At 66.8% G+C, this 55156-nt stretch carries 64 protein-coding genes and 1 tRNA gene (2 of these 65 running past the window's edge); 29 read left to right on the top strand and 36 right to left on the bottom strand.

Going from position 1 to position 55156, the window contains the following annotated elements:
• A protein-coding gene (locus R2733_02830) for a glycosyltransferase family 2 protein (GenBank protein MEZ5375416.1) crosses the window boundary here: on the top strand, positions 1–43 show its end. Its footprint begins 1454 nt before the window's first position; 43 of the gene's 1497 nt are visible here — the last part of the coding sequence; the start codon falls outside the window, past its left edge; it ends in the stop codon at positions 41–43.
• Between the two features lie 33 nt (positions 44–76).
• Here the strand turns inward: R2733_02830 and R2733_02825 are convergent, their stop codons facing one another.
• On the bottom strand, positions 77–760 hold the full coding sequence (locus R2733_02825; GenBank protein ID MEZ5375415.1) for an SAF domain-containing protein: 684 nt from the start codon (positions 758–760) through the stop codon (positions 77–79).
• A 120-nt stretch (positions 761–880) separates the two neighbouring features.
• Positions 881–1204 (bottom strand): FmdB family zinc ribbon protein, encoded by a 324-nt coding sequence (locus R2733_02820; GenBank protein MEZ5375414.1) that lies wholly within the window; start codon positions 1202–1204, stop codon positions 881–883.
• Positions 1205–1367: 163 nt separating this feature from the next.
• Between R2733_02820 and galU the strand changes: the two genes are divergently transcribed.
• From galU to R2733_02805, 3 genes are all read left to right on the top strand, one after another.
• Entirely contained in the window at positions 1368–2306 is a 939-nt protein-coding gene (gene galU, locus R2733_02815; protein ID MEZ5375413.1) for a UTP--glucose-1-phosphate uridylyltransferase GalU, read from the top strand.
• Positions 2307–2381: 75 nt separating this feature from the next.
• On the top strand, positions 2382–3611 hold the full coding sequence (locus R2733_02810; protein ID MEZ5375412.1) for a molybdopterin molybdotransferase MoeA: 1230 nt from the start codon (positions 2382–2384) through the stop codon (positions 3609–3611).
• Positions 3612–3621: 10 nt separating this feature from the next.
• Positions 3622–4248 (top strand): class I SAM-dependent methyltransferase, encoded by a 627-nt coding sequence (locus R2733_02805; protein ID MEZ5375411.1) that lies wholly within the window; start codon positions 3622–3624, stop codon positions 4246–4248.
• Between the two features lie 68 nt (positions 4249–4316).
• Here R2733_02805 and R2733_02800 read toward each other — a convergent pair whose 3' ends face one another.
• Positions 4317–5540 carry a HemK family protein methyltransferase gene (locus tag R2733_02800; protein MEZ5375410.1) on the bottom strand — a complete coding sequence of 408 codons (1224 nt, stop codon included), beginning with the start codon at positions 5538–5540 and terminating at the stop codon, positions 4317–4319.
• A 414-nt stretch (positions 5541–5954) separates the two neighbouring features.
• Entirely contained in the window at positions 5955–6836 is an 882-nt protein-coding gene (locus R2733_02795; GenBank protein ID MEZ5375409.1) for a helix-turn-helix domain-containing GNAT family N-acetyltransferase, read from the bottom strand.
• 32 nt (positions 6837–6868) lie between these two features.
• Here R2733_02795 and R2733_02790 point away from each other — a divergent pair, with 32 nt between their 5' ends.
• A complete protein-coding gene (locus R2733_02790; GenBank protein ID MEZ5375408.1) occupies positions 6869–7786 on the top strand; it encodes a GNAT family protein in 918 nt (305 codons plus the stop codon).
• 8 nt (positions 7787–7794) lie between these two features.
• Here the strand turns inward: R2733_02790 and R2733_02785 are convergent, their stop codons facing one another.
• Complete coding sequence (locus R2733_02785) at positions 7795–8169, bottom strand: glyoxalase (GenBank protein MEZ5375407.1); 375 nt, start codon at positions 8167–8169, stop codon at positions 7795–7797.
• Between the two features lie 93 nt (positions 8170–8262).
• Between R2733_02785 and moaA the strand changes: the two genes are divergently transcribed.
• From moaA to R2733_02765, 4 genes are all read left to right on the top strand, one after another.
• A complete protein-coding gene (gene moaA, locus R2733_02780) occupies positions 8263–9240 on the top strand; it encodes a GTP 3',8-cyclase MoaA (protein ID MEZ5375406.1) in 978 nt (325 codons plus the stop codon).
• Positions 9241–9273: 33 nt separating this feature from the next.
• A complete protein-coding gene (moaC, locus tag R2733_02775; GenBank protein ID MEZ5375405.1) occupies positions 9274–9825 on the top strand; it encodes a cyclic pyranopterin monophosphate synthase MoaC in 552 nt (183 codons plus the stop codon).
• A gap of 152 nt (positions 9826–9977) precedes the next feature.
• Complete coding sequence (locus tag R2733_02770) at positions 9978–10427, top strand: hypothetical protein (protein ID MEZ5375404.1); 450 nt, start codon at positions 9978–9980, stop codon at positions 10425–10427.
• A 57-nt stretch (positions 10428–10484) separates the two neighbouring features.
• A tRNA-Ala gene (locus R2733_02765) sits at positions 10485–10558 on the top strand.
• Positions 10559–10624: 66 nt separating this feature from the next.
• On the opposite strand, the gene R2733_02760 is transcribed toward R2733_02765, so the two are convergent.
• The 3 genes from R2733_02760 to R2733_02750 form a co-directional block, all read right to left on the bottom strand.
• Positions 10625–12064: a hypothetical protein gene (locus tag R2733_02760; GenBank protein ID MEZ5375403.1), complete on the bottom strand. Its 1440-nt coding sequence runs from the start codon at positions 12062–12064 to the stop codon at positions 10625–10627.
• Between the two features lie 77 nt (positions 12065–12141).
• Entirely contained in the window at positions 12142–12657 is a 516-nt protein-coding gene (locus tag R2733_02755; GenBank protein MEZ5375402.1) for a phosphoribosyltransferase, read from the bottom strand.
• 71 nt (positions 12658–12728) lie between these two features.
• Positions 12729–13184: a helix-turn-helix domain-containing protein gene (locus R2733_02750; protein MEZ5375401.1), complete on the bottom strand. Its 456-nt coding sequence runs from the start codon at positions 13182–13184 to the stop codon at positions 12729–12731.
• Positions 13185–13247: 63 nt separating this feature from the next.
• On the opposite strand from R2733_02750, the gene R2733_02745 reads away from it, so the two are divergent.
• The 3 genes from R2733_02745 to R2733_02735 all read left to right on the top strand — a co-directional run bounded on the left by R2733_02745 (position 13248) and on the right by R2733_02735 (position 15156).
• The gene (locus R2733_02745; GenBank protein ID MEZ5375400.1) at positions 13248–14468 is read left to right on the top strand and encodes a peptidoglycan DD-metalloendopeptidase family protein; all 1221 of its coding nucleotides are present in this window, start codon (positions 13248–13250) and stop codon (positions 14466–14468) included.
• Between the two features lie 80 nt (positions 14469–14548).
• Complete coding sequence (locus R2733_02740) at positions 14549–14803, top strand: hypothetical protein (protein MEZ5375399.1); 255 nt, start codon at positions 14549–14551, stop codon at positions 14801–14803.
• On the top strand, positions 14800–15156 hold the full coding sequence (locus R2733_02735; GenBank protein MEZ5375398.1) for a hypothetical protein: 357 nt from the start codon (positions 14800–14802) through the stop codon (positions 15154–15156). The genes R2733_02740 and R2733_02735 overlap by 4 nt, the downstream gene beginning before the upstream one ends.
• A 71-nt stretch (positions 15157–15227) precedes the next feature.
• Here the strand turns inward: R2733_02735 and R2733_02730 are convergent, their stop codons facing one another.
• The 3 genes from R2733_02730 to R2733_02720 form a co-directional block, all read right to left on the bottom strand.
• Positions 15228–16868 carry a molybdopterin-dependent oxidoreductase gene (locus R2733_02730; GenBank protein MEZ5375397.1) on the bottom strand — a complete coding sequence of 547 codons (1641 nt, stop codon included), beginning with the start codon at positions 16866–16868 and terminating at the stop codon, positions 15228–15230.
• Between the two features lie 36 nt (positions 16869–16904).
• Complete coding sequence (locus R2733_02725) at positions 16905–17135, bottom strand: hypothetical protein (protein ID MEZ5375396.1); 231 nt, start codon at positions 17133–17135, stop codon at positions 16905–16907.
• Positions 17136–17204: 69 nt separating this feature from the next.
• Positions 17205–17603: a hypothetical protein gene (locus R2733_02720; GenBank protein ID MEZ5375395.1), complete on the bottom strand. Its 399-nt coding sequence runs from the start codon at positions 17601–17603 to the stop codon at positions 17205–17207.
• Positions 17604–17670: 67 nt separating this feature from the next.
• Between R2733_02720 and R2733_02715 the strand changes: the two genes are divergently transcribed.
• Genes R2733_02715 through R2733_02700 form a run of 4 tightly spaced genes read left to right on the top strand, consistent with a single transcriptional unit; the run spans position 17671 to position 20497 of the window.
• Positions 17671–18459 (top strand): SDR family oxidoreductase, encoded by a 789-nt coding sequence (locus R2733_02715; GenBank protein MEZ5375394.1) that lies wholly within the window; start codon positions 17671–17673, stop codon positions 18457–18459.
• Positions 18460–18510: 51 nt separating this feature from the next.
• A complete protein-coding gene (locus tag R2733_02710) occupies positions 18511–18702 on the top strand; it encodes a ferredoxin (protein ID MEZ5375393.1) in 192 nt (63 codons plus the stop codon).
• 7 nt (positions 18703–18709) lie between these two features.
• A complete protein-coding gene (locus R2733_02705) occupies positions 18710–19936 on the top strand; it encodes an FAD-dependent oxidoreductase (protein ID MEZ5375392.1) in 1227 nt (408 codons plus the stop codon).
• Positions 19937–19939: 3 nt separating this feature from the next.
• Positions 19940–20497: an NUDIX domain-containing protein gene (locus tag R2733_02700; protein MEZ5375391.1), complete on the top strand. Its 558-nt coding sequence runs from the start codon at positions 19940–19942 to the stop codon at positions 20495–20497.
• On the opposite strand, the gene R2733_02695 is transcribed toward R2733_02700, so the two are convergent.
• Entirely contained in the window at positions 20494–21669 is a 1176-nt protein-coding gene (locus R2733_02695) for a PLP-dependent aminotransferase family protein (GenBank protein MEZ5375390.1), read from the bottom strand. The genes R2733_02700 and R2733_02695 overlap by 4 nt on opposite strands.
• 232 nt (positions 21670–21901) lie before the next feature.
• On the opposite strand from R2733_02695, the gene R2733_02690 reads away from it, so the two are divergent.
• The gene (locus tag R2733_02690; protein MEZ5375389.1) at positions 21902–22417 is read left to right on the top strand and encodes a hypothetical protein; all 516 of its coding nucleotides are present in this window, start codon (positions 21902–21904) and stop codon (positions 22415–22417) included.
• Between the two features lie 92 nt (positions 22418–22509).
• On the opposite strand, the gene R2733_02685 is transcribed toward R2733_02690, so the two are convergent.
• On the bottom strand, positions 22510–23502 hold the full coding sequence (locus R2733_02685) for a hypothetical protein (GenBank protein MEZ5375388.1): 993 nt from the start codon (positions 23500–23502) through the stop codon (positions 22510–22512).
• Between the two features lie 141 nt (positions 23503–23643).
• Here R2733_02685 and R2733_02680 point away from each other — a divergent pair, with 141 nt between their 5' ends.
• From R2733_02680 to R2733_02670, 3 genes are all read left to right on the top strand, one after another.
• Positions 23644–24957 (top strand): LLM class flavin-dependent oxidoreductase, encoded by a 1314-nt coding sequence (locus R2733_02680; GenBank protein MEZ5375387.1) that lies wholly within the window; start codon positions 23644–23646, stop codon positions 24955–24957.
• Positions 24957–25757: an alpha/beta hydrolase gene (locus R2733_02675; GenBank protein ID MEZ5375386.1), complete on the top strand. Its 801-nt coding sequence runs from the start codon at positions 24957–24959 to the stop codon at positions 25755–25757. The genes R2733_02680 and R2733_02675 overlap by 1 nt, the downstream gene beginning before the upstream one ends.
• A gap of 166 nt (positions 25758–25923) precedes the next feature.
• Complete coding sequence (locus tag R2733_02670; protein MEZ5375385.1) at positions 25924–26145, top strand: hypothetical protein; 222 nt, start codon at positions 25924–25926, stop codon at positions 26143–26145.
• A 53-nt stretch (positions 26146–26198) separates the two neighbouring features.
• Here the strand turns inward: R2733_02670 and R2733_02665 are convergent, their stop codons facing one another.
• From R2733_02665 to R2733_02655, 3 genes are all read right to left on the bottom strand, one after another.
• A complete protein-coding gene (locus R2733_02665) occupies positions 26199–27029 on the bottom strand; it encodes a hypothetical protein (GenBank protein ID MEZ5375384.1) in 831 nt (276 codons plus the stop codon).
• Positions 27030–27336: 307 nt separating this feature from the next.
• Positions 27337–27798 (bottom strand): hypothetical protein, encoded by a 462-nt coding sequence (locus R2733_02660; protein MEZ5375383.1) that lies wholly within the window; start codon positions 27796–27798, stop codon positions 27337–27339.
• Between the two features lie 213 nt (positions 27799–28011).
• Positions 28012–28395, bottom strand: coding sequence for a hypothetical protein (locus tag R2733_02655; GenBank protein MEZ5375382.1), 384 nt, complete (start codon positions 28393–28395; stop codon positions 28012–28014).
• Positions 28396–28611: 216 nt separating this feature from the next.
• Here R2733_02655 and R2733_02650 point away from each other — a divergent pair, with 216 nt between their 5' ends.
• From R2733_02650 to R2733_02640, 3 genes are all read left to right on the top strand, one after another.
• The gene (locus R2733_02650; GenBank protein MEZ5375381.1) at positions 28612–28875 is read left to right on the top strand and encodes a DUF4160 domain-containing protein; all 264 of its coding nucleotides are present in this window, start codon (positions 28612–28614) and stop codon (positions 28873–28875) included.
• A 10-nt stretch (positions 28876–28885) separates the two neighbouring features.
• Positions 28886–29182 carry a DUF2442 domain-containing protein gene (locus R2733_02645; GenBank protein MEZ5375380.1) on the top strand — a complete coding sequence of 99 codons (297 nt, stop codon included), beginning with the start codon at positions 28886–28888 and terminating at the stop codon, positions 29180–29182.
• A 136-nt stretch (positions 29183–29318) separates the two neighbouring features.
• A complete protein-coding gene (locus R2733_02640; protein MEZ5375379.1) occupies positions 29319–29612 on the top strand; it encodes a hypothetical protein in 294 nt (97 codons plus the stop codon).
• 125 nt (positions 29613–29737) lie between these two features.
• On the opposite strand, the gene R2733_02635 is transcribed toward R2733_02640, so the two are convergent.
• The 5 genes from R2733_02635 to R2733_02615 all read right to left on the bottom strand — a co-directional run bounded on the left by R2733_02635 (position 29738) and on the right by R2733_02615 (position 32057).
• Complete coding sequence (locus R2733_02635; protein MEZ5375378.1) at positions 29738–30082, bottom strand: type II toxin-antitoxin system RelE/ParE family toxin; 345 nt, start codon at positions 30080–30082, stop codon at positions 29738–29740.
• Positions 30079–30306 carry a type II toxin-antitoxin system ParD family antitoxin gene (locus tag R2733_02630; protein MEZ5375377.1) on the bottom strand — a complete coding sequence of 76 codons (228 nt, stop codon included), beginning with the start codon at positions 30304–30306 and terminating at the stop codon, positions 30079–30081. Before R2733_02630 ends, R2733_02635 begins: the two co-directional genes overlap by 4 nt.
• Positions 30307–30699: 393 nt before the next feature.
• Positions 30700–30915 carry a hypothetical protein gene (locus R2733_02625; protein MEZ5375376.1) on the bottom strand — a complete coding sequence of 72 codons (216 nt, stop codon included), beginning with the start codon at positions 30913–30915 and terminating at the stop codon, positions 30700–30702.
• A 66-nt stretch (positions 30916–30981) separates the two neighbouring features.
• Entirely contained in the window at positions 30982–31116 is a 135-nt protein-coding gene (locus tag R2733_02620; GenBank protein ID MEZ5375375.1) for a hypothetical protein, read from the bottom strand.
• Between the two features lie 152 nt (positions 31117–31268).
• Positions 31269–32057, bottom strand: coding sequence for a hypothetical protein (locus tag R2733_02615; GenBank protein ID MEZ5375374.1), 789 nt, complete (start codon positions 32055–32057; stop codon positions 31269–31271).
• 1100 nt (positions 32058–33157) lie between these two features.
• On the opposite strand from R2733_02615, the gene R2733_02610 reads away from it, so the two are divergent.
• The 3 genes from R2733_02610 (at position 33158) to R2733_02600 (ending at position 35733) form a co-directional block, all read left to right on the top strand.
• On the top strand, positions 33158–34066 hold the full coding sequence (locus R2733_02610) for a hypothetical protein (protein ID MEZ5375373.1): 909 nt from the start codon (positions 33158–33160) through the stop codon (positions 34064–34066).
• A 466-nt stretch (positions 34067–34532) separates the two neighbouring features.
• Positions 34533–35111 (top strand): suppressor of fused domain protein, encoded by a 579-nt coding sequence (locus R2733_02605; protein ID MEZ5375372.1) that lies wholly within the window; start codon positions 34533–34535, stop codon positions 35109–35111.
• Between the two features lie 379 nt (positions 35112–35490).
• Positions 35491–35733: a hypothetical protein gene (locus tag R2733_02600; GenBank protein MEZ5375371.1), complete on the top strand. Its 243-nt coding sequence runs from the start codon at positions 35491–35493 to the stop codon at positions 35731–35733.
• Positions 35734–35887: 154 nt separating this feature from the next.
• On the opposite strand, the gene R2733_02595 is transcribed toward R2733_02600, so the two are convergent.
• The gene (locus tag R2733_02595) at positions 35888–37165 is read right to left on the bottom strand and encodes a tyrosine-type recombinase/integrase (protein MEZ5375370.1); all 1278 of its coding nucleotides are present in this window, start codon (positions 37163–37165) and stop codon (positions 35888–35890) included.
• Positions 37162–38190 carry a tyrosine-type recombinase/integrase gene (locus R2733_02590; GenBank protein MEZ5375369.1) on the bottom strand — a complete coding sequence of 343 codons (1029 nt, stop codon included), beginning with the start codon at positions 38188–38190 and terminating at the stop codon, positions 37162–37164. The genes R2733_02595 and R2733_02590 overlap by 4 nt, the downstream gene beginning before the upstream one ends.
• A gap of 222 nt (positions 38191–38412) precedes the next feature.
• Between R2733_02590 and R2733_02585 the strand changes: the two genes are divergently transcribed.
• On the top strand, positions 38413–39843 hold the full coding sequence (locus R2733_02585; protein ID MEZ5375368.1) for a PLP-dependent aminotransferase family protein: 1431 nt from the start codon (positions 38413–38415) through the stop codon (positions 39841–39843).
• Positions 39844–39847: 4 nt separating this feature from the next.
• On the opposite strand, the gene R2733_02580 is transcribed toward R2733_02585, so the two are convergent.
• The 3 genes from R2733_02580 to R2733_02570 all read right to left on the bottom strand — a co-directional run bounded on the left by R2733_02580 (position 39848) and on the right by R2733_02570 (position 42007).
• The gene (locus tag R2733_02580) at positions 39848–40876 is read right to left on the bottom strand and encodes a hypothetical protein (GenBank protein ID MEZ5375367.1); all 1029 of its coding nucleotides are present in this window, start codon (positions 40874–40876) and stop codon (positions 39848–39850) included.
• A 290-nt stretch (positions 40877–41166) separates the two neighbouring features.
• Positions 41167–41502 (bottom strand): metalloregulator ArsR/SmtB family transcription factor, encoded by a 336-nt coding sequence (locus R2733_02575; protein ID MEZ5375366.1) that lies wholly within the window; start codon positions 41500–41502, stop codon positions 41167–41169.
• Between the two features lie 7 nt (positions 41503–41509).
• Complete coding sequence (locus tag R2733_02570) at positions 41510–42007, bottom strand: SRPBCC domain-containing protein (GenBank protein ID MEZ5375365.1); 498 nt, start codon at positions 42005–42007, stop codon at positions 41510–41512.
• Positions 42008–42112: 105 nt separating this feature from the next.
• Here R2733_02570 and R2733_02565 point away from each other — a divergent pair, with 105 nt between their 5' ends.
• Positions 42113–42820 (top strand): ATP-dependent Clp protease proteolytic subunit, encoded by a 708-nt coding sequence (locus tag R2733_02565; GenBank protein ID MEZ5375364.1) that lies wholly within the window; start codon positions 42113–42115, stop codon positions 42818–42820.
• 49 nt (positions 42821–42869) lie between these two features.
• Here the strand turns inward: R2733_02565 and R2733_02560 are convergent, their stop codons facing one another.
• The 3 genes from R2733_02560 to R2733_02550 all read right to left on the bottom strand — a co-directional run bounded on the left by R2733_02560 (position 42870) and on the right by R2733_02550 (position 47733).
• The gene (locus R2733_02560; protein ID MEZ5375363.1) at positions 42870–43919 is read right to left on the bottom strand and encodes an OmpA family protein; all 1050 of its coding nucleotides are present in this window, start codon (positions 43917–43919) and stop codon (positions 42870–42872) included.
• 78 nt (positions 43920–43997) lie between these two features.
• Complete coding sequence (locus R2733_02555; GenBank protein ID MEZ5375362.1) at positions 43998–45137, bottom strand: metallophosphoesterase; 1140 nt, start codon at positions 45135–45137, stop codon at positions 43998–44000.
• 43 nt (positions 45138–45180) lie between these two features.
• Positions 45181–47733, bottom strand: coding sequence for a M1 family metallopeptidase (locus tag R2733_02550; GenBank protein ID MEZ5375361.1), 2553 nt, complete (start codon positions 47731–47733; stop codon positions 45181–45183).
• Positions 47734–47877: 144 nt separating this feature from the next.
• On the opposite strand from R2733_02550, the gene R2733_02545 reads away from it, so the two are divergent.
• Positions 47878–48879 carry an adenosine kinase gene (locus R2733_02545; GenBank protein ID MEZ5375360.1) on the top strand — a complete coding sequence of 334 codons (1002 nt, stop codon included), beginning with the start codon at positions 47878–47880 and terminating at the stop codon, positions 48877–48879.
• Between the two features lie 250 nt (positions 48880–49129).
• Here the strand turns inward: R2733_02545 and R2733_02540 are convergent, their stop codons facing one another.
• The 7 genes from R2733_02540 to R2733_02510 form a co-directional block, all read right to left on the bottom strand.
• Complete coding sequence (locus tag R2733_02540) at positions 49130–50674, bottom strand: SdrD B-like domain-containing protein (GenBank protein MEZ5375359.1); 1545 nt, start codon at positions 50672–50674, stop codon at positions 49130–49132.
• Between the two features lie 83 nt (positions 50675–50757).
• A complete protein-coding gene (locus R2733_02535; GenBank protein ID MEZ5375358.1) occupies positions 50758–51924 on the bottom strand; it encodes an EAL domain-containing protein in 1167 nt (388 codons plus the stop codon).
• A gap of 97 nt (positions 51925–52021) precedes the next feature.
• Positions 52022–52846, bottom strand: coding sequence for an enoyl-CoA hydratase (locus R2733_02530; GenBank protein ID MEZ5375357.1), 825 nt, complete (start codon positions 52844–52846; stop codon positions 52022–52024).
• Between the two features lie 72 nt (positions 52847–52918).
• On the bottom strand, positions 52919–53515 hold the full coding sequence (locus tag R2733_02525) for a hypothetical protein (protein ID MEZ5375356.1): 597 nt from the start codon (positions 53513–53515) through the stop codon (positions 52919–52921).
• Between the two features lie 2 nt (positions 53516–53517).
• Positions 53518–54201 carry a hypothetical protein gene (locus R2733_02520; protein ID MEZ5375355.1) on the bottom strand — a complete coding sequence of 228 codons (684 nt, stop codon included), beginning with the start codon at positions 54199–54201 and terminating at the stop codon, positions 53518–53520.
• 239 nt (positions 54202–54440) lie between these two features.
• Positions 54441–54734 carry a hypothetical protein gene (locus tag R2733_02515; protein MEZ5375354.1) on the bottom strand — a complete coding sequence of 98 codons (294 nt, stop codon included), beginning with the start codon at positions 54732–54734 and terminating at the stop codon, positions 54441–54443.
• A gap of 76 nt (positions 54735–54810) precedes the next feature.
• A protein-coding gene (locus tag R2733_02510) for an aminotransferase class III-fold pyridoxal phosphate-dependent enzyme (protein MEZ5375353.1) crosses the window boundary here: on the bottom strand, positions 54811–55156 show its end. The gene runs 866 nt beyond the window's last position; only the last 346 of its 1212 coding nucleotides appear in the window; its start codon lies beyond the right edge, outside the window; its stop codon occupies positions 54811–54813.

The following is a 55156-nucleotide window of genomic DNA, read 5'->3' as shown; positions in this document are numbered from 1 at the left end:
GTGGGGCCAACAGGTGCGCAAGGGCTTCAGCACCACGCCCTGATCGGCGAACGAAGCAGGGGTCTCGGATCGTCGGCTAGGAGCCGAACGGTGTGACGACGAGTTCGATGCTGCCCACGGCGGCCGTTTCGACGATGGCGACCGCCCGGTCGACGTCGACGGCGAGCGTGATGCCGCTGTCGCCCACCGCGACGACTCGGCCCCGCCCGAGCGCCTGAGTGTCGATCAGCTGACGGTCACCGACGCTCGGTCCGGGGCGAAGGCCGATGATCTCCACGATGTCGCCGGTGTCGAGCGGCGGGGGAGCCAGTGGCACGGGCACGGTGACGGCGCGTTCGTCGGCTGTGAACGGATCGTTCGACCCGAAGATCTGCTCCGAGGTGATCGGCGCCCCCGTCGACACTGGAGCCCGGACCACCGCTTCGGTGAGCGCATCGACGGTGGGAAAGTGCGTGGCGATGGCGACGGGCCACTGTTCCCAACGCACGTCGTCGGGGCCGATCGTCCGACCGGGAACCAGATCTCGAGTGGCGATCGCCACGCTGCGCCTCGGGCCGAGCCCTGCGACCACTGCCCGGCTCTGGGTGACCGAACGAGCGGAGACGACGACGATGACACCGATCACGACGAACAGCCAGAACCGACGGCGATCGACTCGATCGAGCGAGATGAGCAAGCGGTCTCGGCGGCCGAGTGGCTCGGCCGCCGGGCGCGTCAGAGCTCGCTGCTGCGACGCTGCTCGATGCGTGGGTACGGACATGGGACTTCCTCGACGACATCGCCCGCGTTGGGCTCGAGAGTGTGTGGGGGAAGTCCCGGAAGCCCGGGAAACGATCGAGGTGGTCGGGGCGACCAGGCGAGGCGAGGCGACCCGGGAGTCTCAGTCGGTCGTGGTGGACGACGACGTACTGCTGCTCGAGGTCGTGCTGGTCGACGACGAGCTGGATGACTCCGAACTCGAAGAGGACGAGCTGCTCGATGACGAGTCGGGCGTGGTGGGGGGCGGCAACTGCTTGGAGTTGCTGCGGGTGTCGTTCTTGTAGAACCCCTCACCCTTGAACGCGATGCCGACGGGGTGGAAGACCTTCTTCACCGTGTGCTCGTGGTCGTCGCCGGGGATCGTCGTGAGGGTGTCGTCCTTGATCGACTGCTCGACGTCGAAGCGTTCCTGGCAGATGGTGCACTTGTATTCGTAAATTGGCATGAATCGAAAAGTTGGTCTCAGAAGCCGTGTCGGACTGCCGATGGTTTCCGCAGTCGGCGTACCAGGGTATCGGCAATGGCCAGACCCTCGGTCGCTAGGGTCGAGTCGTGTGTGATGGCCGGCCCGCATGGCCGTCACCAACCCCATTCCAAGGAGTTCTCCATTGTCTTCAGAAGTCAGGTCTTCCGAGGTCAGGTCTTCCGAGGCCAGTTCGATCACCCGTAAGCCCGTCCGCAAGGCGGTCATCCCCGCTGCCGGACTCGGGACCCGGTTCCTGCCGTTCTCGAAGGCGGTACCCAAGGAGATGCTGCCGGTCGTCGACCGACCCGTGATCCAGTACGTGATCGAGGAGGCCATCGATGCCGGCTGTGACGACATCCTGATCATCACCTCTCGCCACAAGAAGGTCCTCGAGGATCACTTCGACCGCCACCCCGAACTCGAGTCGGCGCTGGAGTCCAAGGGCAAGACCGCCGAGGCCGAGCAGGTGCGAGCGCTGTCGGATCTCGCGAACATCCACTTCATCCGCCAGGGCGAAGCGCTCGGTCTCGGCCACGCCATCGGCATGGCGAAGGATCACGTCGGCGACGAACCGTTCGTGGTGCTCCTCGGCGACGACATCATGCGGCTCGAAGCGGGTGTGCTCCCCGGCATGATCCGGGCCTACGAACAGCACGGCGTCTCCGCGGTGGGTCTCATGGAGGTCGCGCCCGAGGACATCTCGAACTACGGCTGCGCTGCGGTCGAGCCGACCGAGAACGACCTGGTGAAGGTGACCTCGCTCGTCGAGAAGCCACCGGCCGCCGAGGCGCCGTCGAACCTCGCCATCATGGGCCGCTACCTGTTCACTCCGGCGATCTTCGACGAGATCGCCCGCACCAAGCCCGGTGTCGGCGGCGAGATCCAGATCACCGACGCCATGGTGCGACTCCTCGACACCGAGGGCATCTACGGGTTCACCTTTGCCGAAGGTCGCTACGACACCGGCAAGAAGGAGGACTACCTGCGCTGCGTCGTCGAGATGGCGCTCGAGCGTGACGACCTCGGTGGAGCGATGCGAGAGATCATCGCCAACGTGGCCAAACGAGAGCACCTCATCTGAGCTGCTGAAGCGCGTGTCCAGCGCCGCCTGTCGGCGGGCACGATGGCATCGTGGTCGAGCGGGTAGGTTGCGGCCATGATTTCGCTCGAGGACGCACAGGCTCGGATCAACGCCGACATCGCGGAGTTGCCGATCGTCGAGGTGCCGCTCGCGGATTCGCTCGGGCTGGTGCTCCAGCAAGACGTCGTGGCCACTGAGCCGATCCCGCCGTTCGACAACACCGCCATGGACGGCTTCGCCATCCGTGCTGCCGACTCCGTGGGAGCCAGCGAGGCCGCACCGTTGCGGCTGCCGGTCGTGGCCACCGTGGCGGCCGGTGCCGTGGCGCCTCGTCCGCTCGAGCCGGGCGAAGCGATGCGCATCATGACGGGCGCCCCGATTCCCGACGGTGCCGACGCCGTCATCATGGTCGAGCTCACCCGACCGATCGACGACGGCGCGGTCGAGCTGCTCGATGCCGTGCCCGTCGGCAACCACGTCCGGCCGACTGGCGACGACATCCCGGCCGGCACGGTCGTCTTCGGTGCCGGAACCCTGATCACCCCCGGCCACATCGGTGTCATGGCGAGCATCGGGGTCGCTCGCGTCGCCGTGCGGCGCCGGGCCCGAGTCGGCGTGTTCTCGACCGGCGACGAACTGGTCGACGCCGGTGTTCCGCTTGCGCACGGCCAGATCCGTGACTCGAACCGGCCGACGCTGCTCGCCTTGCTCCGAGAAGCGGGCGTCGAGCCGGTCGACCTCGGGCGTCTCCCCGACGACGAGGCCCAAATCGACGCTGCGCTGCGGGCCGCGGTCGACCCTGCGTCCGACCGACCGGTCGACGCGCTCCTCACGTCGGGCGGCGTGAGCATGGGCGACTTCGACTACGTGAAGAAGGTGCTCAGCGAACTCGGCGAACTCAATTGGATGCAAGTGGCGATCAAGCCGGCGAAGCCGCTGGCCTTCGGACTGCTGTTCGGGATCCCCGTCTTCGGGTTGCCCGGCAACCCCGTCAGCTCGGTGGTCAGCTTCGAACTGTTCGCCCGACCGGCCATCCGCACGATGATGGGCTTGCCCCAACCCGAGCGCCGTAGCGTGTGGGCGATCGCTGACGAACCCTTGCTGCGGACCCCCGATGGCAAGGTGCACTTCCAGCGGGTGGTCGTCGAGCCCGAACCCGACGGTTCGTGGCGGGTTCGCTCTGCCGGCGGCCAGGGTTCGCACCAGCTCAGCGCGTTGGCCACGGCGAATGGGCTCGCCGTGCTACCCGACGGCGACGGGGTTTCGGCCGGCCAACGGGTTCGAGTGCTCCAGCTCGACAGCTGAGCCGCAAGCTATGCCGTCCTCGCCGATCGATGACCTCCGCTCGTACTACGAGACCGAGGCCCGACTCGGCCGTCGCACGGCGCCGAAGGGATTTCGCACCGAGTGGCGAGCAGCGTTCGTCGCTCTGCTCATTGCCGAACACCGCCGCTCGGTGCTCGACTTCGGTGCCGGGCCTGGGCTCGACGCCGGTCCCTTCCACGATGCGGGTATGCACTACGTCGGGCTCGATTTGGCTCACGGCAACGCACGAATCGCCCGGGCCGCCGACGCCGTGGTGGTGCAGGGATCGATGTCGGCGCCGCCGTTCCGGCCCGCCAGCTTCGGAGCCGGCTGGTCGATGAGCACGCTCATGCACGTGCCCGAGAGCGAGGTGGAGGACACCGTGCACGCCATGGTCGGGGTGCTGGAACCCGAAGCGCCATTGCTGATCGGGCTGTGGGGTGGCGACCGGCGCGACGAGATCGATGTCGAGCAGATCGCGGGCGAACGCCGACTGTTCAGCCTGCGCCCGTTCGATCGGAACCGTGAGCTCGTGGCGGTCGGCGGCACGGTCGAGCGGGTCGAGCGCCTCGAGGTCGGCCCCGAGGGATGGGAGTACCACGGGTTCCTCCTTCGAGCCCACCCGTCGCACGGCTGATCCCAGCAAGCCTCAGGGCGTCCCAGCAGCCGGCTGCTGGAAGCCCCTGAGCTTTTCGGGAGTTGCGGTCAGCCCCTGAGCTTTGTGAAGCGGGCCTCGATCGCTCGCGGGTCGCCGTCGTCGTCGTGGTGCACCTTTACGAGGTCGAACCCGTTGGCGGTGAGTGCGTCGGCAAGGAGATCGGCCTGATCGGCGCCGAGTTCGAGCAGCAGTGAGCCACCGGGGCGGAGGAATTCGGTGCTCTCGGTGATCGCTCGGCGGAGGAGCTCGGTGCCGTCGTCGCCACCGTCGTACGCACTCGGCGACTCGAAGGTGAGGGTGTCTCGCTGGAGGAGGCCGAGCGCCGTCCGGGGAACATAGGGCACCACCCCGACGACGACGTCGACCGTGCCTCGCAACGCATCGGGCAGCGGAGTGAACAGATCACCCTGGAGCGCATCGACACCGTTGTCGGACGCACAGGCGACGGCCACAGGATCGAGGTCGGTCGCCACCACCCGAACATCGAGTCGTTCGGCGGCGATGGCTGCGGCGATGGCGCCTGATCCCGTGCAGATCTCGACGGCGATGCCCCGGAGCGGAGGGAGCCCGGCTGCTCGCCGGGCCAACGGCTCGGAGTGTTCCCGAGGTACGTACACCCCGGGTCGGATCGTTATGGCGAGCCCACAGAAGGGTGTCGAGCCGCAGATCCATGCCAGGGGTTCGCCGGTCAGCCGCCGCTGCACCGCTTGGTCGATTCGATCCCGAGCATGTCGAAGCAGGAGGTCGGCTTCTTCCTCGGCGGCCACGAAGCCGGCCTGCCGAAGCGTGGCCGCGAGTTGGTCGCGATCGGGTGCGACGCGATCACGATCGACGGCAGCAGAGTCCATTGGTACCAGTATGCGCCGCTCCCCGTACTCGAGGCGCCCGGTGACCCTGCGCCAGGTGGCAGCGTTCACTACGGTTGCCCGATGCGGTGGGAGACGTTCAACGTGGTGGCGCACCGAGGAGCGTCCGACATCGCGCCCGAGAACACCATGGCGGCGTTCACCCGTGCGGCAGCGTTGGGCGCAACGGCGATCGAGTTCGACGTGCACCAGACCGCTGACGGCGAACTTGTCGTCCTTCATGACTACCGGGTCGACCGCACGACGAACGGCTCGGGCATCATCTTCGAGATGCCGTGGTCGGAGGTGTCGCGCTTCGACGCCGGTGGATGGTTCGGCGAGGACTACATCGGCGAGCGGATCCCCCGACTGTCCGAGGTGCTGGAGCTGCTCGACCTCGACTTCGAGCTGGAGATCAAAGGACATGCGCCGGCGATGCTCGAGCTGGTGCTCGATGCCGTCGATCGAGCTGGTGTGCTGGATCGGGTCAAGTTCACCGGGTGGAACCTCCCGCTGCTGGCCGAGCTGAAGCGGCGTCGGCCGGGGGCGACGATCGGGCTGTTCTCCCGCCTACCCGATCCGTGGATGGATACCACGCTCTTCGAGCACGTCACGGTGGGCCTGGCCGCACACTTCGATGCCGAGGTCGCACACGTGCACGCGTCGGTGCTCACTCCCTCCATCGTCGAGCGACTGCACGCCCAGGGAAGCAGGTGCAGGCGAACGACGCCACCACAATGGACGAAGCTCGGCGAGCCATCGCCACCGGGGTTGATCACGCGTCGGCCAACGATGTGGCCGGTCTCGTTGCCGTCGTCGGACGCCCGGCATGACGAGCCGTCAGGTCAACGACTTCTCGAACCAGCGCTTGGCGAATGGGTTGTCGTTGTAGCGCTCGATCGAGTGGTAGCCCGCGGTTTCGTACATGTTGATGGCCTCGGTGAGCACGCTGTTGGTGTCGAGCCGGACCGTGTGCTGTCCGAGTGCGCGCGCAAGCTCCTCCAGCGCTTCGAGCATGCGACGCCCGAGGCCGACCCCACGCCAGTCCGGATGCACCCACATCCGTTTGATCTCTCCGACCTGAGGACCGATCTCCTGCACCCCACCGCACGCAACGGCGGCACCATCGGCGAAGGCGACGACGAAGCGGCCAAGGGGCGCACGAAGCTTCGGCGCATCGACCACCAGCGTGTCTCCCGGGTCAAAGCCCTCGGGAAAGAGTCGATCGAGTTCGTCGAAGTAGGCGGTCATCGAGTCGATGGCGGCGTCGCTCGATGGATCGACGACGTCGAGGCGCACGGTGGCCGCTCGCAGGAGTCGGTCGGCCGTGGCGAGCGCATCGACGAGTCGGCGTCGTTGCCCTTCCGACAGGGGAGCGAGGAGTTCGCCGGCAAGGGCGTCGGATCGCTCGTCGAGCCGATTCCACTCGTCGCGGCCGGCGTCGGTGAGCCGGACCAGTCGGCGCCGACCGTCGCTCGGATCCGTCGAGGTGTCGATCAGACCGTCGGTCTCGAGGGCCCGCAGCAGGCGCGACACATAGGCGGAGTCGAGGCCCAGCCGTTCGCGTAGCTCGCCGACGGCTGCGCCATGCGGGCTGATCTCCCACAGCAGACGAGAGTGGCCGAGCGGACGATCGAGGCCGAGGAATCGATCGTCGAGGACGCCGATCCGTTGCGTGAAGCTGCGATTGAAGTGGCGGAGGGCCTCGACGCTGGTGGTCATGTAGCTGACTTTAGTCAGGTATCGTGTCCTTCGTGCCCGCCGACACCCCGAATCCTGTGACTTTTGCGCCGATCACGACCGAGCGACTGCTGATCCGTCCGCCCAAGCACTCGGATCTCGACGCGCTGTTCACACGCCGCAACCATCCGGAAGTCGCGGCCCTGCAGTCGTGGTCGCTGCCCTACGACCGCTCCCGAGCGGAGGGCCTGATCGAGGCCGTCTGCGCCATGTCAGGGCCGGGCGACGGCGAGTGGTGGATGTTGACCATCGAGTCCTCAGTCACCGGCGACATCGTCGGCGACCTCGCCCTCCACCAGAGCTGGGAGGGACGATCGATGGAGATCGGCTACACGCTCGATCGGACGTGGTGGGGGAGGGGGCTGGCCACCGAGGCGGTGAGGGCGCTGCTGGGTCGGTTGTTCGACAGCGATCGGCTGGCCCGTGCGCACGCGATGCTGCACCCGGACAACATCGCGTCGGCGCGTGTGCTCGAGCACAACGGGTTCCGCTACGAGGGTCGCACTCGTTCGTCGTACTGGGTGGGCGAGGTCAACACCGATGACGTGCTCTACGGCCTCACCCGAAGCGACTGGGAGCGGTGGTCTGAGCGACCGACCACACCTCCCACCTCGGTCGAACTCGTGGCGCTGGAAGCGCACGACATCGATGCGCTGCTCGAGATCGAGACCCATTGGACCGATGAGCGGGCTGGCGGGGGGATCGACGCCGTGCTCGCCGACATCGCCCGGTCGGCGATCGGCGGTCAGGTTGCGACGGCCGGGAGTTCGACGGCCGGGGGTTCGACGCTGCGGCCTCGTGGCATCGTCGCCGACGGTGAACTGGTCGGGCTGTTCATCGAACCAACGGCGTCGTCGCCGGCACCTCGGCTGATCATCGACCGGCTCCATCGGGGACGAGGCATCGAGGCCCGGGTGAGCGCCGCCGCCTGAGGGCGTCGTCAGCGGAACTGGTCGATGAGGATCATGTTGCCGTCGGGGTCTCTCAGCGTCAGCGACGCCGGACCTTCGGTCGACTCGGGGTCGACCCGGCTCACCGGTTCGATGCCGTGGGCGACGAGGTGGGCCTCGATCGTTCGCACGTCGTCGAAGGGGTCGACGGGGCCGAGGTCGCGGCCGAGCCCCGGGTTGAAGGTCAAGATGTTCGAGTCGAACATGCCTTCGAACAGACCGATCACCGACGTTCCGTTCACCATGATCAACCAGTGCTCGCCGGCGTCGCCGCCGGTCACCGTGAACCCGAGCGCCTCGTAGAAGCGCTGAGAGGCGGCCAGGTCGGCGACCGCGAGACTGACCGAGAATGCTCCGAGTTCCATGGTGACTCCTTGTCGTTTCCTGGGCCGCCTCACCTTAGGCAGTCCCGGCCACCCGATCTTTCGCCACCGAGCATGGCCCCCTATCCTGGGCCGATGGAGTTGAAGGACCGTTTCGGGCGCGTGCACACCGATCTGCGGATCTCGGTCACCGACCGCTGCAATTTCCGCTGCGCGTACTGCATGCCCGAAGAAGGGATGCGCTGGCTCGACCGGTCCGATCTCCTCAGCTTCGAGGAGATCGAGCGCATCACCCGAGTGCTGGTCGAGCAGTGCGGTGTCACATCCGTGCGCATCACCGGGGGTGAGCCGACGGTCCGGGCTCGGCTCCCGATCCTGATCGAGAAGCTCGCTCGGCTCGACGTCGATCTGGCCATGACCACCAACGGCGCAACGTTGGCCCTGCTCGCCCACGACCTGCGCGCCGCTGGGCTCGAGCGGATCAACATCAGCATCGACTCGCTCGATGCCGAGCGGTTCCGTGCCTTCACCAAACGAGACGAGCTGCCGCGGGTGCTCGAGGGAATCGATGCCGCCGTGGCCGCCGGTTTCTCGCCGGTCAAGCTCAACGCCGTCCTGATGCGTGGGATCAACGACGACGAGGTGGTCGACTTCCTGCGGTTCGGGCGAGACAAGGGCGTCACCGTCCGCTTCATCGAGTTCATGCCGCTCGACGCCCAGGGCGAGTGGTCGTCGGACCGGGTCGTGCCCTACGCCGAAATCCTCGAACGGGCGAGCGAACACTTCGATTTCGATGCCGTCGACCGCGGTCACGCCCCGGCTGAGCGGTTCCAGTATCGAGACGGCGCCGGCGAGTTCGGGATCATCGCCAGTGTCACCGAGCCGTTCTGCGGCAGCTGCGACCGCATGCGCTTGTCGGCCGAAGGCCAGCTCCGCAATTGCCTCTTCGCTCACGATCACGTCGACCTGCGAGCCGTACTGCGGGGTGGCGGCACCGACGACGACCTCATCGCCGCCGTTGCCGGCGAGATCGAGCGGAAGTGGGCGGGCCACGCCATCGGGCAGGTGCACTTCCTCCGTCCGTCGAAGTCGATGAGCCAGCTGGGCGGCTGAGCCCGAAGCGGCACCCATGGCTAGGGTGTCGGGGTGACTGACGGAACGTTCACCCATCTCGATCCCCTCGGCCGCGCGCGCATGGTCGATGTCACGCCGAAAGAGCCGACGCATCGTCGTGCCGTGGCCCGAGGCCGGGTCAACATGGCGCCCGAGACCACGTCGATGGTGGCCCAGCGGGCGATGTCGAAGGGCGACGTCCTGGCGGTTGCCCGGGTGGCAGGCATCCAAGCCGCCAAGCGGACCAGCGACCTCATTCCGCTGTGTCATCCGCTGATGGTCGGCGCCGTGCTGGTCAACTTCGAGATCGGCGACGACTTCATCGAGATCGAGGCGCAGGTCGACACCGTCGACCGCACCGGGGTCGAGATGGAGGCGCTGACGGCCTGCTCGATCGCGGCCCTCACGATCTATGACATGTGCAAGTCGACCGACAAGTCGATGACGATCGGTGACATCGCCTTGTGGGAGAAGACCGGGGGTAGATCCGGGGTGTATCGACGGGCCGAAACCGACGTGCGTGAGGGCACCGACACCAACGGTGACGGTGCTGGTGAGGGGTCCGAAGGGACCCATCGCTCCTGACCTGCGGAACGCCCGGTGCGGTTGTCGGACGCGGAGGGTCGTAGTAGGTTCAACCTCGGCTTCCGGGCGTATCGACTCACCGCCGTGAGGACATCCGCCCATCCCTCAGCCCCGTTCGTGCTCGATTCCTCCAGAGAGGGTGTCCCTCCGACATGCCTTGGTTCCCCACCGTCGTCCTCACCGCTCTCGCCCTGGTCTGGGGTTGGGTGCTGGGCCGACCGGCACTCCAGAACATGATGAATGGCGCCCGGCGTGACCCGGTCGGCCACTTCAACCACCAGTTGTCGGTGCTCGGGCAGGCGCCGGATCGTTCTCGTTCGATGAGCGGTGGGTCGTGGCAGGCCCAGTCGGTCAAGAAGCGCCGACTGCAGGTCTTCCTGGCACTCGTGATGGCGGCTGCTGCGTCATTCGTCCTTGCGCTGGCGCTGAACGGCATCTTCTGGTGGCAGCACCTGCTGCTCGATGCCGCACTGATCGGCTACCTCGTGCTCGCCTCTCGAGCCGGTGCCGCCGAGAACCTGCGCCTCCAGAACGTCTCCTATCTCGGCAGCACACAGCAGTCGGTCAAGACCGGCTACGCCCGAGCGGTGGGAGATCGCTGAGACCCGCTATATTTGCTCGGCGCCGGTTGCGAGGTTCCTCGTCAGCCGGCTCGTCACGGGGGTGTAGCTCAGTTGGCTAGAGCGCCTCGGTCGCATCGAGGAGGCCAGGGGTTCAACTCCCCTCACCTCCACCCCGTCAGTCCTGCGTGATCCCCGTCGCCTCGTGGTGGCGGGGATCGGACGTTTTGGGGTGGGGATCAGTTGCCGCCGGTGACGTACAGGTAGCCCGGCGACGGAGGCTCGTCGTCGCCCGTGTCTTCGGCGTCGACACTGTCCTCCGGATCGACACTGTCCTCCGGATCGACACGGTCGTCCGGGTCGACTCGGTCGTCCGGGTCGAGATTGTCCTCGGGGTCGTCGATGACCTGCCACTGGGGGAGGGCGTCGTCGGGGTGGCCGGTGAAGTCCTCGTCCTGCGCCATGGGATCGGTCGCACTGGTGGTGAGTGCCTGATGCGGCGCCGTTTCGGTCACGGCGGGCAGCGGCTCGTCGAGGCGGGCCTCGTGCAGGATCGACCGCAGCTGCTCGGAGCTGAGGGCGATGAACAACATGGTGCGAATGTCCTCGGGCGTGAGCGGACCGTCGTCGCTCAACGTGCCGGAGGCAACCAACGCATCGACCGCAACCCGTCGCTGCTCGTCGATGGTGCGGTCGATTTCGGCCGGGTGGTAGTCCCGCAACGCAATGGGCTCGGCGACGGGCTCGGCAGGTGCCGGGGGCGGGCCGAGTGGTTGCATCGGCTCCGGAGCAGCGATGACCGGCTCGTTTGGCGCTTCGGCAGGTGCCGGCGGAGCGTCGGCGACGGACGGGGTGGTGGCTGGTGAGATGTCGCTGAACGGCGGCGAGGTTGGCGGTGCTGAAGGCGGCGGTGCTGCTGTTGGCGGCGTCGAGGCAGGGGTCGCAGGAGGTGCTGCAGGGTGAGTTGCCGGGGGAGCGGTGGCTGGCTCGGGGGCCAAGAGCGAGGCGTCGCCGGCCGAGGTGCTGGGCGGCGTCGTCGTCGGCTCCCGTCCGAAGAGGGAGGCACCTGGTGTGCTGGGCCTGGCGGCCGGTGGCGTGTGCGGTTCGCGTCCGAAGAGGGCGGCGCCGGGCGTCGGTGCGGGACGCCCGCTCGGGGCCGGTGCGGGGCGGACAGCGTCGGCCGTGGGGGGTGCGCTCGGAGCAGCTTCGGGGTCGTTTCGGCGAGTGGTATTCCGCCGACCGAAGAGGCCGTCGGCGCTGCTGGGCCGTGGCGCCGGCGTGGTGACGCCGAAGAGGCTGCCGCCGCTGCCTCTGACCGCACCGGGGGACGCGGCGGTTGCCGGCGCGGGCTGGGTCACGATGATCGGCCCCCGGCGTTGGGTCGTGGCGGCCGTATCGGCCGGACGCGTGGTGGCCAGACGGTCGGAGAAGGTGGCAGGTACCTCGTCGTACTCCACCTCGTCCTCGGGAAGGTGGTTGGCCCGCCGGGCCCCCGCCAGATCGGCCACCAGCAAGTAGAGGCAAACGAGGAACACCAACGCGCCGACCGCAGCGATGGCGTAGCGGCCGTCGCCGTCCTCGAACGTGGTCTGGTCGAAGTCGACCGCATGGGTCACCGCCGAGATCATCACGGCGGCAGCGGCCGCGCCGACGAGGGCGTAGAGGATCCGCTTGATCATGTCGACATCACGTCGCAGATCGTAGGCGAGCCGATGCGCCGAGTTGGCGAGGGGGCGAGATCACCCTCGGGCAACGCTCAGGCGTCGACGACGATGTTGCCGTCGGCCGGCCCGGCCAGCGGCGGCTCGGTCGACCAGGGGAAGTTGATCCATCGGTCGGTCTTCTTCCACACGTAGTCGCACTTGACCAACGAGTGTGGCTTCTCATAGATCACCGCGGTGCGTGACTCGTCGACGACGTCCTGGCAGAACTCGTGGACCGCCTTGAGTGTGTGGCCGGTGTCGGCGACGTCGTCGGCGACGAGGATCTTCGCGCCGGTCAGGTCGACCTTGTCCATGTAGGGCGGGAGCATGATCGGGACCGACAGCCGCTCGTCGACGCCGGCATAGAACTCGAGGTTCATCACGTAGAGGTTCTTGACCGAGAGTGCATAGCCCAGGGAGCCGGCAGCGAAGAGTCCGCCGCGGGCGATCGCCAGGATCATGTCGGGCCGATACCCACTGTCGGCCACCTGCTGGGCCAATTGCCGTATGGCGGTGCCGTAGGTCGCCCAGTCGAGTGTCTCGCGCGGAATGTCCTGCCCGTCGGCCACGTCAATCACCTTTGTCGAGGAATCGTCGGGCTCGACGGTACTGGGGACGCAGGCCCGAGCGGTCCTGGTGATCAGGGCTGACCGTTGAGGTAGTTGTAGACCGTGAAGCGCGAGACGTGGAGACGGTCGGCGATGTCTTCGACCGCCTTTCGCAAGTTGAAGGCGCCGAGCTCGTCGAGACGTCGGACGACCGCCTGTTTTCCTTCGCGATCGAGCCGCTCGACCGGCTGGCCCAGTTCCCGCTCGATCTGGTCGATGAGGCGGTCGAGCGCCCCGTGGAGGCCGGAGAGGCGAAGACCGCCGACGGTCTCACCGCCGATCACGATTGGCAGATCGGCGGAAGCGAGGGCGTCGGCCGCGACGACGGTTGCTCCCACGCCTCGTGCCGGCAGTCGGAGGCCTTCGATCACCGCATCACGCTGCGACGGGGTCAGGCGAGCGGCACTTCCCTTGCGGGAGTCGTCGCCGGGGCGGGCGCGAGCCGAGCTGTTGTCGCCCGCTCCCCCCTGCGTCGAACGTTCACCCACGGTGACACGCTAGCGCCCCATCCTCGAAGGCTGTGGTGAAGCGAGTATCCTCGCTTGATTCCGATGTTGGATGATCAGTTCCCCCCGCTTCCCGTCGCCAATCCCACGCTCCGCCGCACGATGGCGCGGCGGTTCGCCGGTTTGGCGATCGCCGCCACGCTCGTGGTCGGTGGTGTCGATGCCGCCGGCGGACAGGAGTCGATCGACGACGCCCGTTCGCAGCGTGAGCAGGTGCGCGAGGAGCGTGCGGCAGCAGCGGCGGAACTCGACGCGGCGCGAGCCGACGACCGTGAGATCCAAGCGGCGCTTGAGGCGATCAACGAGAGCGTTCTCGCCCAGCAGAATGCACTGGCCGACGCACAACGCCAGCTCGATGTGGCCCACGCCGTTGCCGAGCAGGCGTCGGCCGATGTGCTTGCGGCCGAGGCCAGGATTGCCGACATTCGAGCACGCCTCGCCGAGCTCGCCGTGAGCGGGTTCGTCGGGGACGAGGGCCTCACCGGTGTGTCCTACGACTACCTCTCCGCTGAGAATCCCGCCGATGCCATGCGACGGGCCACCATGCTCCAGCTCGCCAACACCGATGCCCCCGATCTGCTCGAACAGATGCGGGTCGTCGAGGAGGACGCCGACATCGCCCAGGCGATCGCCGACAACGCGGTCGAACAGGCGGCGGTGCTCGAGGCCGACATGGCGGCGATCCTCGTCGATCTCGAAGAACAGCAGGCCGTCCAGGCCGCGCTGAAGGCCGAACTCGACGCTCGCATCGCCGAGTGGGAGGAGACCGTCGCCGAGTTTGCGGCCGAGGAAGCGGCACTCAGCGAATTCATCCGGGCCGAAGAGGCCAAAGCCATCCCGCCGCCGCCGCCACCGGCGGCTGGCGCCGGCGGTGTCTCGGCCTCCGGGTTCCAGTGGCCGATCTCCGCCTACGTCACGAGCGAGTACGGCTGGAGGATCCATCCGATCTACGGCACGAAACGGCTCCACGCCGGGATCGACCTCGGTGCCGGCACCGGCACGCCCATTGCTGCCTCGGCTGGCGGGACCGTCATCCACGCCGGTCCGTACGGCGGGTACGGCAACGCCGTCATCATCAACCACGGCAACGGGATCACCACGTTGTACGCCCACCAGTCGAAGATCGCGGTGTCGACCGGCCAGCAGGTCGGTCGGGGCGAGGTCATCGGCTACGTCGGCTCGACCGGTAACTCGACCGGCCCCCATCTCCACTTCGAGGTCCGGGTCAACGGCTCAGCCGTCAACCCCCGGGGCTACCTCCCCTGAGGTTCCCACCGTTCGAACGCACGCTGACGGCGAGGACCGACCGCGTAGACATACAACCGGCATACACGTATGGTTGACGTATGTCTGACGTCATTCCTGACAAGCCGAAGCGCAAGTCGATGTTCCTCGGCCCTGACGCGCTACGCAACCTTGCGGCAACCTCGTCTCGGCGACGAACCGAGCGGGAGGCGGTGGAGGACGCACTTGCGTTGCTCGCCGCACGAGATGCACAACGAGATGCGATGCAGGAGTTCATCGACTGGGCGACCGTGGAGTGGGGAGCACCGACCGACGCCGAGCGTGCGAAGGCCGACGAGATCTGGTCTGCTCGGTGATTCTCGACGCTGGGGTGTTCCTCGCTCTCGAGAATCCCTCGCAGCGACGGGTGGTGCTTGCCCTGGTCGAGAAGATGCAGGCTGAGGGTGTCGAGCCGGCCACGAACGAGGTTGCGTTGGCGCAGGCTTGGCGGGATCCAGCCAAGCAGGTGCCGATGGCGATGTTGGTGAGGGCCACAACGGTGTACCCCTTCGGTGATCCGCGGGTGATCGGGCGCCGTAGCGCAGTCGCGGGATCGAGCGATGTGGTCGACGCCAGTCTGGCCGTACTGGCCGATCACCTCGGGATGCCGATCCTGACCACCGACCCGGCGGACATGGCGGTCCTCGACGTCGCGTTCCGCAAGCTCTGAGCGAGCTCCGGGTCAACGGCTCGGCGGTGAACCCCCGGGGCTACCTCCCCTGAGGTCAGCGCAGATGCCGATCAGGCCACGGTCATGTCGATCGTGTGCCAGCCGGTGGCGCCGTCGGGTGCGACATCGGTGCGGACATCGGTCTGGGTGTAGCCCGAGCTGTCGGTGGCCCGAACTTCGATGCGGTGATCGCCGGAGGTGGCGTCCCAGTTGAGTACCCACTGGCGCCAGGCGTCGGGGCCGAGCGATTCGCCCAGCGACGCCTCGAGCCAGTCGCCGCCGTCGATGCGGATCTCGACCTTCTCGATCCCAGTGTTGGGGGCCCACGCCACACCCGCGATCGGGGTGGTGCCGGCGGGCACGGTCTGGTTGCGGCGGGGCGTGTCGATACGTGATTGGGTCTTGATGGGGCCGAGCTTGGACCAACCCCGAGGGATCCAGTAACCGTCGAAGTCCTCGAGGGTGGTGAGTTCGATCGATTCGATCCACTTGGTCGCCGATACGTAGCCGTAGAGGCCGCTCACGACGAGGCGGGCCGGAAAGCCATGAAGCACCGGGAGCGGCTCATCGTTCATGCCCACCGCAAGCAGCGAGGTGCGTCCGTCGTAGGCGGCGGCCGTCGGGAAGCCGCAGTCCCAGCCGTCGACCGAGGTCGACTTGATCTGCGTGGCACCCGGGAGCACGCCGGCTTCGTCGAGGAGTTCGGTCAGCGGAATGCCCTGCCAGACCGCATTGCCGACGAGTCCGCCGCCGACTTCGTTGGAGACACACGACAGGGTCACGGTCTCGATCGTCGTGGCGCGAGCCAGGAGTTCGTCGTAGGTGAAGGTGAGCTCGTTCTCGACCATGCCCTTGATCGTGAAGGTCCATGTCGCGGGGTCGACCTGGGGCACCAGCAGCGCCGTGTCGATCCGGTAGAAGTCCTCGCCGCTGATCACGATGGGAGTGATCCCGGGCGTGCTTGCCACCTCCGACGTCGCAACGGCGTCGATCTTCGCCTGGACGTTCGCCGCCTCGCCGCCGGCGCTGGCCTGGACGGCTGATCGGGCGTCGTCTCGCGCCACCTCGACGCTCGAGCGGCCACGGAGTGACCGCGATGCTGCGCCGCCGGCGACCGCCACGGCACCGACGACGCCGGTCGCGGCGAGGAACGACCGGCGTCCGACCGCCGGGTTGGTTGGTGATTCGGTGACGCCGATCGGCACGGCGCCGGCCGGGCGCAGGCTCGGGCTGGACGACGCCGATTGCAGGCGGCCGAGGAGCAACTCGAGCGCCCCGACACCGGCTGCGACCGCCGCCACGCTGGTGACGATGGCGCCCAGCCAGCCGCCCTGCGCATCGACGCCGATCGCGAGGGCGCCCACCACGCCGAAGGCGGCGAAGCCGGCGCGACCGATCCAACGTCGCGACCGGCTGGTCACGCCGAGCACGGCGGCGATCGCCACCGAGATGATGATCGTGCCGAGCACGAGTGCCGGCTTGTCGGCCAACCCGAACAGGTCCTTGCCGAAGTTCACGAACCAGGTAGGCGCCGAGTCGACGACTCGGTTGGCCACACCCGTGACGGGGCCAGGTTGCGGCGCCGCCAGACTGGCAACCAGCTCACCTGCAGCCAGTGCGAGACCGCCGGCGACGAGGCCGGCGATGGCCGCCGGCAACCATGGCGATGACGCGCCATTGCGTTCGGAGCTGGTCGTGTCGGAGCTGGTCATCGTGTCCATGGTTGCTGTTCGGTTGGGGGTGGAGGTTCAGATGCCGGAGGCGAGCTCGAGCACTGTGTCGAGTGAGAATCGGCCCGACCAGCTCTCGATCACGTTCCCGTCGGCGTCGACCAACACACCGGCTGGCTGACTGCGGACGCCGTAGAACGCCCAGCCGTCGAAGCCACCGTCCTCCCAGTACATCGGGAAGGTCGACGTGCCGGTGGAGGCGACGAAGTCGAGTGCGTAATCGAGGTCGTCCTGGGTGCCGAGCCCCACCACGTTCAGGGTGTCGGCGTTCTGTCGAGCAAACTGCTCGACGGCCGGGCCCTCAGCCCGACAGGTGGGTCAATGCGGAGCCCAGAACCAGATGAGCGTCGGCAGGCCGCTGCCCGACACCTCGGTGGCGAAATCGACCGTCGACCCCGAAGCGAGATCGACCACGTCGACCGCTGGGAAGTTGCCGGTCGGCGCCTCGTCGGTGGTTGCCTCGTCGGCCGTCGCATCATCGTCGGCCGCGCTGCCTCCATCGTCGGCCGCAGCCGCAGCAGTTGATGCGGTGGTGTCCGAGTCAGCCGTGGTCGCTCCGGCGGCGGTGGTCGGCGTCGCTGCCGTGTCGCCCGTACTCGAGCCGCACGCTGCGGTTGCCAGGGCCAGGGCGAGGGCGACCGTGAGCACGCGGGCTCGAGAACGCACTGCGGCGGGCGTATCGAGCGCGTTCGGGCGCTGATGGGATGTTCGTGGCATGGGACGGGAACCGGGGAGCACCGTGGCGCATTCCCGAAGTTCGCCAAACTTCTTGTAGGTTCCGCACATGATCGATCTCAACGGACGTGTGGTACTCGTGACGGGCGGCAACGGAGGCATCGGCCTCGGTATCGCCAAGGGCTGCGTGAAGGCCGGTGCCGACGTGGTGATCTGGGGGACCAACACCGACAAGCTCGCGGTTGCCGAGGCGCAGCTCAACGACGACGCCCTTCAGTCGGCACCGATGCGGACCGGCGGCGCGGGCCGGGTGCTCGCCCAGCGGGTCGACGTCCGTTCCGAGGAGGAGGTGGTCACGTCGTTCGCCGAGGCGGTCAGCGCCCTCGGCAAGGTCGACGCCGTGTTCGCCAACGCCGGGGTCGGCGAGGGCGCACCGTTCGTCGAGCAGACGCTCGAACTGTGGCGTCGGGTGCATTCGGTCAACATCGACGGGGCCTTCCTGACCCTGCGAGAGGGTGCCCGCCACATGATCGAGCGAGGCGAGGGCGGCTCGTTGGTCGGTGTGTCATCGACTTCGGCCATCCACGGTGCGCCTCGGGCCCAGCCTTACGCTGTGTCCAAGGCAGGCATGCTCGCCATGATGCGAGGGCTCGCCGTCGAGCTGGCTCGCTACGGGATCCGAGCCAACAGCATCATCCCCGGATGGACCGAGACCGAGATGACCGAGGCCGGGCGCCAGAACGACAAGTTCCTCACCAACACCACCCAGCGCACGCCGGTCCGGCGTTGGGGAACGCCCGACGACTTCGAAGCGGTCGGCGCGTTCCTTGCCGATCCGACCCAATCGTTCCTCACCGGTGACGAGATCGTCGTCGACGGTGGCTACACCCGGTTCTGACCTGCACAGTAAGGTGCAGACCAATCCAGCAACGGTGCCAGGGAGGCAGTAATGAAGGTCGTGGTCGATTTCGATCTGTGTGAGAGCAACGCGGTGTGCATGGCCATCGTGCCCGAGGTGTTCGAGGTCCGCGACGACGACTTCCTCTACATCCTCCAGGAGAACCCGCCGGCCGAGATGCACGACAAGGTGCGCGAGGCGGTCGAGCGGTGCCCGAAGCAAGCCATCAGCCTGGAGGACTGAGCCGCCGATGTACGAGCACATCGTGGTCGTCGGCGCATCGCTGGCGGGCCTGCAGGCAGCCCAGGGACTGCGCCGCGGCGGCTACGAGGGCACGCTCACCATCGTCGGTGACGAGCCCGACTACCCCTACGACCGTCCGCCGCTGTCGAAGGGATTTCTCGACGGTCGGGTGCCCGAGGAGAAGCTGCGTCTGCGAGGCGCCGCCGATCCCGAGGCGCTCGGGGTCGACTGGCGGCTCGGCGTCGCCGCCATGTCGCTCGAACTCGCATCTTCCGATGGTGGTGCGCACACGATCGGTCTGAGCGACGGCTCGACGCTCGTCGCCGACGGAATCGTGATCGCCACCGGCTCGTCGCCCCGTCGGCTCGACGGCTTCGACCTTCCCGGTGTGTTCGAACTCCGCACCCTCGCCGACGCCCGCGGGCTGCACGACGCCCTCGCCGCTGGCCCGAAGCGAGTGGTCGTGGTCGGTGCCGGGTTCATCGGGGCCGAGGTCGCCTCGACCGCCCGAGGACTCGGGCTCGAGGTCACGCTGATCGAGGCCGCGCCGATGCCGCTGGCTCGGGTGCTCGACCACGGTGCCGGCGAAGCGATCGCCGACCTCCACCGCGGGCACGGGGTCGACGTACGACTCGGCACCGGGGTGGCCTCACTGCAAGCCGGCGACAACGGTGCGGTGGCGTCGGTGACGCTCGCCGATGGTGAGGTCATCGAGACCGATCTCGTGGTCGTCGGGGTGGGGTGCGTGCCCAACACGGCGTGGCTCGAAGGGTCGGGGCTGACCATCGACAACGGCGTCGTCTGCGATGAGACCTGCCTGGCGGCGCCCGGCATCGTCGCCGCTGGTGACGTCGCCCGCTGGCCGAACCCCCGCTTCGGCGGCACGCTCACCCGAGTCGAGCAGTGGGACAACGCCGTCGAACAGGGCACCTACGTGGCCCGTCGACTCCTGGCACTCGATCAGGGCGACGACGTCGAGCCCTACGCACCGACCCCGTGGTTCTGGTCCGACCAGTACGACCGCAAGATCCAGCTGGCCGGCATCCCCACGCCGAACGCCGAGGTGGTCAACGGCTCGATCGAGGAACAGGTGTTTCTCCAGATCTACGCCGACGACAACGGCTCGTTCGTCGGCGCCCTCGGCTGGAACCGGCCACGCCAAGCCATCCAGGCCCGCATGCTGCTTGGCCAGGGCGCCTCACTCGACGAGGCCCGTACCGCACTCTCGGACTGAGCAATGGCCGAGCGCTCGGGCGGCGAGTCGCCAACCGATCGAGCAGTGTCAGCCGGCGCCGAGATGGTCGAGCACGTCGACCGTGACGGCAACGTCATCGGCATCGTGACCCGTGCGGCCGTGCGTGCCGGGGTGCTGAGGCATCGCTGCACCTACGTCGCGGTGATCGACTCGGCCGATCGTGTCGTCGTGCACCGGCGCGCCGATTGGAAGGACGTCTACCCCGGATGGTGGGATCTGGCCTTCGGTGGGATCTGCAACGTGGGCGAGGACTGGGTGTCGGCGGCCCGCCGCGAATTGGCGGAAGAGGCTGGTCTGACCGGCGAAGCGTTGTGGCCCCTGGGCCGGGTGGCCTACGACGCCGACGACGGTGCCGTGGTCGGCGAGGTCTACCTCGTCCGCTCCGACACCGAGCCGAGCTGCCCGGATGCCGAAGTCGTCGAGGTCGACCGTGTGCCCGTGGCCGATCTCCTCGCGTGGATGGAGGGGCGATCGGTGTGCCTCGACAGTCGTGAGGTGGTCGCCCCGTTGGTGATCGCGGCCCTCGGTGCTGGGCGCTAGCTGGTGGTCGCTGCGAGGGCGGCGGCCAGGCGGCGAACCGCTTCGTCGTACTGGGTCTGGTCACCCGAGGAGTAGCTGAGTCGGATCGAGGTGTTCGCCGGCTGGTCGATGGCGAAGGCGGCGCCGGGGACGAAGGCAACGCCGTGGTCGAGCGCCGCCGGCAGCAGGGTGTCGACGTCGACACCGAGATCGCACCACAGGAAGAAGCCGCCGCCCTGCGGCGTGACCTGCGCGTTCGGCAGATGCCGGTCGACCGCCGAGCGGAGTGCAGCACGGCGCTGGCGGTAGCCATTGCGCAACCCGTCGAGATGGGCGCTCCACCAAGTCGAGTCCGACATCACGTCGGCCACCAGCAGCTGGTTGAAGGTCGAGGTGTGAAGATCCGCGGCCTGCTTCACGAGGGCGAGTTGGGCGACGAGTCGGGGGTCGGCGTCGATCCAGCCGATCCGCAATCCGGGCGACAGGGTCTTCGACATCGACCCGAGGCGGATCACCTGCGGCGACTCGGGGAGGGGAGTGGCAGCCGGACGGTCGTCGAGCGCGAGCTCGACGTAGGGGTCGTCGGCCACCACGAGGAAGTCGTAGGTCTCGGCCAGCTCGACAAGTCGCTGCGCTCGCTCGGCGCTCAGGGTCGCACCGGTCGGGTTCTGGAAGGTGGGATTGACGTAGCAGAGTCGGGGGCGAAGGCCGGCGGCGAGATGGTCGGCCAACTCGTCGACCCGGAGGCCGTCGGCGTCGACGCCGATGCCGACGAGCTGGTGGCCGTGGCTCCGGAACACCTGCGATGCGCCGATGTAGCCCGGGTCCTCGATGACGACGGTGGACGTCTCGGTGGGTGAGGCCGCCAGCCTGGTGACGAGGTCGAGCGCCTGTTGCGACCCGGCCGTCACGAGGATGCGGTCGACATCGGGTGCGTCCCCGCGAACCAGCAACTCCCGCAGCTCGGGCTCGCCGCTCGTGAGGCCGTATTGCAGTGCCACGCCACCTCGCTCCGCGAACAGTCGATCGGCGGCGACCTGGCAGCGCTCGATGGGCAGCAGCTCGACGGCAGGTAGGCCGCCGGCCAGCGACAGCACACCCGGCTGGCGGGCGTGGACAAGGAGGTCACGGATCACCGACGACGTCCAACGGTCGTCGCTCGAGAGTTGTTGCAGCAGCGTCGGTGCGGTCATGTCAGGAGGCTGACAGCGAGGCCCCGGTGTGTCGAGAGCCACTTCGACGAGAGTGGCCTGCAGTCCGTCCAGGCGGGCCGGCCGTCTCGCCGCCGTCGACCCTCAAGGGTTTCTCCAGTGTTCGTCAACGGATTCCTACAGTTCGAGCACTTGCTGTCGATACCTCGGTATGCCTTCGGTGATCACGAGAGGACGACTCCGCCTGCAGCCCCTTGCTGCGAGCCGTTGTCAGGTGCCACTCGACGTGGAACTCGACCTGCGCCGGCCCGATGGTCAGCTCACGATCGGCGATCTCCGCCATGCCGCCGAACGGCTCGAGGCCATGGGCCGCTATGAATCGGCCCACCGGATGTGGACCACGATGGGCCGCGCCGCCGGTGATGCCGACGACATGGCGCTGTGGAACTACGCCGACAATCGTGCGAGCGACGCCATCGAGCGGGCCGCCGAGTCGATCACCGAGCGCTACCGCCAGAGCGGGGTCCGCTCTGACTACGACGCCATCGCCCGGTCACGCGCCAACGGTGCGTCGATCCAGTCGGTCGCCCAGCAGCACGGCTGCTCGACCTCGACCGTTCGCCGAGCGCTCCAGTTCGTCGAACGGCGCGACGAGCTGCTCGCCAAGCACCCCGACCTGCGACCGGCGCTCGTCGAGGGGGCCGACGCGGATCGTCTGTCGGCCTTCTTCGACGAGGACCCCAAGCTGATGCGCTGGATGCTGGCATCAGCCTTCGACCGTCGCCGCTGATCTCTAGCAGTCCGAGCACTCACGCTGGTCGGGCGGGGTTGAACACGAGCGGTCATCCAAGCGGCTGCGGCGCCATCGATGACCCTCGGCCGTCAGCTGGAAGACGCATCTGGGCTGGTCGGCAACGCTTCCGGTGCTCGAAGCACTTCGATGCCGACACCTCCGGATCCTCCTGCATTCTCAGCGATTCGCGCACGAACGGCCCACCGGAGCTGAGTGCGTGATCCTTTGAAGCCACCCGGTGCGTCGCTCGGCACCTCGAGGGTCACCGGGGCACCCTCATAGGGCAGGTAGTTCTCGATGACGGGCGTGACGTCTGCCGTGAGCCTTCCGTGCTGACCGGTGGTGTTGGTGACGCACTCGGCGAGGACAATGCCGACTTCGACTCCAGTCGTGGTGACCGGATCGAGCGTGACCTCGATCGAGGATCCAAAGGTCACGACGCTGCGGTCAAGGTGGATCGAGACCCCGTTGAGACGCCGCATCGAAGGCCGAAGCCCAGACAACACCAAGACCGCCAACAGCACGCAGACGATCGTGAGGACAGACCCGAAGATGACGGCCGGTGTTTCTCCGTTCTCGAGGCCGTCGTTGATGAAGAAGGCGCCAGCACCGGCGAATGTCAAGAGCGCAATGCCGATGAACCACGATTGTCCGACATCGATACCTGGCGGTCCGACCAGCGCTGTTGGCTTGGCAGGACCACGCCTGGATCCGTCGCCTTTCGTCTGCAGCACCTCACCCGCTGCAAGGGTCGGCCCGCCGACGACGTCCACTGAGAGTGAGGCGACGTCCTTCGACCGGGCGTCGACGAGCGCCAGTTCATAGCTCCACTGCATTGCCGCGCCCCTCCAGCCGGGCGAGAGACCGCCCGGTATTGCGAGTTCGACTTCGGAATCGCCTGGACGAATCGGTGCACGTGCGACGGACGCCGGCTTCGTGGGGAGGGCATTGAGCGTCTGCACTCGTCGGGTGATGCGTTCGCGTACGCGCAGCTCCACCCACTCGGCCAGATCCGCCTCTTCCGGGGTCAACGCGACCATCCGCGTTTCCCCGGCACGAAGTGCTTCGCCCTCGACGTGCATGGCGACAACCTAGTGGCGACTCTCGAGCGTGGCGGTCGTCCCTCGGCCTGACACTCGTCCCTCGGTCTGGAAGACTGCGCATCGGTGCCGATGCGGTCGGTGCTTCCGGTGTGGGGACGCCGGTCGAAAAGGGGGATGTCGATGAAGTTCGTGTGGTTCAACCTGATGCCGTGGCCGGATCTGCCGGACGACTTCCGGCAGCAGCACCGATCGGTCTGGGTCGACATCGACTCGACGCTGTTCGATCCCGAGCGGGCCAACTCGCTCTACCACGAGTACATGGACCAGCTCGAGTTCGCCGAGGAGGTCGGCTTCGACGGGATCGGGGTCAATGAGCACCACCAGAACGGCTACGGCATCATGCCCTCGCCGAACCTCATCGCCGCCGGATTGGCTCGCCGGACGAGTGAGGCGGCGCTGTGCGTCATCGGCAACTCCATTGCGCTCTACAACCCGCCGATCCGGGTGGCCGAGGAGTTCGCAATGCTCGACGTGATCTCGGGCGGCCGGCTGGTCGCCGGGTTCCCGGTCGGCACGCCGATGGACACGAACTTCTGCTACGGCCAGATTCCTGCCCTCGTTCGTGACAAGTACGACGAAGCACACCGGCTGATCATGCGAGCGTGGGAGGAAGACGAACCGTTCGCGTTCGACGGAAAGTACAACCAGCTGCGCTATGTGAACTGCTGGCCCAAGCCGATCCAGAAGCCGCATCCGCCCATCTACATTCCCGGCGGCGGTTCGATCGAGACCTGGGACTTCTGCCTGGAGCACGACTACAACTACTCGTACCTGTCGTTCAACGGCTACAAGGCGGGCAAGGCCCTCCTCGACGGCTACTGGGAACGGGTCGCCGAGCTCGACAAGGACGAGTCGCCGGGTCGTGCGTCGTTCGCACAGATCATCTGTGTGGCCGACAACGACGCCCAGGCCGAAGAGCTGTACGCCGAGCACATGCTCTACTTCTTCAACCGGTGCCTCCACGTCTACCCCGGGTTCGCCGACCCGCCTGGCTATCGCACGGTGAAGACGATCAAGGCCGGCAAGCTGAACCAGCTCCGCAAGGAGAACCAGGAGATCTTCCAGCGGTTGACCTGGAAGGATCTCGTCGAAGGTGGCTTCGTCATCGCCGGTGGACCGGACACCGTCCGCGAGCAGATGAGCCACATGATCCGCGAACTCCGACTCGGCACCGTCTTCTGCCTGCTCCACATGGGCGACATGCCGGACTGGAAGACTCGCTACAGCACGCAGCTCTTCGCCGAGAAGGTGATGCCGCAGCTGAAGAACTTCTGGCCCGAGCTGGAGACCGACACCCGCTGGTGGCCGTCGCCGATGAAGGACCGCGTGCGACCGGAGACGACGGTGGCATCGGCTCGCCGGCATTCAGCCGGGCCCGATGCCGTCGCCGCCCAACTCCGCGACGCAGGCGACAACGACGGGATGAGCATCTGATGGCTGCGCTCGACACCCGCCGCATCACGACCCGTCGGGGCATCGAGGGCGACGCCTTCGTCGGTGGCGCCGGACCCGACCTCGTCTTCCTTCACGGTGCCGGCGGCACCAGTCCCGAAGACCCGCTTCTCGCTGCGCTCGCCGAGTCCTTCACCGTTCACGCTCCCGTGTGGCCGGGGTTCGGCGACGACGAGACCGAGACCGAGCTCGAGGACATGCTTGACTTCACGCTGCACGGCTGGGACCTCGTGGACGCGCTCGGCCTCGACGGTCCACCAATCCTGGCCGGGCACTCGATGGGTGGGATGATCGCCGCCGAGATGGCGGCAGTTGCCCGAAACGACCTCACGCAGCTCGTGCTGTTGGCGCCCGTCGGGCTCTGGGATGACGCCCACCCGATCCCCGACATCTTCGCCATGCTGCCCTTCGAGTTGGCCGAGACCCTGTTCCACGATCCTGTCGCCGGCGAGAAGTTGATGACCGGTGGTGTCGACTTCACCGACAATGACGCACTCGCTGCGTTCATGGTGGGCAACGCTCGTCGGCTGGGGACAGCGGGCAAGATCCTGTTCCCGATCCCAAACCGGCGCCTGTCGAAGCGGATCCACCGGATCGGTGTCCCGACGTTGCTGGTCTGGGGCGAGAGCGACCGTCTCGTGTCGGCCGACCCGTACGCCGAGCACTGGCGGACTGCGATCGACGGCGCCTCACTCGAAACCGTTGGTGAGGCGGGCCATATGCTCCACCTGGAGCAGCCGACCGCGGTCGCCGAACACGTCGCTGCGTTCGCTCACCACTAGCGCTGGCCAGTCGTCATCGTCATCCCCGGATCGCATTGGCTCTCGTCAGCCTGATGTCGGCTGCCGCTGTCCCGATCGGTGCCTGCACAGCCGCAGACACTAGCGTCGGGTAGAGATTCGGCGTGTCTGTTGATCGGAGCGGCGACACAACACGAAAGGCGGCTTCATGAAAGACCTCCGTGACTACCAAGCGTTCCAGCAGCCAGAGATCTTCCGGACATGGCCCGAAGCACTGCGTCGCCAGAGGTGGCAGATCGGCGTCCTCTTGCTCGGGTTCATCGCAGGTGTGGCACTGTTCTCGACTTCACCGCTTGCTGGCACGCTCATCATGGTCGGGACCGCCGTTTCGCTCGGCGGGACCGTTGTTGCCGGCAAATACATGAAGTAGGAACGGTGAGGGGCACCGCTGCCGGGACCGTCGGGCCAGCGGAGTGACCAGAATCAGCTGGCGTGGAGGACCTTGAGCGTCGTCGGGAAGCTGGTCTGGGCTCGTCCTGACCGGGCGTCGATGATCACCACCGCGGCGGTACCCAACCATTCCGTGCCGGCGAACTCGATCGGCTGTTCGGCGATCACTTGATCGCCGACGAACCCGAGATACCCGAACGGCAGTTCCAACGTTGTCCGCCACAGCTCCTCGCCCGACGAGGTGTCGCGGCACACGATCTCATTCGAGACATGGATGCCGCTGCTCATCTCGCCGTAGACCACCAGCGAGCCATCGGCGCTGAAGGAGTGGTAGCCGGCGTAGTCGTCGCCGTTGATCGAGACACCGTCCTCGTTGAGGATGTCGGCGTTGCCTTCGGCGTCACCCAACGCGGTGAAGGAGCGGTCCCCGACACGGATCACGCTCGTCGTTTCGGCTTCGCCTCCGACGAAGCTGAGCGGCTCGATTGGCTGCTCCGCACCGGTGGCACAGTCGACAGCGAACGCCGGGTAGCCGATCGGGTCATCATCGGTGGGCCACTCGCCAAGGTCTCGTTCGACCGCAGCGACGAATCCGCCGTCGCTCCTCACGGCGACATGGTGGACGGGTTCGGCCAGCTCGCAGACCGTCTCGCCGTCGAATGCCGTCACCACTGTGCGCGTCTCGTACTCGCCGTCGTCGGTGGTGGTTGTGCTCGACCAGTAGACGAACTGCCCATCTGACCACACCCATTCCTCGTCGTCGCTGTCGATCACCGTCAGCTGGCCATCTGCCCAGAGATGGATCTGGTCGTCGACCTGGGCCACCAACCTGCGTGCAGCGATCGCTTCGGCCAGATCGGTCACGTCGTTGGTTCGATCGGCGGTGGATGAGGAACGTGTGGTCGTCGTACTCGACAGTGACGCTGTCGCGGATGTCGTCGGAGTGGACGATGGCGTAGGCGTCGCCTCAGGAGGCGACGTATCCACGCGCCCGATCGCATCGTCGGTACCCGAACATGCGCCGACCATTGCGAGCAGCACCATCCAGCTGAAGTAGACGACTCGTTTCACATGACGATCGTAGACATACGGTCCAAATGCGACCGTCTGGAGATGGTTCCGCGATATTGAAGCCGTGATGTTCGGATGTCTGCGTCGAGTCACCGGCTGATCAATCCTGATCGTGGCCGCCGGGTGCTCGCTCGGGATGGCGTCGCTGGAGCGGCCAAGCGGTTGCAGCGACCACAACGAACGTGGCTGCGCCGACTGGGAGGGCGTACTGGCAGATCACGTCGTTCGTGCCGGGGTCTGGGCACATGATCGGTGCGAGCGACAGGTTGAGCGCCGACCAGATGGCGATGCCTGCGGCTGCAAGCTTGAGTCCCGATGTGGTGGAGCGGTGTCGTCGAGGGGAGGTGGCGAGCCAGGTGAAGACCGCGGCAGCGCCGACGATGCCGAAGAGGGGTTCGGGGACCGGAATGCAAGCGTCGATGGTGTGATACCTGCAGGCGACGGTGGCGGTCTGCACGGTGGCGAGGAGACCGAACGTGACCGCCAGGGCGAGCGCAGCAAGCATCGCTGCTGCAGAACGCGTGGCGGGGCTGCGGTCCGAGTGTCTGGTCGGCGGAGACATGATCGACAACCTCTCTTCGAACGGCGCTGGAGGCGATCTGCCTCGCTGTCGAGTTTCGATCATCGTGCGGCCCCTGGTAATGGTCGCTTGCCCCCAAGTTGTGCTGGGAATGTCGCTTGGCTAATCCGCGCGAATCGGGCAGTGTCTCAGCGGGTGGGGAGGTTCGTCCGTGCTCGGCGCGTACCCAGGCGAGCTCGTTGTGCGTAGGGACTTTCAGTTCGCAGCGCAGCTGGACAGGACCTCGGCGACGAATACCTCGATGTCCTCTCGGCTCATCGTGATGTCTCTAACGAACGTGTCACCAACCTGCTCGGGTGTGTAGCCGAAGTCGCAGACCATGATGCCGATTTCGTCGACGAGTGCAGGTGCAACCTCGGCGCTGGTCCCAGCGGCATCGATCAGCATCGAAGCCAGCCGTTCGAGATCTCCGGGCAACGGCTTCTGGGAAGGTGTGGGTGGCGCCACCTCGACTACGCGTTCGGCCACCACGACATCTGGCTCATCGATCGCGAGGGCAACCAATGCCCCGCCAAGAGCCGATCCGAAGCACAGAAGGCAACCGATCCCAACAAGCACGCCACCCGACAGGTCACTCACGGCCGGAGCCTACTCGTCGCTCTTTGGCTGTCGAGCGGCGCGAGAAACCGACCGGCACCTGACTTGTGGGATCCGCGAGGCCGAGCAACTGGATGTCATGTTCGCTGCCCGAGACGTGGAGGCTGACGTCGGTGACAGCCAGCTGGCGGCGGTCGGTGGGCTTCAGATGCGTCCGCGGGTGGACTTCATGCGCCGAACGTGTCCGGTCCACGACAGATGGTCACTCAATGTGACGAAGTGCGTCCGCGGATGCACGGCTCTTCAAGCCGGCGGTCAGAGGCAGATCACTTCCATGCGATCTACGCCGAGCGCGAAGCGCTTGTACGGATCGACGATGGATCGTTGATCGGCGGCGAACTCCCTCGGACTGCGGCACGGCTGGTTGAGCAGTGGCGCTCACTCCATCAAGCCGAGTTGTTGGCCAACTGGGGGCTGGCACAAGAACCATCCGCACTGTCGGCGATCGACCCACTCCAGTAGCCTGACGCTCATGAGCCGTCCTGCGAGAGTCGCCAGCGTCGAATATCTCGGTGACCGCCTGCTGAGGCTGGTGTTCACCGATGGCCTCGTCCGCGAACTCGACTTCGCTGGTGCGCTTCCCGGCGTGTTGGCTGCTGTCGATGACGACGTGGTGTTCGGTGCCGCAGGGGTCGACGCCGTCGCTGGCACATTGTCCTGGCCGATCGGTGTGGATCTCGATCCGGACGTGCTCCACGGCGGCGAAACAGCCTCGGGTGCTTTCGCCCCCAGCGTCGTGTCGGAGTACCGGCTGCAGGAGACCAGCTGACAAGCTGGTTGGGCACAATCATCAAGGAAGTCTGTTCGCACCCATCGCGTTGACGTGCTCGAGCTCGGATTGGTCGAATCATCGCCAGCGAGCCGAGGACCTTCACTGTCCCGGCTACGGCGCTAGGGAGTATCTCGTGCTGCATCCCACGGCCGGCGAGCGGGGTTCCACCGTGTCTCTGCTCAGTCCGGCCTTCTTCGTCGTCACTGTCGAACTCGAGACCTGTGTGGTGCACGCCCAGGTCGGGGGGCTGCAACCCGTTGAGCCTCGCAACACGATCGTTGGTGTCCCAGTCGAGGAGTGTCCGAACCCGTCCCCGAGCGATACGGCGATGCTCGAGCTGTTGGTGTCGGAACCGGTCATGACGCTCGACGATGAGCTGCTGACTGTGACCGGTCCGACGGGAAGCATCACGCTCCGACCCAGATGAAGTCCTCGAACAGCGATCACCGATCTGTTCGATGCGTCCTCAGACCGGCGCGATCGGGGGCGTTGTTCGAGCCGGAGGCTGTGAGCGGTAGGGGATGGTCGTGTCGGTCCGATCCAGATAGGTTGCTACTGCTGAAGGGGGTCTGGCTGCTCGTCAGCGAGCGAGGCGGGAACGTCTCTGCTCGCATGCAGGATGCGCCAGACGTCGATCTGATCGTCGTTGACGACGTAAAAGATCAGGTACGGGAACCGTTCGAGCGGCCAGGTTCGCAGGTTCGGGATGTCCAGCTCGAACGCGAACCGCATCGACCCGGTGGGTGGGTGCCGGACGAGGAGCTCGATGGCTCGTTCCAGATCGTCGACGAAGTTCTCGGCGGTACCGGGAGGAGCCTGGGCTTGGAGGTAGTCGAAGGCCGTGTCGGCGTCGTCGATGGCGCGTTGGCGCAGCGAGATATGGGCTGGGACGCTCACGTATTCGGGATGCGCGCTCTGAGGGTGTCGAGGTAGTCGTCAGCGGTGGCGGCGGCGGGCGATGACGCTCCTTCGAGCAATGCGGATCGGAGGCGTTCGCGGTCTTGTGCCCGGCGAATGAGGTCTCGTATGTATTCGCTGGTTGAGCCGTAGCCGCCGGCGTTGACCTGCGTGTCGACGAAGGTTTTGAGTTCGTCTGGGAGTGAGACGTTCATCGTGGTCATGTCAGGAGTCTATGGAGCTTGGCAAACTTTGCCAAGAGCGAGGTCACTCCTACTGACAGCCGAGGCTCGCGCTGCGTCTCACGGCCGGCGATTGGTGATGTTTCTCGGCCCTGGTCCTGTGGGTGGTAGGGGTCGCTTTTGTGGGTGCCCACCTCACGACATCGACCTGATCGAGGGCACGATCAAACCTCTGACTGCAGGACTACCGATCTGTTCGCTGGGGTTGGTCGAGTGTCTTGAGAGTGGCGGCGATTTCGTCGAGGCCAGGATGCTGGGAGGCGACGTTGATGACGAGGTCGTAGACGTCGTTGTTCTCGGCTGTTGCGACGTTGTGGCCGTTGATTTCGAGGAAGACGGCGGTTGCGAGCCATCCGAGTCGTTTGTTGCCGTCGATCAGGGCGTGGTTGCTGACGATTGATTGCAGGAGTGATGCGGCTTTGGTCCAGATGTCGGGGTAGGCGTCGCTGCCGAATGCGGTGGTGCGAGGTCGTGCGGCCGCGGATCGAGGAGGCCGAGATCGCGGATTGGTGCAGGGTGACCGAGCAGGGCGGTGGCGAGTGCGATCAGGTCATCGAGGTCGAGGTATTCGATCTCGGGTTGCTCGGTCACTCGCCCAACCGGCGCAAGGCGTCGTCGTGTGCGAGGAGGATCCTTGCTGCGGCGTCGGCTACTCGATCACGGTGATCGCTGCGGTCGACGAACTCGCGGACGGCTCGACGGGCCGCTTCTTGGAGGGAGATGCCCCTCGAGTTCGGCTCGTTGGCGGAGTGCTGCTTGTTCTTCGTCGGTGAGGCGGAGTGTCATGGCCATCGGGCAATGGTATCACTGTGATACCAGCGTGAGGATCGGTCTGGAAGAACGCCACGATCCGGCGGTATGCGACGCTTTCCTGCACGTCCGGAGCGAGTGGTAGGGGGCAGCGGAGCTCCGCTGGCTGAGACCGGTTCGGCAGCGTTTGGCCTCTAAGTGATGTCGGTGATCTCGACGGTTGCGGCGCCGGCGTCGCCGGCAGCCTGACCGATAACGGCGACCATGGCGTCGCGCATCGCCGGTGTCATGACACCCTTGGTGTCGATCGTGATCAGCCAGTCGTCACCATCGACTGCGACCGAAGCGAAGTTGGGGGTGTACACCATGGACTCTGCCGACGACCAGTCATCATCGGACACAAGTTCCCGCCCTTCTCCAGTGATTGCCATCAACCGGCCCTCCAACACCACAACCGCATCGGCCGCCATCCCCGCCAACGAGCGGTCAGCAGCGACACGAACGGTCTCAGTCATGCGCCCCAACTCCCCGCCCTCGTCCACGAGGACGAACCCGCCGGATGCATCGACCGGGATCGGCGACACCTCGACCGGCACACCCACCATGACGGGTAGTTGTGTCTGCGTGCCGACGATTGCAGCCAGTTGTTCGTCGAAACCGGCAAGGAACTTTTCCTCGGTGAGTTCGGTCCCCGCAGCACACCCCGATCCGTCAGCGGCCGCAGAGGTCAGTGACCGGTACAGGTCAGCGACCAGGGTCCGGAGCTGGTCGATGGTAGGGACGGTTGCTGCATACTCTGAGCCGGCCACCGCCGAGTAGTCGAAGTTTCCTCGCTCGAACGGCTCCGGGTACCAGGTAAGCCTGACCGACATGAGCTGGGGCTCAGAATCTGCGAGACCAGACGGGCTGCTCACGTTCAACGCCACTGACACCTGGGCGATGAGGCCCGCTTCGTTGAGGAACTCGCGTGGGACACGTGGCATCGAAAATCCCTCGATCTTCGAGTACGCCATGACTGCCAGCTCGCCCCCGTCAATACACCCGGTGACAAACGACACGCTATCCAGCTTTGGCTGCTGATCAAGATCGAACCGGCTGCGGTGGACACTGGCCCAAAGACGTGCTTCGGAATCGATGAACCGGATCACGGGTGCTTCCTCAACCACGCCAGGGGCAGGCTCGCGAGGCCCGTAGAGAGGGACGACCTCTGCGCCACGGAAACTGAACTCGACACCGGCGATTACCGCTCGATTCGCCACGCCTGCACCTCCACTCGTTGCGTCCACTCCGCACGACACCAACAAAACGACCATCATCGCCGCCATCGCAGACAATGTGGTGCGGTACGAGGTTCGCCGCATGACCGTCAGCGTTCCATGAGGAACGAACAGGCTGACGCCACGACCAGACCGAGTCGCCGAGCGGCTGGCCGACGACGAGGTGATGCGTCATCGATGATCATCGAGGCCATCCAATCCCTTCGGCTTGCCCCGCGTCGAGGTAAGCACAGGTAGCCGGGACCCTGCGCGGTGCGCAAGTCAGCTCCGAATCGAGCCCGCCACCACCTGAACTCATCGCGCACGACGATCTGCACCATCGTCCCGGCGGTAGGTGGCAGGGTTCGGTACGCAGGGCTTGGGTGATAGGGGACGGTATGGAGATCGTTGTTGTCCAGCCGATCTGGCAGGGGCGCAGCGCCGGGAACCAGACAGCGTTGTCTATCGTCTGAATTGTCATGCGGCGGATCTGGTTGGTGTCGGTGGTGTTGTTCTTGGTGGCTGGGTGCACCGGCGCTTCCAGCAACAGTACAAGCGGTGTCTCGACGGCCGCGACCTCGACGTCGACCGCCGAGACGGCCGGCGCAGCGCTTGGTGCTACACCGTTGTGGTCTCAATCGGAGACCGTTGCACCTGGCTTGGTGCTGGATCCGCTCGGCCCGATCGATCCAGGCGTCGCTGTAGAGGTCGAGATGTTGCCGCCGACGCTGGCGGTGACGTTGGGGGGTCTCGAGGGTGTGAGGATCGGTGTTGATTCCTGCCGCACCGTGGCACCGGGCCGGTGGGTGATCGAAGGATCAGTCGCAGTGCCCGACGATGAGACGGTTTCGGGGGTCCTGGGTGTTGAGGTTGGCGCGTCGGACACCTTCAACACCGAGTATCTCGGAGTGACATTTGCTGGCTCTGGGACGTTCGCTCTCGGGTTTGAGCGACCAGCGCTGTCGACGGGGAAGCTCGACAACGGTGCGCTGTGGTGGGGGAACGAAGTGTCGCTGACGAACTGCCAGCTCGTGACCGCTACGACAGCGGGCCGGTTTGTCACGATCGAGCATTTCGAGGATCTGCCAGGGTGGGAGGCATCCGATGGCACGGTGCAGTCCGCGCTCGACGTTGCGAACTCGAGCCGGGGTGGGTTGGGTTGGAGTCTGGGCGTCGACGTTTGGCTGGGTGTCGCCTACCCCTTCGGGGAACTCTGGCTGCCTGATGATCCAACCCTGTTCGGTCCGATCGGCTCATCGAACCAGCCGGGTTGCGCCTCCACCGCCTACTCCATGATCGTCGGCGATGTGCGGGTCGCTGACGTCACCCACTTCGCCGGGTCCTGTCATGGCGATCCGGCGACGTTGGGCGCGGTCGAGGGGGCTGCGGGATGGGAATGGGTCGAGGCGTGGGGGACAGCAGTGACGGCTCGTCGATCGCTCAATGATGGTGGGCTCGAGGTCCGAGCGGCCGATCGTGACATGGCGCTCCAGGTCATCGATGACTTGCACCCGTACCGGAACCTGCTGGTCGGTGAGCCGGTCGGCGCGTCGACACTCGACGAAGCAGTTGAGACGGCGATGGCGGCCCAACTCGAGGGTGGCGACTCGTTTCGAGACTTGGTCGAGCGTGGCCGCGTGCCGATCGAGTCCGGCGTCGTCGTTGTTCTCACCGGTGTCACGGTTCGCAGCTGCGACGGTTGCACGGCCCGAGTGGTATGCGTTGGTCGTGCGTGAGCGTTCGGGTCGATGGGACGCTTCCGTGCTGGGTGGCGGAGAGTGGGACGAGTGTCTCGCCCTCAGCTACGGAGGGTCCGATGATCGGGGCTTCGACACAGTGGCGATCACCGGCGAGCCGACATGGACTATCGAGAATCTCGTGGACGACGAGTGGGAAACGGTGGACACGATTGACGGACTCTGGGCCATTGTGGGGGCGCCGGATAGCGATCTACCGGTGATCCGCGCTGTCGATGAGACCGGCGTACCACAGCCGTGCGCTCTGACTGAAGTACTCGGCGGCTGACCAGACCCGCCCTCACATTCAGCAACACTGCCGCATTGCGTCATCTTCCCGGCGATCAGGGGCAGGTGCTCGGCTTGGATCGGCCGGGAATATGGGACACCTCATCGCTCGCTTGTAGGAGCGCCGTTGTCGAGCGGGCGCTTTCTCCGAAGGCGGCGACATGACATCCTGTCCCAAGTGAGGCTCGACAAGGCGCAACGAAAGGTGGCGGCGCACGTTCGTAGGTTCTTCGACGGCCAGGAGGTCACGATCGATCGTTGGTCGACAGGACCAATCGAGGAGCGGGTCCCCGGCTTCGCCGTCGCTCGTGTCGGTCCCGGCCCAAAGCTGCCCGGCCTGTGGACGTACGTGTCGCTTGGCTGCTGGACTGCAACCCACGAAGATGAGCACGGCCTCGAGTTCGCCCTGGTTGGCGCGAAGAACGATCCGCGCCTTGTCGAGCTTTTGGCCTTGACTGCTTTCTATCACTGTGGCCCGGAGTCGCAGCGCCTCGCTCTCGGCCACACGGTCCCGATCGGGGAGCCTTGGCTGCCCGGCTCATCGTGCGACCACCTGCTCGTCTCGCTTCCATACCCCTTCGGTCCAGAGCTGGAGGTGTGCAACTGGCGCGGCGGACATGCTCGCGTGCTCTGGCTGCTCCCGATCAGTGACAGTGAGCGTGAGCACATGGTGACGGACGGCCAAGAGCAGCTGGAGCAGCTCTTCGACTCGAGAGGCGTCCGCTACTGGGATCCCGCTCGTTCGCCGGTTGCGTGATCACGGAGCCTCGAATCGGATCCGCCAATCGCTCTTCCCGGCGATCGCAACCGTCTGACAGGCAGGGAGTCGGCGACTGTTCGGAGCGCCCTCAACCGGCACTGTGCTCCCATCCACCCGCCCGAGATTGTGCGTCATCCTCCCGGCCTTGTGGGGCAGGGATCTGAACTGGAGCGCAGAGTGGTCGGGGTCGCTTCCGCGATTGCCGATGCTCAACCCACCCAGGCCCGTTCAGTCCGCTGTTTGGAGAGGCCAGGAGAGCTAGTCTCGGCGTCACCGCCCAGGAACACCGACCCCCCTTGTCGATCGTTCGTTCGAGCTTCGGCAACTGATACGTTGCCGAAGGTTTCAGCTCTTGCTGATAGGGAGGATGACAGAAGTGGTGAGTTTCGAAGCGTTCGTTGCGCTCGTGGGTGGCCTGCTTTTCTACTTCTTCGGATCCTGGGTTGAGCGGACGTCATCTCCATCTGATCGGGATCAGCTTGAGAAAATCGAGCGTGGCGGTCCCGAGGCATACGGCAAAATGGTTGAGGCTACGTGGAGGGGATTTAGATACTTCCGCCACGTTGGGATCTTCTTCTTCGTGTGGGCTGCAGTCGAACAACTAGTGGCTTGGTTCTGAGCTGCGCTCGGTGGTTATGAGCGTCGGGCAAACCGTCGAGGCGTCGCGCTGGGTGTCACATAATGCTCGGCCGATATCCAGATGTGCCTTATCCCCGAGGTGTTGTTATATGGGTAATCCAGCCGGGTCTGGGCGTGGCGTCATGGAAGCAGGTTCAGGTGGTGTTGTCGATGTCGTGGAGGAGTCGGGTGTAGATGTTGGCCCGGTCGGTGTCGGCGTGTTGCTCGGCGTTGTGGTGTTGTCGGCGGAGGATCTCGACGAACTGCGGGCCGGTTTCGTAGAACCCACAGCGCTCGCAGATCGTTTCGAACTGGCAGGCGAGTGTGGCGGGCCGGTTGCAGTGGCCGTTGCCGAGGAGGCGTCGGTGGTCGTCGGCGAGGCGCCGCATGTTCGGGCCGGTGCTGTCGGTGGGTAGCGGGTTGGTGTGGTGGTAGTTGTCCTCGACGGCTTGGGTGACTCGGAAGTATTCGTCGGCGACGGTCCGGTCCGAGATCCGGGCGTAGGTCAGGGTCATGCGCATGGAGCGGTGGCCGAGGAGCGCGGCGATCGCTTCGAGGCTCATGCCCCGGTTGATGGCTTGGGTGGCGAGGGTGTGGCGGAGTTGGTGGGGGTGGACGTGGCCGACTCCGGCCCGTTTCGCGACGGCTTCGACGTAGCGGTGGATGGTGCGCCGGTCGAATGGTTGACCGTCGTTGCGTTCGACAAGCCGCCCGGATCGGGGTGTTGGCCGGATCTGGAGCCATTGGGTGATGAGCTCGACCAGGATCGGGTGGAGTGGGACGTAGCGGTCGTTGTGGAGTTTCCCGATCGGGATGCGAAGCCAGTGGGTGTCGCCGACGGTGACCATCGGGTTCGCTTCGAGTGAGCCGAGTTCCCCGGCGCGCATCCCGGTGCGGGCGAGGAGCTCGACGATGAGACGCCGCCGCTGGTTCGGATCGGCGGCGAGAGCGGCCATGAATTTGGCTGCGGTCGGGTCGTCGAGGAACTTCGGCAACGGTTCGTCTCGCTCAGGGAAATCGCCGGGGAAGACGAGTTGGTGGTCGGGGGCGTCGTGGTAGCCCCATTCGATGGTTCGTTCGAAGAACGTGCGGAGGAACCCGAGCCGTTGCGCGATGGTGTTCGGCGACAGTTGTTTGCCTTGCCGGCCGGGACGGGTGGCCATCCATTGCTTGTGGGCTTCGATGTGTCGACGGGCGATGCCAGCAACACTGCACAGCTCGGGATCGTCGCGGGTGGCCTGCCCGGCGAAGAACCGCAGAGCGTCCGACGTGGCGGTCACCGTCGATGGCCGAGCCGAGACAGCGAGCTGGTCGAGATAGCGGGCCATGGTGGCGACCATCACGGGGGCGTGCTGGGCTGTTTCGTGCCAGGGGAACTCCTTGGTCTGGTTCCTCGACACCGGTGGGAGTGACTCTGCAGCAGCGCCGGTCATCGGGTCGCCCCGATCGTGGCTTGGACTTCGATCGCTTCGGCTGCCCGCTTGTATTCATCAGCGAGCCATTGGTCGCCGAGATGTAGGTAGATCCGGGTCGACGCGATCGAGCGGTGACCGGCCTGGGCCTGGATCGCTTCGATCGCCATGCCGCCCTCACGGAGCCGGGTGAAGCAGGTGTGGCGTAGTTCGTGACAGGTCACGTGCGCCAGCCCCGCCCGGGCACGCGCTGATCCGAGGACGGTGTCGAACCCGTCGGCCGACAGCGGCTGGCCACGGGTGGGTCCTTTCAACACCACGAACACACGATCAGTCATGGCGTCGGCTGGTCGTTCATTGTTCAGATAGTCCGCGACGGTGGCGAAGAACGTTTGCGACAACGGGACCACACGTTGATGGCCTCCCTTGCCATCGGCGATGAACACCCGCCATTCACCCAGGCGGAGATCCTCGAGACCGAGCCCCAAGACCTCGCAGCGGCGCAGCCCGCCCAACACCATTGCCTGCACGATCGCCCGATCTCTCGACGTGCGCAGCGCGGCCATCAGCGCTTCGACCTCGCCGGGTTCCAAGATCCTCGGCAGACGGCGGACACCGCGCACCAACGGCAGGCCACGGCCGCCGCGCTGCCGGCTCTTGCGTGTCGGCAGACCCCGCGGGACCGGGTTCACGCTCACACCGGTGTCGCCGCGGATCACCAGATAGCCGTACAAACTCGACACCGCAGCCAAGCGCCGTTTGATCGTCGACGTAGAGAGCCCGGCCCGGCCGTCACTGATCCGTACCACGTTCCCCGCGCCGTCTCGTGGCCGGTTCTGCTCAACGACGAACGCCATCACGTCCGCCGCTGTCACCTCTGTCGGGTCCTTGCCGACCACGTCGAAGAACACTTTCAGATCATGCGCGTACGCCCGCACCGTGGCCGGTCGTGCCCGGCCAGCCACGAACAACAAGAAGTCATCGATCAGGTCGTGACCAACCCGATACTCCCGCACGCCATCGGCCCCAACCACGCTCTCAAACACCGGACTCCACATCACTGACCACCTTCCAATCAAGGGACAACAACCCGGAGAAGACTCCCCGGGACATCAGCCCAGAAGGTGGATTACCCGTGTAAGTGCCGATCAGTGACGATTCGATATCGCTCGTGGCGCTGGTCGGTCGATCTTGACGCAACTGCCGGGAATGGTTGCCAACCCGATGTGGTCTGGTGGGTCAAGGCCACTTTCGGCCAGACTGGCGCGATGGCTCGCGTCGAACGGACTCCACGCCTCGGCACCAAGGCGTTCCTGTCGACCCTCGGGGATTGGTCGGCGGGTCCAGGCGCGTCGTTGCCTCGTCGTCTCGAGGGTGCGATCCGTCAGGCCATCGAGACTGGGCTGCTGCGGCCGGGAGCTCTCCTGCCGGCCGAGCGGACGATGGCTCGTTCTCTCGGCGTGAGCCGGTCGACGGTCACCCATGCGCTCAACGACCTTAAGGCTGACGGCTACCTCGAGGCCCGCCATGGCAGCGGCACCGTGGTGGCGGGGTCGGTCGATCCCGACCGGGCGCCGGGCGCTCCGATGGCGACCGTTCTTCCCGGGTTGCTGGGGGAGTGGGGTGGCAGCATCGACCTGGCGGCGTCGAGTCCCGCCGACGCACGAGCCCTGCCGCAGGTCGACGTCGACCTCGACTCGCTGCTGCTGTCGGGGCCCCGCCACGGCTACACCCCGGCCGGGCTCCCCGAACTCCGGCGCGCCGTCGCCGAGCGGTTCACCACCGATGGCCTTGCCACCACTGCCGAACAGATCCTCATCACCAACGGTGCCCAGCATGCGTTGGCGTTGGCGTTCAGCGAACTGACCGAACCCGGCGACTCGATCATCGTCGACGAGCCCACGTACCCGGGCGTGATCGACCTTCTCGCCGCTCGGCGGCTCCGTCCCGTGGCGTTGCCACGGACGGCGGGCGGCATCGATCCCGATGCGTTCGCGGCGTTGGTGCGATCGTCGGGCGCCCGGCTTGCCTACCTGCAGACGCTCGTGCACAACCCGACAGGGCAATGCGGCGATGAGCGTCAGCTTCGACGCCTCGCCGAGGCGGTCACGGCCACCGGCGTCACGGTCATCGAAGACCTCGTGCTGGCCGAGTTGCGCTTCGACGGTGAACGTTCGGCACCTCTGGCGTCGCGCGTGGACCGCGACCAGGTGGTCGTCGTCGGTTCGGTCTCCAAGCTGGGCTGGGGAGGGCTCCGTATCGGCTGGCTGCGAGCTGAACCCGGCCTGGTCGACCGGTTGGTCCGGTCACGTCTCACCGACGATCTCGGCAGCTCGATCCCGTCGCAGGTGATCTCGGCGGCCGTGCTCGCCCAGTTCGACGTGATCGTGGAGAGTCGACAGCGATCACTCGGGCGCCGGGCCGACCTGGTGTGTCGCCTGCTCACCGAGCGGTGCCCCGAGTGGCAGTTGCTCACCCCCACCGGCGGCTTGTCGCTGTGGATCACGCTCGATCGACCCTGCGCGGAACGTCTTGCGCAGCGAGCGGCACGGGAAGGGGTGATCATCGCGACCGGTAGTGCGGCCTCGGTGACCGGCGACGAGGATCGCCACATCCGGCTCTGCTTCGATCGACCCGAGCAGCAGTTGGTCGAGGGAGTCGACCGCCTCGTCCGTGCCTGGCATCGTCTCGGCGACTGAAGGATCAGTCGCCGGGGACCAACGTGACGATGCCGTCACTGCCGACGAGTGCGACACCGTCGGCGTAGACGAGGATGCCCGGATCACTCTGCAGGACCGCGAGGAGATTCTCGTCTCGCATCCGCGCCATCTCGTCGGTGCATGCCTCGCCCTCGATCTGGAGTTCGACATCGGCGAGCCAGGAGACTTCCCGCCGGGCTGAGCCAGTGAGGCTCCGGCAATCGGTGGTGCCGGTGATCGCGCCGGTTTCGTCGATCGACACACGGGCGGTGGAGTCGGCGATCGCAGCGAGTGTCGGCTCGGCGTTCTCCGCGCCCCAGTGCCCGGAGGCCAAGCGCCACGATCCGACGATCGCCGCTGACCGATCGAGGCAGCCACCGGCCTGTCGTCGTGGCGTTGTCGAGGTGATGCCCTTGAACGTCTCGGGGAGCGGTTCGAGCGTGACGGTCAAGCGGTACAGCCGATGTCGCCGGTCGCGTTCTCGGATCTGGTCGTCCAGTCCTTCCGCCTGTACCTCGTAGCGCTCGAGTCGCCCGTCGGTATCGATGTCGAACGACAGTGTGCCGTCATCGAGCGCTGGGATCTGTCCGCCGATGCCGGCGACGTGTCCTACCAGCTGTTGGAGTTGTTCGGGACCCAGCTCGATCATCCGCCGTCCGGGGTGTGTGTCATCAGGCGTTGCTGCGGCGAGGCTGCCGACGATTGCCTCGAGGTCGGCGAGGGTGAGGACCGAAGGAGCTCCCTCGACCGTGTCGGCTTGGGTGAGCAGCTGGCCGGTTGGTTCGAAGTTGTCGGCGCGATCGGTCGTCGACCGAGAGAGCAGCTCCTCGTCGAATCGGGGTACGAGCATCTCCCAGCATCCGGCATCGCCCGGTTCGGCGACGGCGTCGACGGCGCTGTAGGCGAAGCCGCTGGCAGGATCGAAGGCCAGCGTCATGTGCCAACGCATCGCATCGGCCGGGTACTCCGCAACGATGACGCCGTCGGAGCCGAGGAACCCGGGGTCGATGTCTTCGACCAAGGTGATCAGCATCGCTGGTTCTGGCGTCGTCGGTGATGTGTTGGTCGGCTCCGAAGTCGGTGCCGCCGTGCCTTCCTCGACGGTAGTCGTGGTCGTTGGGGCGGGGTCGTTCGTCGTTGTGCTGGTCGGGGCCTCGGCCTCGATGCGCAGGTCGGCCGAGGAGCCCGAAGAGGGGAGGGCTGAACAACTGGTCGCGAGGAGAGCCGCAATGGTCAGGAGGGGGCGCCGCATAGTGTGCATGTCGACGCAGAACGCGTCGGGCTTGACCAGTCGCGACGAATCCATCGCACCGGCAGCGCTGCTCAGGTGGTCTCGCAGGCCTTGGTGACGTAGTCGGAGAGCGCTCCGAGCCGCCTCGACCAGTCCCCTTCGACGACGGCGACCCAGTCGGTCAGTGCATGCAGAGGTTCGAGCTGGGGTGTGTGCACCGTTTCGCGGCCGGCTCGGGTGGCCGAGGTGAGCCCCGCCTCGTTGAGCAGTGAGAGGTGCTTGGCGATGGCCTGGCGGCTGATGCCGAAGGCCGACGTGAGCGCCGTGGCCGTGCCGCTGCCGGTGCGGGCGAGCGTCTCGAAGATCTCGCGTCGGGTCGGGTCGGCGAGCGCCGCGAAGACCGGCCCCGGTGATGGTTGCGGGGGCACGGCCGGCTCAGACTCGGGCGACGTGCGTCCCGACGGCCAGCATGGCCCCTCGCCAGGCCCACGCCGAGTTGCCGAGGGACGAGGCCACGACAGACGCCGAAGTCGTGCCGAGCGCCGAGGCCATGACGGGCACGGGCACGATTCGCTCCTCGACCACTCGAACGATGGTGATGGGGTTCGAGCCGTTGCTTGGTCGCGGGGTGAGCGTGATCGATACCGACGAGTGTTGTTCGGGATCATCGGTCGGCCACCACACGAAGTCGAGGCGGCGCTCGGGTTCGAGTTCGGTGACGTAGCCAACCCGGGGCCGACCGGTGGCGATGTCGGGTGTCGAGATCGCGCCGCCGTCCGTCGGATCGATGGTCGAGTCGGGTCCGAACCAGGCGCTCAGACCGTCGTCGGTCGTGAGCGCCTGCCAGACCCGCTCGCAGTCGGCATCGATCTCGATCTCGCTGATCGCTCGCTCGGTCTCAGTCGGGGTGGGGGTGTCGGATTGGTCGGCCATCGCCGCATCGTACACGCAAGCAATGAGTTGCGCATTGCATCGACCTCCCGCATACTGATACGCAATCAATCAGTTGCGTATTAGTGGCGCAAGCAAGGAGTCGATGTGAGCTATCTCGTCCCCACCGTCGTGGAGCAAACCAGCCGAGGGGAGCGGGCCTACGACCTCTACTCTCGGCTCCTGGCCGATCGAGTGATCTTCCTCGGCACCGAGGTCGATGACGCCAGTGCCAACCTGATCATCGGGCAGTTGTTGCACCTGGAGTCGCAGAATCCCGAGGCCGACATCCAGCTCTACATCAACAGCCCCGGCGGTTCGGTCACGGCCGGCTTCGGGATCTACGACACGATGCAGTACATCCAGCCCGATGTGGCGACGATCTGCGTCGGGCAGGCTGCCTCGTGGTCGGCGGTACTCCTCGCTGCCGGTGCGCCGGGCAAGCGAATGACCCTGCCGAACTCTCGGGTGCTGATCCACCAGCCCCACGGTGGCGCTCAGGGCCAGACCACCGACATGGAAATCCAGATCGAGGAGATGCGCCACGCCCGTCTGCGCATCGAGGAGCTGCTCGCTCTCCACACCGGTCAACCACGTGATCGGGTGGCTCGTGACATCGAGCGGGACTACATCGTGCGAGGCCAGGCCGCAGTCGACTACGGCCTCGTCGATCTCGTGGTCAGCGATCGGCGCGCCGCTTCATCCACCACCGCCATCGGCCCCGATCGCCCAGCGTTGGGCGCACCGCCCGCGGACCGAGAGCTCGTGGCCTCGAACGCGAATGATGGTGCCGAGCGACCGGAAACGGCAGCCTGACACCATCAATCAGTCGGCCCGGCGGTCCGGACCCGTCACCAGGTGGGGATCAGCCCAGGACCCGGAACTCGATCCGGCGGTTGGCCTGCTGCTGCTCGGCGGTGTCGTCGGGGTTCTCGACCAGCTGCGTCTCGCCATAGCCCTTGGCCACCAGCTGGTCGGGGTCGACGCCGAGGGCAATGAGTTCGGCCACGACCCGGGCCGCCCGATCGTTGCTGAGGGCCAGGTTGCCGGCGTCGCCGCCTCGGCTGTCGGTGTGGCCACCGACTTCGACCTGTTGGCCGTCGCTGGCGATCAGGAGCTCGGCCACCTGGGCGACGACTGGCGCCGTCTCGGCGGTGATCACGTCGGTACCGGAGTTGAACAGGATCGGCGATGCTGCGACGAGCGCATTGAGCTCGGTTTCGAGATCGGACGCTGCGGTCACCTCGATCTGGTCGTCGAAGGTGAAGTCGGCGCCGAGGTCGGCGCCGGTGCCGCCCAGGTTGGTGGCGAGGGAAGCGGCGGCGGCCTCGCTGGTCAGCGAGCCGTCGACCGTCAAGGTATAGGGCGAGGCACCTTCGGCGATCTCGAGGTTGTTCGTGATCTGATCCTCGGTGTAGCCCGAGGCGATGGCGGCAGCGACGAGCGCGTCGGCGGTGGCCTGATCGGGCACGGTGCCGTTGAGCTCGACGGCGGCCTGGCTGACCGTGACGGCGGCGGCTGCGCCGGCATTCGCCGCTTCCTCGGCAGCGGCAGCAGCGGCTTCCTCTTCCTCGGCGGCAGCCGCTGCGGCCTCGTCCTCTTCGCCCGAGTCGGCCTCTTCGTCGGTGGCGTCGTCCTCGGCCTCGTGATCGGCGTCGGTATCGGCGTCCTCGTGCGTGGCGTCCTCGGTGACGGCGGCGACCTCGTGGCTGCTGCTCGGCTTCTGGTAGCCGAAGAAGCCGGCGAGGGCGAGCATCGAGACGAGCACGGCGGAGATCACGGCGATGCCGGCCATGGCACCGAAGGCAACGTCGCCCTCGTCCGCCAAGGCGATGCCGGCGCCACTCGGCCGATCGATCGTGCCGGCCCGATCGGGCTCATCGGCCTTGTGCCGCTTGGTCTCATCCGTCGCCATGATGTCGCCTCTGTGGGATCGTGCCGGCCGCGCCGGCGTCTCGTCGGCGCACAGTCTGGCAGCAACCGTGGCCGGTGACTACCTGGCGCGAGCCCACCGCTTGACCAGGGAGCGCTGCGACAGCGCGCCCTGCGCCCAGACCGACCACACGCCCAGTACGGCACCCCGTGAGTACTCGTGCCAGGTGATCGCCTCGTGGGCTTCGACCCGCCGCACGGTCTGCGAGATCCCACCCTCTCGGATCTCGTAGCCGGCCCAGACGCCCGGCCAATCACGAGTCGACGCAACCTCGGTCAGCTGGACCGGACCGACGGTGCGGGCTCGGTTGCGGTGGGTGTGCCCGGAACTCACCCAGCTGTTCGGATTGGCTCGGCCGAGCCGTTTCAGAAACGCCAGTCCTTCGGCCTTGCCGATGCCAGCCGGGTGGTGCGTGGGATAGCGGTGGCGCTGGATCTGATGGTGCAACAGGATCAGCGCTCCTCGCTCGGCCTCGCCTGCCGCCTCGATGGCGGCATCGCCGTGGGGTACCAACGTGCCGATGCCGCGCCGCGGAATGGCGGTGTCGAGCGAGATCACTCGGATGCCCGGGAGGTCATCGATGGCGATCGAACGAGTCATCTCGAGCGCGCGATGACCCACCGTCGTCGGGATCTCGATCGGGGTCATGCCGTCGACGTCGTGGTTCCCGGGGATGAGCGTCATGGGTAGGTCAAGGAACGCGTCGAGCAGGTCTCCCAGCATCTCGAAGTGGTCGCTGCGGCGATGGTGAGCGGCGTCGCCCTTGATGACCAGATGGTCGGCCCCCCATGCTGAGGCTTCGGTGATGGCGCCGCGTGCGCAACGGGTTGGCGCGGGTTCTGGGTGGCCGGAGAGATCGACCATCGTGCGAAGGAAACCCCAGTGCCCGGCACCGATGTGGAGATCCGACACGGTGGCCACTCGAGCAAGGATCTCACCGGGCGGCGGCGTGAGCGTCCGAGCCGACAGGGTTGATCGTCGGCCGTCGGCGTCGACATCGACCGTGTAGGTGGTCGAGGGTGCAAGCCCGTCGAGGGTCACGGCGCCAGGACCGCCCGGGTGCTCGATGGCACGGTCACGATCGCCGGCCGAGACTCGCAACGGGCCGGCCGGCATCTCGCCCCAGCAGATCTGCACGCTGGAGGCATCGACCGCCCAGACACGCAGCGGCGAGGGGACGAACGGTGGCAGTCGATTCACGAGGTCGACGAACTCGTGTCGCCGACGAGGCCGGAGCGCAGCGTCACGGAGCCAGCAGCGCCTGCAGCCGGGCGGACTCACGGGTCCGGAGCGCCGCACCGACCCGCTGACGCTCGAGGATCTGGCTGAGCGTCTTGCCGCCGGTCGGCACGGGGTTCGCCTCGAAGAACTCGGCGACCATGGCCACATCGTCGGGGTAGGTCAACGCCGTGACCCCGTCGACCATGCGAACCACGGCGTTCGACGGCAGCAGGTCGAGGAGCTCCTGCCAATGTGTGCTCATGAAGGCCCAGACGTCTCGCCCCAACCCGCGATTGGTGAGGCCTCGTCGAACCCAGAACGCCACGTTCTGAGAACGGACCTTGCCAGCAAGGATGTCGGCTTCGAGTTCGGCGAGCAGCGCCGCATCGGGGAAGTCGGCCAGTGCGTACAGGTAGCGGACCTCTTCCTGGGGAGTGGTGGCCTCGGCCATGGCCTTGCGGAAGTCGGCGAAGTCGACATCGTCGCCGATGCTGGCGACGATGTCGACCGCAGCGGCGGCGATGGCGGTGTCGACGAGATCGGGATCGCGCTGCAGGACCGAGATGGTGCGCTTGGCCTCCTCCTGGATCTCGAGGTCACGAGCGAGCGTGCCCATCGCCCGGATGAGATCGGCTCGAAGTTGCTTGTCGCGATCGGTGTCGGCCGGGAGCGGCGTGAGGCCGAGACCGGCGAGGGCCGGCCCGATGGCGTCGTGCACGTTCTCGGCGAAGATCTCGCCGGCGTCGCCGTCGACCAGACGATCGATGGCGGAGAATCCGCTCAGGATTCGCTGCCAGACCGACCGATCGGACTCGGTGGTCATCAGCTCGAGAACCGACAGGAACTGGCTTGCCGAGAGTCGGCCGGCCAAGACCGTGGCCCAGGCATCGTCGACGAGCGCGTACCGCTCGACCGGGAGCATGAGCTCCTGGGCGAGATCGGCGAGTTCTTCGGTGACCTCGGCTCGGTAGGCCGTGCGGACGAAGCTCGCACCCTCGGCGTTGCCGACGATCCACTCGGCCTCGTCGCTCAGATCGATGGTGACGGCGTCGGACTCGATCAGCACCCGATCGGTGATCGGATCGCCGCCGACCGGCTTCCACCGAAAGCGCAGCGGGATCGCCCAGGTCTGTGGCTCGGCGGGATCGCCGCCCTCGTAACCGAACCGTTCCTGGCGGAACGTGGCCTGGCGACCGTCGTCGGAGAGGCTGACCGAGACGAGTGGGAAGCCTCCCTGGAAGATCCAGCTGTCCATGATGCGTCGGACCGGTTCACCCGATTCTGTCTCGATGGCATCCCAGAGATCGGTGGTCTCCGCGTTGCCGTACTGGTGCTCGCGCATGTAGCGACGGATGCCGGCCCGGAAGCGGTCCTCGCCGAGGTACTGCTCGAGCATGCGCACGACGGCCGCGCCCTTCTCGTAGGTGAGGATGTCGAACATGCCCTCGGCGTCGGCGGGACTGTTCACCTCGAACTCGATTGGGCGGGTCGACGCCAGCGCATCGGTATCGAATGCCGCCGAGCGCGACAGCCCGAAGTCGACCCAGCGCTGCCAGCCGGGACGGAAGGCATCGGTGCAGCGCATTTCCATGAACGTGGCGAACGCTTCGTTCAGCCACAGCCCGTTCCACCACTTCATGGTGACCAGATCGCCGAACCACATGTGCGCCAGCTCGTGGTGGATCACGTCGGCGGCCCGCTGGAGCTCGGGTTGGGTCGACTTGTCGGGGTCGATCAGCAGGAGCGTTTCGCGGAAGGTGATGCAGCCGAGGTTCTCCATCGCGCCGAAGGCGAAGTCGGGAATCGCAACGAGGTCACACTTGTCGCCTGGGTAGGGGAGACCGAAGTAGTCGGAGAAGTAGCGGAGAGCGAAGGCACCGGACTCGAGGGCGAAGGGTGTGAGCTCACCCTTGCCTGGCACGTGCACGATCCGAAGGGGAACGCCATCGACGTCGACCGTTTCGGAGAACTCGAGCGGGCCGACGACGAAGGCGACGAGGTAGGTCGACATGGCAATGGTGGGCGCGAAGCGATGCAGGACCCGGCCCGTCGGCTGCAGTTCGGCCGCAACCTCGGCGGTGTTCGACACCACCTGGTGGTCGGCGTCGGCAACGATCTCGATGTCGAAGACGGCCTTGTGCGCCGGCTCGTCCCAACAAGGGAAGGCCTGACGGGCGTGGGTGGCCTCGAACTGGGTGGTGGCGAGACGCTGCTCGTTGCCGTCGGCGTCGACGAACCGGCTGAGGTAGAAGCCCACCAGCTGGTCGTTGAGCACCCCGTCGAAGTCGATGTGCAGCTGGTGTTCGCCGACGGCGAAGGGCCCGTCGACGGTGAGGCGCTGGGCGTTGGCGTCGAGCGAGAACGCGGCGTCGGAGTCGCCGACACGTGTGGCGCGGATGTCGAGTTCGTGGCTGTTCAGCACGAGGGTGTCGCACGGTGTCTCGACCTCGACCGTGATGACGACCACGCCGGCGAAGGTGGCGTCGCTCAGGTTCGGCTCCAACCGGATCGAGTAGTGGCGGGGAGACGCACCGGCGGGGAGTCGGTGTTCGTTGGTTGCATCAGCGTTCGACATCACGGGTCAGGCTACCCCTGGGTACGGATCGGCAGGGGTACCGCGATCCGGCGGCGCCAGAAATCGACTCATGACCGCATGGGTGACCGATGTCGACGGTGCGACTACGGTGCATGGCTTCCGCGGCTGCAAACGAAGCGAGTGATGATGAGCGAGTCAGTGCCGAGTCCGAGTGTCGACGTGGTCGGTGTCGGCAATGCGATCGTCGATGTCATCAGCCATGCCGACGATGCGTTCGTCGAGTCGCAGCAGCTGGTGAAGGGGTCGATGACCCTCATCGACGACGACCGCGCCCACGACCTCTATGCGCTGATGGGGCCCGGTATCGAGGCGTCGGGCGGTTCGGCCGCCAACACGATGGCCGGCGTCGCCAGCTTCGGCGGCACGGCCTCCTACATCGGCAAGGTGGCCGACGACCAGCTCGGCAAGGTGTTCGCCCACGACATGCGGGCGGAAGGCGTGCACTTCGACGTGCCGGCTGCCACCTCAGGACCGGCCACCGCTCGGTGCCTGATCCTCGTCACTCCCGACGCCCAGCGCACGATGAACACCTACCTGGGCATCTCGTCGCTGCTGGAACCCGACGACGTCCATCCCGAGACGGCCACCTCGGGCTCGTTGCTGTTCTGCGAGGGCTACCTGTGGGACGTCGAATCGGCCAAGGCCGCCATCCGCAAGGCGCTCCGACTCGCCCACGGCGCCGGCCGCCGGACCGCGCTCACGTTGTCCGACACGTTCTGCGTGGAGCGCCACCACCGCGAATTCCGTGAGCTGGTGAAGTCCGACGTCGACGTGCTGTTCGCCAACCGCAACGAGCTGGCCGTGATGTACGAGACCACCGACCTTCGGGCCGGCGTCGAAGCAGCTCGAGCCGACGTCGAGCTGGCCTGCATCACGCTCGGCAAGGAAGGTTCGATGCTCGTCACGAGGGACGACGTCGTCGAGATCGAGGCCGCCGAAATCGCTCCGGTGGTCGACACCACCGGCGCCGGCGACCAATACGCCGCAGGTGTGTTGTTCGGGCTGGCCCACGGGCTCGGCCTGCGTCGAGCGGGCGAGCTCGGGTCACTCGCTGCGGCCGAAGTCATCTCGCACGTTGGCCCCCGGCCGGCGGTCTCGCTGCGCCAACTTGCCGGGCTCGACTGAGCCGCTCGCCCTCGGGCTGCGACGCCACCCCAGGTCGCATTCCAAGCACCGTCGAGTTTTTCGTGGTGCACTCGTTTTCCCCACGTCAATGGGGTAGCGTGACACTGCGTCGGTGGGGACGCGTCGCCCCGTCCCCACCGACGCACTTGTCGTTCGTCAGCCCCGAGGGGGCTTCCTCTCTTACCGAGTTGCTCGCTGCGCTCACAACTCGCAACCCGAGCACGCACCGCCCACCGGCGTTCTTCAGCCTCTACCGGTAGAGCGCGCGGTCGCTGGCTCGGACGAGGTGGTAGCCCGAGAGGGTGACGATCGACGCGATCATGACGAGGCCCAGCGCGCCTCCGGTGCTCGGCAGCGACGGCGTTGTCGGTGCCGGGGTCGTCGGTGCGGCGGTGGCGCACGGCAAGGGCACGGTGGCCGTGGCGACATTGTTGGCGGTCGTGGCGTCGATGGCCGTTCCCCGCACCGAGAGCGTGTTCGAGATCTCGCACACCTCGAGGTTGGTGCGTGGTGTCACGACGCCGAGCGTGAACGATGCGTTCGCGGCCAGCGGCGAGCTCGTGGTGCACACGAGGGCTCTCGTGTCGGCGTCGAACGTGCAGGCCATGCCATCGGGCGCCGTGATCGTCGGAACGCCGAGGCCGGTCGGCAGGATGTCGTTGACGACCACCGGCCCCGGCTCGGCGTCGATCCCACCGTTGCGCACGACGATCGACCACTCGATCTCGCCGGACGCCGCCGACCATGCACCGCTCAGTGTGACCGACAGGTCGACGGTGGCCGCGGCCAGGCCAAGGTCGAGATTCGTCAGTGTCCCAGCCGTCGCCAGCGCCACGGGCGCCGTGCAGGCGGTGTCGACGACGTCGGAGTCGCGCTCCGGGTCGGCACCGGCGATGGTGCTGACGAGCCCGCCGGGCAGGGTCGAGGGCTGGTAGCAGACCGAGTACGTGCCGCCGACCAAGCCAACGAAGGAGTAGTGGCCGCTCTCGTCGGTCACCACGGTCGCAAGCTGCCGATCGTCAGCGTCGAAGAGATGCAACGTCACACCAACGGCTGGCGGCTCAGCCGGATCCTGCCGACCGTCGCGGTTGGTGTCGATCCACGCCTGATCTCCCAGTGATGCGCTGGGAAGGAACGGCAGTGGGACGAATCCGAAGTCGATCGTCAGATCGGAGTGGTCATCGCTTGTTGCCGACCCGACGGCAAGATCGGCGGCCGTCTCCTCGTCGATCATGCCGTCTCTCCCGATCTCGCCTGTGGGGAGCACGATCGCCAGATCGATGGGCGGGCTGACGGCGGCGTAGGCACCGGCCGGGGCGCCGTCATCGACATGATCGACGCCGGCGGTCACGTTCGCTCCGGTCGAGGACACGTAGCCGGTTGGCACGGACAGGACCGCTACGAAGTACCACCCGGGATCGATGTCATGGAGCCAGTAGCTGCCGCCGCCTGAGGTGACTACCGAACACCGTGGTGCCGGCCCGTCGTCGCCGTTCGGTTCGAACGCTCCGTCGGCATCGACATCGGCCCAGAGCTCGACCGTCATCCCGTCGAGCCCGGCGTCGCCGATGTCGAACACCCCGTCGTCGTTCAGATCGGCAAAGACACGGTTGCCGATCCGAGTCGATGGACCTGTCGTGGCCCCGCACGTTTGTGGGTCAGCGGCCGCCGGCGAGCCGGTGCCCAAGGTCCACGCGGCCACCATCATCAGCGCAGCGATGAACGGCCACCGACCGAATCGGGTGCCGCAGGCTGAGGTCTGATCGGCGTCGCCGCCGACGGGTGGGTCGAACATGGTGGGCACTCCGTGTGCGTTGTCGCGACAACGCAACGCACGAGGTGCCTATCGGCCGGGCCGACGATGAGCTGAGGAGCAGGTCAGCGGTGTGACGGTGCCCCGAGGAACAGACCCTGGCCCCAGTCGACATTGAGATTGGCCAGTCGACGGAACTGGCGCTCGGTCTCGATGTTCTCGGCCACCACCCAAGCGCCCGACTTGTGCGCCAGTTCGACGAGTGTGCCGACGATCGACTCGGCCATGCCGGCGTCGGCCCGCTGCGAACGGGGCCGCTTCGGGCTGGTATCGCCGTTGCCGTTGGACGGCCCGGGAATGAGGGATCGGAGGCCGCCGGAGTCGTCGTCGGGTGGTGCCAGGTCGGCGACGAGCTGGCCCGCAATCTTGATGATGTCGGGCGAGAAGGCGCTGAGTACCCGCAGCCCGGCGTAGCCGTCGCCGACGTCATCGACGGCGATCCGCACGCCACGGCGCCGGAACGATTCGAGCTGACGAGCGGCATCGTGGAGATCGGCGTAGCGATTGCGTTCCACCGCTTCGAGGACGATCTGGTCGGGATCGATCCCGATCGATTCGGCGGCGTCGATCGTTGCGTGCACGGCGGGCTCGTCGAATCGGCCCCCGGGCGCCATCACGTTCAGGAACAGCAAGCCTTCGCCGAGCCAAGGGCCGAGACCTCGCAGAGCGAGCGTGCGCCCGAGATGGTCGAGTTCGGCGGTCCAGTTGCCGCGAGCGGCCCGAGCGATCAGCTCCTCGGCGTCGATGACGAGCGAGCCGGCCGTGGCCCGCAGCAGGCTCTCGTAGCCGACGATGGTGCGATCGGCCATGGCGAGCACCGGCTGGTACCGCACCTCGTAGCGAGGCGGGTCTTCGAGGAGGTGCGCACGCTCGACCCGATTGGCGAAGTCCTCGAGGTCGGCGGCGTTGATGGCCAGGCTGATGAGCTGCTCGGCGCTCGCATCGGGGTTGGCGAAGGCGAGCCGGACGTCGTTGTGCCGCTCGACCGGCACGGTGTCGAGCACCCGTTCGAGGAAGTCATAACCGTTGTCGACCAGGAGCCGCACCCGGCTCCCGCGAAGGTCGATGGCGTTGGCATGATGCGCCGCTGCCCGCTCGACGGTGCGGGCCAGATCGGGGTCGGCGGCGCCGATGATCACGGTGGCCGGCGAGGCCGCGGGCAGATCGAGCCCGCGCCGAATGGCGAGGGCCCGCTGGTTCGCCCCGAGGCTCGGATCGGCATCTGCACGCACGATGATCACCCTACCGTGCATCGCCGGTCGCGTCGTGGCCCGCAGACGATTGCTCAGCAGGCAGTTTGACGTTCCGACCAGGGGATTCGCGTGAATCTCACGCTCCGGTGTCGAGCTGGCCCCGTCCGCGTTCGACGATCGCCATTCGACGTCGTTCGACCTCGGCCGGATCGAACCCGGCGTGCTCGCGGAACCGCACCCCCTCTTGGGCTTCGATCAGCCAGCCCCGGTCGAGCTGGGACCGCTCGATGAGGTCATAGGTGGCGAGCATCTGACGCACGCCGTCGGGTTGGTTGCCGGCGATGTCGGCAGCGAGTGAGCGGGTTTTGGCCAACAGCTCGTCGTGGGGGACGAGGTGATTGACGAGGCCGATGCGGTGGGCCTCCTGTGCGTCGAGGAAGTTGCCGGTGAGTGAGAGCTCGCGAGCTCGGCGGAAGCCGATGACGGCGGGCAGGAGCACGGCCAGCCCCCAGCCGGGCATCACGCCGACGCGGGCATGTGTATCCGCGAAGATCGCTCGCGGTGAGGCGACGAGGAAGTCGCAGTTCAGGGCCAGCTCGAACCCGCCGGTGATGGCGGCGCCGTTGATGGCGCCGATGAGCGGCTTGGTGCGGACCGGGAACGGCCCACGATCCATCGTGTACTCGACGTGTCGGCCCGAGTTGTTCGGCGCCCGATCGGTCACTTCGCCGGGCGTCTGGGCGCCACTGCCGAGCTCCTTCAGGTCGAGCCCGGCGCAGAACGCTGGTCCGTTGCCCGTGAGGATCATGACCTCGACTTCGGGGTTGGCGTCGAGGTCGGCGATCGCCTGCGGGAGCGCACGGCGCAGCTCGGTGTTGAGGGCGTTTCGGGCGTCGGGTCGGTTGAGAGTGATGGTGGCGACACGGTCGCTCACATCGATCAGCAGCACTGGTTCGGCCATGTCCACTGTTTACGCCGGGGGCACCGATGCAAGCAATCCGAGATCCCTGGCCCCGCTCGCTCGGCTCGAGGGTCAGGACGGCTCGGGCGGCCGAAAGGCGAGCGAGAGGTCGCCGAGACGGGTGAGCGTGCTCGCCACCCATCCGCCGATGGCTGCCAGCTTGGTGTCGAGGGACGACCCGTCCTCGAGCGTCGCCTCATCGAGTTCGAGCGAGCCCTGGTAGCTGACCTCGATCGAGTGTGAGGCCACCTCGAGGTCGGTGGCATACACCGTTTCGAGCGTGGGACCGCTCGCCTCGAGCAGGTCGTCGCCGAGGGTCGGCCCAACCAGCGGCACCACGGCCATCACCGCCTGGGGCGAGGCCGGCGCTTCGAGTTGCTGGATGCGGAAGACGATCTCGATGTCGATGATCGGGCCTTCGGTGAACTCCTCGTCGAGGTACCAGGTGCGGTAGGCGGTCTGCGACCAGGTCGGCCATTCCAGGGTGAGATCGGCCTGGATACGAGGTGGCGAGCCCTCACCCGGCAGGGCGTAGGTGGTCTCCCACGTGACATCGCCACGCAAGACATCGGTCTGGAACCGCTCCTCGAGCGCCTGACGTTCGAGCCGTGCCGCTTCGAGTGCATCGCGCAAGGCACCGATGGCGTCGGTGAAGACGTGGTCGAGCATCGTCAGACGTGCGGGGTCATGAGGGCGACCGGAACGGAGAGGCCGAGGTCGCGGCCACGGAGACTGGCGATCCGCCGACCGGGTTGCACGGCGTCTCGGGGGGTGCTCACCCCATCACCGAGGAGGTCGACAACGGCGTCGAGGTCGGCGGTGGTGAGGGCGAGACCCCAGATGCTCGCCGGTCCGTTGCCCGTGGCGGTGTCGGGCCCGACCAGTTCGATGATGACGGGTCCGGCCCACCAGAAGATCTGCGACCGGGGTGGATCGCTCTTCGGGACGGCACGGCGTCGGCGGGGTTCGAAGCCGAACGCACGCAGGGCGGCGCTGGTGCGATCGAGGTCGTCGGTCATGACCACGACATGGTCGATGCCGGTGACCCCGTTTGGATGACTCGTGGCTGCCGTCGCGCTGTCGTCCTGGACGTTGCCGCTGCGGGCGCCGTTGTCGGTGTCGTCGCCGTCGGCCCGGGCCGGGCGGTCCAGTGTGAGCATGCCGTCGATCGAGCCGTCGTCGTCGACACCGTCGAACGACCAGGCGATCACCCCGCGTCGGCCGTCGTCGCCCGGTGGCTGGAAGCGGAGCGTGACCGAGCCGATCGTGATCCGGTCGTCGACGACGCTGAACCCTGCCCGGCCCCAGGCCGCGGGATCGTCGCCGATCGTGAGTTCGGTGAGTGCTGGACCCATCCGCCGACGTTACCCCGCTCCGATCTCGACCGGCAGCCCACCCAATGCTCACGGCGTCCCCGCAATCGCGCCCAAACCCTCGGGGCTCCGCGCAATCCCACCAAACCTCCGGGGCTGCGTACCGCTGGGCGTACGCAGCCCCGGAGGTTGTCCGAGAATGGACGGTGGCCCGAAGGTTCGGCGAGTGCCGCGCCGGTGCGTCGACCGGTGGTCCAGTCCTGCTGAGGAGGCAGGGTGGGTCAGGTGGGGTGGAGCTGGAGGGCTGGCCAGGAGGCTCGGAGCGCATCCCGGAGCTCGGGGTCGGTGGTGTGGAACGCCAGGTGTGTATCGAGGAGCGTGTTGATGCCTCGGCGGACAGGGAGCTCTTCGAGTCGATGGGCAACCGCGTTCGAGCGGACGGCCACCAAGCGGTTGCCGCCCGGTCCGCTGACCAGCTCGTCGAGCAGGTCGACGAGATGCGGCGAGGTGAGATCGACCCACCCCACGACCTGTTCGTCGGTCGCCGCCGCAAGGGCCGCACGGGTGGCGCCCACCGAATCCACATCGACCACGACCACCGGTGGCACGATGTTCAGACCGCCCTGCGGTTCGCCGCCTGTTCGAGACTCGTCATCGGAGGGCGTCGTCGAGGGTCTCGATGAAGCGACCGATCTCGTCGTCGGTCACGACCAACGGCGGGCAGAAGAGGACGGCCTCGCCCACACCACGGATGATGATGCCGCGATCGATCATCTCCTGCTTCATGGGGACGGCGTCGCGACCGATCTCGGCCGCCCACACGCCACCGACACCCCGATAGCTCTTGATCACCCCGTCGGCCATGAGGGCATCGAAACCCTTCACGACCTCCTTGCCGATGTGGTTCGCCCGCTCGACCAGTCCGAGCTCGTCGATGAGGTTGATGTTGGCGACGCCGGCCGCAGCGGCGGTCGGGTGGCCGGAGTAGGTGTAGCCG

This window comes from Acidimicrobiales bacterium (genome assembly GCA_041394265.1).
Classification (GTDB): Bacteria; Actinomycetota; Acidimicrobiia; order Acidimicrobiales; family SZUA-35; genus JBBQUN01.
Note: the sequence above shows the minus strand (reverse complement) of the source record. Positions and strands in the feature narration are given on the sequence as shown.

Excerpts from the sequence above, each read along its gene's own strand:
- R2733_02675 (MEZ5375386.1), top strand. The coding sequence starts at position 24,957 with ATGGCTGCGCTCGACACCCGCCGCATCACGACCCGTCGGGGCATCGAG.
- R2733_02695 (MEZ5375390.1), bottom strand. The coding sequence starts at position 21,669 with ATGACCGCACCGACGCTGCTGCAACAACTCTCGAGCGACGACCGTTGG.
- R2733_02680 (MEZ5375387.1), top strand. The coding sequence starts at position 23,644 with ATGAAGTTCGTGTGGTTCAACCTGATGCCGTGGCCGGATCTGCCGGAC.
- R2733_02740 (MEZ5375399.1), top strand. The coding sequence starts at position 14,549 with ATGTCTGACGTCATTCCTGACAAGCCGAAGCGCAAGTCGATGTTCCTC.
- R2733_02730 (MEZ5375397.1), bottom strand. The coding sequence starts at position 16,868 with ATGACCAGCTCCGACACGACCAGCTCCGAACGCAATGGCGCGTCATCG.
- R2733_02540 (MEZ5375359.1), bottom strand. The coding sequence starts at position 50,674 with ATGTTCGACCCACCCGTCGGCGGCGACGCCGATCAGACCTCAGCCTGC.
- R2733_02720 (MEZ5375395.1), bottom strand. The coding sequence starts at position 17,603 with ATGCCACGAACATCCCATCAGCGCCCGAACGCGCTCGATACGCCCGCC.
- R2733_02630 (MEZ5375377.1), bottom strand. The coding sequence starts at position 30,306 with ATGACCACGATGAACGTCTCACTCCCAGACGAACTCAAAACCTTCGTC.
- R2733_02670 (MEZ5375385.1), top strand. The coding sequence starts at position 25,924 with ATGAAAGACCTCCGTGACTACCAAGCGTTCCAGCAGCCAGAGATCTTC.
- R2733_02810 (MEZ5375412.1), top strand. The coding sequence starts at position 2,382 with ATGATTTCGCTCGAGGACGCACAGGCTCGGATCAACGCCGACATCGCG.
- R2733_02710 (MEZ5375393.1), top strand. The coding sequence starts at position 18,511 with ATGAAGGTCGTGGTCGATTTCGATCTGTGTGAGAGCAACGCGGTGTGC.
- R2733_02745 (MEZ5375400.1), top strand. The coding sequence starts at position 13,248 with ATGTTGGATGATCAGTTCCCCCCGCTTCCCGTCGCCAATCCCACGCTC.
- R2733_02760 (MEZ5375403.1), bottom strand. The coding sequence starts at position 12,064 with ATGATCAAGCGGATCCTCTACGCCCTCGTCGGCGCGGCCGCTGCCGCC.
- R2733_02825 (MEZ5375415.1), bottom strand. The coding sequence starts at position 760 with ATGTCCGTACCCACGCATCGAGCAGCGTCGCAGCAGCGAGCTCTGACG.
- R2733_02585 (MEZ5375368.1), top strand. The coding sequence starts at position 38,413 with ATGGCTCGCGTCGAACGGACTCCACGCCTCGGCACCAAGGCGTTCCTG.
- R2733_02550 (MEZ5375361.1), bottom strand. The coding sequence starts at position 47,733 with ATGTCGAACGCTGATGCAACCAACGAACACCGACTCCCCGCCGGTGCG.
- R2733_02570 (MEZ5375365.1), bottom strand. The coding sequence starts at position 42,007 with ATGGCCGACCAATCCGACACCCCCACCCCGACTGAGACCGAGCGAGCG.
- R2733_02770 (MEZ5375404.1), top strand. The coding sequence starts at position 9,978 with ATGCCTTGGTTCCCCACCGTCGTCCTCACCGCTCTCGCCCTGGTCTGG.
- R2733_02785 (MEZ5375407.1), bottom strand. The coding sequence starts at position 8,169 with ATGGAACTCGGAGCATTCTCGGTCAGTCTCGCGGTCGCCGACCTGGCC.
- R2733_02715 (MEZ5375394.1), top strand. The coding sequence starts at position 17,671 with ATGATCGATCTCAACGGACGTGTGGTACTCGTGACGGGCGGCAACGGA.
- R2733_02660 (MEZ5375383.1), bottom strand. The coding sequence starts at position 27,798 with ATGTCTCCGCCGACCAGACACTCGGACCGCAGCCCCGCCACGCGTTCT.
- R2733_02650 (MEZ5375381.1), top strand. The coding sequence starts at position 28,612 with ATGGTCACTCAATGTGACGAAGTGCGTCCGCGGATGCACGGCTCTTCA.
- R2733_02520 (MEZ5375355.1), bottom strand. The coding sequence starts at position 54,201 with ATGGGTCCAGCACTCACCGAACTCACGATCGGCGACGATCCCGCGGCC.
- R2733_02795 (MEZ5375409.1), bottom strand. The coding sequence starts at position 6,836 with ATGACCACCAGCGTCGAGGCCCTCCGCCACTTCAATCGCAGCTTCACG.
- R2733_02800 (MEZ5375410.1), bottom strand. The coding sequence starts at position 5,540 with ATGTCCTTTGATCTCCAGCTCGAAGTCGAGGTCGAGCAGCTCCAGCAC.
- R2733_02645 (MEZ5375380.1), top strand. The coding sequence starts at position 28,886 with ATGAGCCGTCCTGCGAGAGTCGCCAGCGTCGAATATCTCGGTGACCGC.
- R2733_02820 (MEZ5375414.1), bottom strand. The coding sequence starts at position 1,204 with ATGCCAATTTACGAATACAAGTGCACCATCTGCCAGGAACGCTTCGAC.
- R2733_02700 (MEZ5375391.1), top strand. The coding sequence starts at position 19,940 with ATGGCCGAGCGCTCGGGCGGCGAGTCGCCAACCGATCGAGCAGTGTCA.
- R2733_02545 (MEZ5375360.1), top strand. The coding sequence starts at position 47,878 with ATGATGAGCGAGTCAGTGCCGAGTCCGAGTGTCGACGTGGTCGGTGTC.
- R2733_02685 (MEZ5375388.1), bottom strand. The coding sequence starts at position 23,502 with ATGCACGTCGAGGGCGAAGCACTTCGTGCCGGGGAAACGCGGATGGTC.
- moaA (MEZ5375406.1), top strand. The coding sequence starts at position 8,263 with ATGGAGTTGAAGGACCGTTTCGGGCGCGTGCACACCGATCTGCGGATC.
- R2733_02705 (MEZ5375392.1), top strand. The coding sequence starts at position 18,710 with ATGTACGAGCACATCGTGGTCGTCGGCGCATCGCTGGCGGGCCTGCAG.
- R2733_02620 (MEZ5375375.1), bottom strand. The coding sequence starts at position 31,116 with ATGGCCATGACACTCCGCCTCACCGACGAAGAACAAGCAGCACTCCGC.
- R2733_02805 (MEZ5375411.1), top strand. The coding sequence starts at position 3,622 with ATGCCGTCCTCGCCGATCGATGACCTCCGCTCGTACTACGAGACCGAG.
- R2733_02580 (MEZ5375367.1), bottom strand. The coding sequence starts at position 40,876 with ATGCTGATCACCTTGGTCGAAGACATCGACCCCGGGTTCCTCGGCTCC.
- R2733_02560 (MEZ5375363.1), bottom strand. The coding sequence starts at position 43,919 with ATGGCGACGGATGAGACCAAGCGGCACAAGGCCGATGAGCCCGATCGG.
- R2733_02595 (MEZ5375370.1), bottom strand. The coding sequence starts at position 37,165 with ATGACCGGCGCTGCTGCAGAGTCACTCCCACCGGTGTCGAGGAACCAG.
- R2733_02615 (MEZ5375374.1), bottom strand. The coding sequence starts at position 32,057 with ATGCCACGTGTCCCACGCGAGTTCCTCAACGAAGCGGGCCTCATCGCC.
- R2733_02530 (MEZ5375357.1), bottom strand. The coding sequence starts at position 52,846 with ATGGCCGAACCAGTGCTGCTGATCGATGTGAGCGACCGTGTCGCCACC.
- R2733_02525 (MEZ5375356.1), bottom strand. The coding sequence starts at position 53,515 with ATGCTCGACCACGTCTTCACCGACGCCATCGGTGCCTTGCGCGATGCA.